This is a genomic window from Variovorax endophyticus, from assembly GCF_025376855.1.
GTDB lineage: Bacteria > Pseudomonadota > Gammaproteobacteria > Burkholderiales > Burkholderiaceae_C > Variovorax.
The window spans coordinates 1-54,850 of record NZ_JAHUTH010000021.1 but is presented as its reverse complement, the minus strand read 5'-3'; the positions used below and the strand labels follow the sequence as shown (position 1 = coordinate 54,850).

Sequence of the window (54,850 nt, the reverse complement as noted above, 5' to 3'; positions counted from 1 at the left end):
GAAGCCATCTGCTAGCGCGGCCCGCCCGATGACGTCCACCCTTCCCACGCCCCCGAGGCGGCGACTCGAAGCCAGCGCGGACACGGTCCTGTCGCTGATCCAGGCGCAGGCCTTCGAACACGCGCTGCGGGCGTTGAATGCGGCGGTTCCGCACCGCTTCACCGCCATCTTCAAGCTGCAGGGCGACGAGGTCAGGAACGTGCTGCTGATCGACAAGCTCGGGCAGCCCCGGCCCGAACGCTTCGCCGTCTTCCCGCTCGCGGACAGCTTCTGCCGGTTCGTGCTGCGCGACGCCTTCCTTCATGTCGAGGACTCCACCCGGGAGGCCCTGCTGGACGGCAGTCCCTACCAGGGCGTGATCCGCGCCTACCACGCCGTCGCGTTGACGCTGCTCGATGCGCGGGTGGTCGGGACGCTGAGCCACTTCGACACCGTGCCGCGCAAGCTCGACGACGGGCATTTCGGCCTGCTCGTGCTAGCCGCCCGCGCGCTTCCCGAATACCTGGTGGACGCGGACATCTGGGACTGATTCAGCCGAAGGTGAAGGCGAAGGCCTCCACGCCCGGATCGAGGAACTCGATCTCGAAGCGCCGGTCGGCCACCGCGCCGCGCTGGCGCACCAGCTGGTAGAGACGCTGGCCGTCGACCACGCCCTTGCCCTGCGCGTCGATGTCGATGCCGTGGTCCTCGCCCGGCGGCTTGCCGTCGATGGTCACCTTGATGCGCACGGGATGTCCCGGCGCCGTCGATCCGAGCACCAGGTGCAGGTCGCGCGCATGGAAGCGGTAGGCGATGCGCCCCCGCGCCTTGTCGAGCACCGCGCTTTGCCCGCCCACGGTCCAGTTGCCGCCGAGCGCCCACTGGTTGGCCTCGAGCCGGGACGGTGCCGTGTAGGCGTGCGCCTTGCCACGGACCGGACCACCGGGCGAGACGAAGTTCTCGGCGCGTTCGTAGCCGATGTAGGTCTCGGGCGATCTCACGTTCGCGCTGTCCGCCGCGGCCTGCGCACCCTGCGCCTCGACCTGGACGAGGCCGCCCGGCATCGTGCCCCGGCCCGCTTCGGCCAGCAGCTGCCGGATCACCTGCTCCGACTCGTCGTAGGCACCTTCGCCGAAGTGGTGATGGCGGATGCGTCCCCGCGCGTCGATGAAGTAGTGCGCGGGCCAGTACTCGTTCTTGAAGGCGCGCCAGATCGCATAGTCGTTGTCGACCGCCACCGGGTAGTCGAGCTTCAGGTCCTTCACGGCCTTGCGCACGTTGTCGAGCTTCTTCTCGAACGCGAACTCCGGTGCATGCACGCCGATCACCACCAGGCCCTCGTCCTTGTACTTCTCGGCCCAGGCGCGCACGTAGGGCAGGGCGCGCAGGCAGTTGATGCACGAGTAGGTCCAGAAGTCGACCAGCACCACCTTGCCGCGCAGGGCCTCCATGCTCAGCGGCGGCGAGTTGAGCCATTGCACGGCGCCGTCGAGCGAGGGGGCGGGACCTTCGGCCGGCAGCGCCGAGGCGGATGTGCCTTCGGCTCGCATCGCGGCGTTCGCGGCCATCATCGCGTTGGAGCCCGCCATCATCACGGTGGAATCGGGCCCGGTCGTCGCCAGCGGCGCTTCATCGCCGGACGGCGCGGCCTCCCTGGGCCGCACCCTGTCGATCAGCGCCTGCTCGACCGACGAGGTGCCCGCCAGCGAGAGCTGCGCCAGCACACCGGTGTCCAGCCCCAGCGCGATCGCCGCCACGCCGCACAGCAGGGCCGCGCCGATGCCGCGGCGGATCCATTCGCCCGCGCCCAGCGACTGCTTCATGGCCTTGAACAGGCGCCCGCCCACCAGCAGCGCGCCGGCCAGCGAGGTGGCGGCGCCCGCCGCATAGGCCAGCAGCAGCAGCGAGGTCCGGACGCTGGCACCGCCGAGCGCGGCGCCGGTCAGCACCAGCCCGAGGATCGGACCCGCGCAGGGCGCCCACAGCAGGCCCGTGGCGACGCCGAGCAGCAGGGAGGTGCCGAAGGCGGAGCGCGGCGCGCCGTCAGCGCCGGCCTCGGCCGAGGCGGACAGCCGCTCGCCCCAGCCCACGAGCGGCCGCGCGAGCCGCTCGGACAGCCCCGGCAGCAGCAGCGCCAGGCCGAACAGCGCCATCAGCACGATCGCGACCATGCGCCCGTACTGGTTCGCCTGCACGGCCCAGCCGCCGCCGACCGCGGCGAGCGAGGCCACGCCGGCGAAGGTCAGCGCCATGCCGATCAGCAGCGGCAGCCCGTTGCTCATGAACGGCCGGTCGCCGCGCGCGAACACGAAGGGCAGCACCGGCAGGATGCAGGGGCTCAGGATGGTCAGGACCCCGCCCAGGTAGGCGACGACGAACAGCAGCATGGTGGAGGGCCAGGGTGCGGGGAATCGGGATCAGGCGGCGCCGGGCGCGAACTTCATCGCCAGGCCGTTCATGCAATAGCGCAGGCCCGTGGGCTTGGGGCCATCGTCGAACACATGGCCCAGGTGGCCGCCGCAACGGCGGCAGTGCACCGAGGTGCGCGTCATGCCGAAGGAGCTGTCGCTCTTCTCGCCGACGGCATTCGGCAGCGGCTGCCAGAAGCTGGGCCACCCGGTCTTGCTGTCGAACTTCGTCTTCGAGGAGAAGAGCTCCAGCGCGCAGCCCGCGCAGGCGAAGCGGCCCTCCCGGTGTTCGTCCTTGAGCGGGCTGCTGTAGGGCCGCTCGGTCCCGTCCTGCCGCAGCACCGCGTACTGGTTCGGCGTGAGCAGCTTGCGCCATTCGGCGTCGGTTCGGGTGACCTCGAACTTGGCCGGTTCCGCGGCGTGCGTGGCGCCGGAGTGCCAGCCCCAGGCAGCGGCCACCGCGGCCGCCAGTGTCGAGGCCGAGGCCCCGAGGAAGAAACGACGATCCGGACGATGGGTCATGACAACTCCTGGACGATGAGCGGCGGACGCCGCCCTCGATATGTACTCGTGAATATAACGAAGCAGATGCGGGGCGCCAGGTTGGCGCAACGCCGCCGCTTCGAACGCTAGTTCGGTTGCCAGGGGCAAATGGTTACGCCCCCGGGTATCCACTTCGCCCGGCCGCCCGGGCCTACCCCTTGAGTTCTTCGCCGATCTGGCGCCGCATCTCGTCGGCCAGCGGATGCAGCACGTTCGCCTCGTTCGCCCCCACCACGCCATAGCCCAGCCCGCGGTCGGCCCAGGCATAGCCCGCGTGCGGGCCGTCGATCCGCTTCATGGTCGGCGTGTCCTGGTCGACGGCCATCGGCCGCACCATCAGCGCGAGCCGCGTGGCCCGCGCATCCTGGTAGATGAAGAGGCCGGCCGGGCCGTGCTCGGTCATGACCAGGCGGCCGCCCACGAAGCCGTAGCCCGCGGCCGCGAGATCGGGGATCGCGACCTGGCGTCCCAGGCGCGACGAGACCCAGCCGACGAGCTCCGCGCGCTGCGCGGGACCCATCTCCACGGGCCGGCTGGCGTCGGAGGCATAGGTCTCGTAGCCGCGCGCCGCTTCGCGCCCCAGCGCGAAGATGCCGCCGGCCTCGTTCGCCTGCACCCCGCGCAGCGACCATCCCGCGCCGCCGCCCACGCCGAGCGCGAGCACCAGCGCCGCGGCCATGCCCCACGGCCATCGGCGCGAAGGCGTGCGCCCGACATCGCGCGCCTGCCGGTCGTGCTCCGCCACCATGCGCGCGAGATTGAGCGACGGCGGCAGCGGCTCCTCGGCGATGGGCGCCAGCGCCTCGCGCAGTTCGCGCCGGTGCCGCGCATGGGCCTCGACCTCGCGTGCCGCCTCGGCATGCTGCCGCAGGTAGTCCCGCACCTGGGCATGGCGGCGCGGGTCGAGCACGCCGTCGACGTAGGCATGCAGGTCTTCTTCGAGGATGGGGCGGGCGTCGGGTGGATCGACGTTCATTTGAGTCTCCGCAGGTGGGGGCGTGCCGAATGCTCGGCATGCGACGGATCGGCCGGTGGCATGGCCTCGACGCCGTCGAGCATGCGATGCAGCCGCTGGCGCGCGCGGGCCAGGCGCGACATGACGGTGCCCACCGGAATGCCGAGCGCCGCGGCGGCTTCGGCATAGGACAGGTCCTCCACGGCGACCAGCAGCAGCACCGCGCGCTGGTCTTCCGAGAGTCCGTCGATCGCGCGCATCAGCTCGTGATGCCGCACGCGATGCTCCTGCTGCGCGGGCATGCCCAGCGCCTCTTCGTCGATCTTGTCGATCTCGTCGATGGCCAGGTGCAGGCCGCGGCGCGACTGCTGGCGCATGCGCTGCACCGCGAGGTTGTGCAGGATCGCGAAGACCCAGGACCGCGTGTCCTCGGCCTCGCGCCGCTGGGCCCAGCGCGCGATCACGCGCTCCAGGCAGTCCTGCACCAGTTCGTCGGCCGATTCGCGGTCCCGCAGCAGCGCGCGCGCATAGCGCCGCAGGGCGGGAATCATCGGCTCGACGAGCAGGATCAGGTCGCTCATGGATGCGCGTGGCGGTGGATCGCGAAAGGGCCCGGCACCATCAGAGGTCCTGGACCTGCACCGGGGCCGCGGGCTTGCCGCCGACCTGCGGCGCGATCACCAGGTAGCGCCGAGTATCGCCCGCGGCGCCGTCCTTCACCTGCTGGCGGATCGGTCCGATGGCATTCACGATGGCGGCGCCCGCCGGGTTGGTCATGAAGCTGGCGAGCGGCTGCAGCGTGCCGCTGCCGTCGGGCTTGTCGGCCAGCGCGAGCACATAGGGCTGCTTCGGCTCCAGGCCGGTGGCCGAAGCCTGCAGCACCTGCAGCAGGCCCTGGTCGAAGAGGGCCACGCTGGTGGGCGCGCCAGCCGCGGCCGCCTGCCTGCGCGGCCCGGCCGCCACCAGCGAGAGGTGGGCGACCTGGCCCGCCAGTCCCGGCGGCTGCAGGCCCTGCATGCCGTCGCCCGCATCGGCCGGCACCGCGTTCGGCACATAGGCGATCGCCTGCGGCGCCTGGCCGATGGGCACGTTCGCGACCACGGTGTGGGTGGCCGTGTCGATCGCGGCCAGCGCATCGGCGTTCTCGAGTCCCACGTAGATGCGTTTGCCGTCGCCCGAGGGCCACACGCCGTGCGGCAGCTTGCCGACGGGAATGGTCGCGACCTGCGAGAAGTCGTCGGTGCGGAACACCTTGACCTGGTTGAGGCCGCCCACGGTCACGTAGGCGAAGCTGCCCTTGGCGGTGGTGGCGAAGTTGACGTGGTTGGTGATCGGCCCCGTGTCGAAGGCCTTGATCGGCGCGAACGGCGGCTTCGCATCGAACACCATCGTGCGGCCGATGTCCTTGAGCGTGAGCCAGACCTGCTTGCCGTCGGGCGTGGCGGCGATATTGGGGCAGAACGGGCTGTCCTGCTTCATGCGGCCCACGACCTGCTTGCTGGCCGTGTCGATCACCACGGTCTCGGGATTGAACGAGGAGCAGATGTAGCCGTACTTGCCGTCGGGCGAGAAGATCTGCATGCCCGGGCCGTTGGGCGTGGCGATGCGCGTCTTCTCCTCGAAGGTGGCGGCGTCGAGCACCGCCACATGGCTCTCGCCGCGCACCGTGACCCACACCTCCTTGCCGTCGGGCGTGTAGAAGGCCTCGTGCGGCGAGCGGCCCACGTAGGTGGTGTGCTTCACCGCATTGGTCGCGGTGTCGATGAAGCTCACCGAGTTCGAGCCGATCGACACCACCGCGAGCGTGCGGTGGTCGGGCGAGAAGCCCATGCCGTGCACCAGCACCTGGCCGCGGTACAGCGGACTGAAGTTGCCGGGCGCCGGATCGCCGAGGCGGATCACGCCCAGCAGCCTGTTGTCGACGGGATCGGTGACCGACACCGTGTTGGAGAACTGCTCGGCCGCGTACACGCGGTCGCGGTGGCTCATGGGGATGTCGGCCTCGGCGGCGGCGCGCGGCGCCTGGCCGGCCTGCGCGCAGGCGGCCGAGGCCAGCAGCGCGAGGGCCGTCAGCCAGCGGGGGAAGCGGGGGGAGGGGCGGTTCTTCATGCGTGCTCCAGGAAAAAGATGGCGTGGGCCCGGCGTCCCTCAGGGACGAACGGGCTGCGTGGGTGCGGGCGTGGAAGGCGGCAGCGGCTGGTCGAGCGCCAGGCGCATGGCGGCGATCTCCTGCTGCTGCTCGACGATGATTTCCTGCGCGATGCGGCGCAACTGCTCGTTGCCGCCGTGGCGCAGCTCGGCCTGCGCCATGTCGATCGCGCCCTGGTGGTGCGCGATCATCATCTCGGCGAAGTCGCGGTCGACGTTGCCCGAGGGCTTGATGTCCATGCCGGCCATCATCCGGGCCATGGCCGCGTCGTTCTCGGCGGCGAATCCCGCCTGCGCCGGGTCGCGGGAGCTGCAGACGTCCATCAGCCGGGCCATCAGGCCGGCATCGCCCGCCATGCCGGGCGATGGCCCGCGCAGGGCGCCGAAGGCGGCCGCCGCGCCCGCGAGGGCCACGGCGCCGAAGGCCAGGACGCGGGTGCGCCGCGGTCGGAAGGAAGGGGTCGTCTGCATCGTTCGTCCTCGAAGAAGAGGGGCTGTTGCAGACGTAGACGCCGCCGCGGGCGGCTTATTCCATGCGATGCGATATTTCTTCGGGCCCGCCTTCGGCCATCTCCGACGCCACGCAGTGCGCCACGAAACGCTGCAGGTTGCCCGACAGCCGCTTGCGGGCGTGGTGCACGAGGTAGAAACGGCGCGCGAGTTTCGGCAGATCGGTCTTCAGCACGACCAGGCGGCCCAGCGTGACCAGGTCCTCGACCGCGCAGCGCGACAGGCAGGCCAGGCCCAGGCCCTCGACCGCGGCCTGCTTGATCGCCTCGGTGCTGCCGAACTGCATCTCCTCGCGCAGATGGTGCAGCTTCGGCAGCAGGGCCTGCTCGACGGTCTCGCGCGTGCCCGAGCCGACTTCGCGCAGCAGCCAGGACGCCTGGCGCAAGGCCTCGAGCGGCACGCCCGCGCCGCTCCCCGCGGGCGGCGGCGCGCTCGAGGGCGCGCAGACGATCACGAGCTCGTCCTCGAGCCAGGGCTGCACGCGCAGGTCCGGTTCGTGGCAGGGCCCTTCGATCAGGCCGATGTCCACGTCGAGCCGCGCCACGGCCGCCGCGACCTCGCGCGTGTTGCCGATCCGCACGTCCACGCTGACGGCCGGCCAGGTGCGCCGGTAGCTCGCCACCAGCGCGGGCAGCAGGTAGTTGCCGATCGTGGTGCTGGCGCCGACCCGCAGCCGGATCGCCGGTGCCTCCACGGTGCCGCCCACCGGCCCCATGCCGAACTGGGCCTCGATGTCCTGGACGTCGTCGAGCGCCGCTCGCGCGCGCGGCAGCAGTGCCCGCCCCACGTCGTTGAGCACCAGCCGCTTGCCGACCCGGTCGAACAGCCGGGAGGACAGCAGCCCCTCGAGTTCGTTGAGCGCGCCGCTGATGGCGGACTGGGACAGCGCGATGCGGGCCCCGGCCGCCGTCGTGGTGCCCGTTTCCGCGACGGCGATGAAGATCTGGAGTTGACGCAAGGTCAGGCGCATGGGCCTCTTTATATCTGTTCGACAGATTGTTTATAGCGAAACTATCTGTTTGCCGGTTATGCAAGCGGCGGCCAAAGTTCGCTTCATGCCTCCCGAAGCCGACCTCCTGGCGCGTTCCGCCAGCACCGCATCTCCCCCGTCGCATTCCGCCGCGAGCACCGGCAGTCCGCCCTGGCGCGCCTGGCTGCCCGGCCTGGCGTTGACCGCCGCCATCGCGGCGCTCGCGATGCAACTGGGTCGGCAGGACTGGTTCCAGGCCCGCGGCATCAGCGCCCTCACGCTCGCGATCGTGCTGGGCATGCTGGTCGGCAACACGGTCTACGGGCGTGTCGCGCCTGTCGCCGCCGCCGGCGTGGGGCTCTCCAAGACCCGCCTGCTGCGGCTGGGCATCGTCCTGTACGGCGTGCGGCTGACCTTCCAGGACATCGGCAACGTGGGCTGGGCCGGCTTCGCGATCGACGCGCTGGTGCTGTGCAGCACCTTCGGCATCGCCTGCGTCCTCGGCACGCGCGTCTTCGGCCTCGACCCGAAGACCGCCATGCTGATCGGCGCCGGCAGCTCGATCTGCGGCGCCGCCGCGGTGATGGCCACCGAGCCCGTGGTGCGCGGGAAGGCGGAGCAGGTCGCCGTGGCCGTGGCGACGGTCGTCGTGTTCGGCACCGTGGCCATCTTCCTCTACCCGATGCTCTACCGGCTCGAAGCCGTGCATGCCCTGGTGCCGATGACGCAGTCCGGCTACGGGCTGTTCGTCGGCTCGACGGTCCACGAGGTGGCGCAGGTCGTGGCCGCCGGACGGGCCGTCGGCGAGCAGGCCGCCGACACGGCCGTGATCGCGAAGATGGTCCGCGTCATGATGCTGGCGCCGTTCCTCATCGTCCTCTCGGCGTGGCTCTCGCGCCGCCCGGGCGGGTCCGACATGGCCGGCACCCAGGGCACGGGCGGCATCGTCATTCCGTGGTTCGCGCTCGGCTTCGTCGCGGTGGCCGGTTTCAACTCGCTCGCGCTGCTGCCGCCCGCGGCCATCGACCGGATCGTCGACATCGACACGGTCCTGCTCTCGATGGCCATGGCCGGCCTCGGCCTCACGACCCACGTGTCGGCGATCCGCAAGGCGGGCGCCAGGCCCCTGGCGCTGGCGGCGCTCCTGTTCGCCTGGCTCGTGGTCGGCGGCCTCGCGATCAACGCGGGCGTGGCACGGCTCTGGAGCTGAGCCGCGGCGCGGCGCGCTTCCGAAGGCGCATCACAGGGGATAGCGTGGCGCGGCGTCCTTGACCGTCATCCACTGCCACTGGGTGAACTCCTCCCAGTTGGCGGGCCCGCCGATGCTGGTGCCGTTGCCCGAGGCGCCGACGCCACCGAAGGGATTGACCACCTCGTCGTTGACCGTCTGGTCGTTGATGTGCAGCAGGCCCACGCGCAGTTGCTCGCCGATCGCCATGGCCCGGCCCACCGATCTCGAGATGATGGCGGCCGAGAGCCCGAAGTCGGTCTGGTTCGCGAGCCGCACCGCTTCCTCGTCGCTGTCGAAGGGCGTGATCGAGGCGACCGGGCCGAAGATCTCCTCCTCGAACGCCGCCATGCCCGGCTTCACGCCCGACAGCACCGTGGCGCCGAAGAACAGCCCCTTCGCCTCGCCGCCCGCGGCGAGCTTCGCGCCCTGCGCGACCGAGCGATGGACGATGTCGCTCGCATGGTCCACCTGGCCCTGGTTGATCAGCGGGCCCATCGCGACCTGTCCGCTCGCGGGATCGCCGACCGGCAGGTTGTTCGCCTTCTCCGCCATGCGCCGGGTGAACTCGTCCGCGATCTTCGAATGGACGAGCACGCGCCCGGCCGACATGCAGATCTGCCCCTGGTGCAGGTAGACGCCCCAGGTCGTGTTCGCGATGGCCAGGTCCATGTCCGCGTCGTCGAGCACGATCAGCGAGTTCTTGCCGCCGAGCTCGAGCGACAGCTTCTTCAGGTGCTCGCCGGCCACCTTGCCGACGCGACGGCCGGCGGCGGTCGAACCGGTGAACTGGATCATCCCGACGTTCGGGTCCTTGCACAGCGCCTCGCCGGCATCGCCGCCACCGGGCAGCACGTGGAGCACGCCGGCGGGCAGACCCGCGTCCTCGAACAGCCGGGCGATGCTGAAGCCGCCGCACACCGAGGTCCGCGGATCGGGCTTGAGCACCACCGCGTTGCCGACCGCGAGCGCCGGCGCCACGGCTCGCATGGCCAGATACAGCGGAAAATTGAATGGCGAGATCACGCCCACCACGCCGATGGGACGGCGGCGCGCGATGCTGAGCCGCCCGGGCTCCGAAGGCAGCACCTGGCCCTGGGCCTGCGACGGCATCGCGCTGGCCTCGTGCAAGGCCTTGATGGTGACCGCGAGCTCGAACTCCGCCTTGGGCCGGATCGAGCCGCTCTCGCGCACCAGCCAGTCGACGATCTCCTCGCGGTTCGCGCCGGCGAGTTCGGCGGCCTTGCGCAGCACGGCCGCGCGCTGGTCGTAGGGCGTGGCGGCCCAGGCGGCCTGGGCCGCGCGTGCATCGGCGGATGCCGAGGCGATGTCGTCGGGCGATGCGATCGCCACGGCGCCGAGGGTGCGGCCGGTGGCCGGCTCGATCACGTCGCTCGATTTTCCGAGGGCCCGCCAGCCGCGGCTGAAGGCCTTGCTGTTCCAGGTCGTCGACGCCAGCCATGGGCCGGCGGCATCGGGGGTGGTGGTCATGGGGAAGGTCCTTCCTGGATGAGGATCGGGGATCGGGCAGGCGCCGGCAAGGCGACGCCTGGAAGAGGGTGCGTCAAATCATTGAGCAGCACCCCGAGCTTCGCTCTAGGAGATTCCCCCATACCGTCGGCCACCATATCTCTATATTCAACAGAATATAGCGACGGCCGATTTCTTCAGCCGGTCGCGACGGCGGGCCGCATCAGCCCGATGGCCTCGCGCGCCAGCGCATCGATCGAATCGGTCAGCACCACATCGAACTCGCCGCGCTGCGCCGCCGGCACGGCCAGCGGCAGCTCGGTGCAACCGAGCACCACCGCGCGCGCGCCTTGCCGCGCGAGCGCACGAATGCCTTCGGCCGCGGGCGCGAAAGCCTCGTCGATGCGGTTGGCCTTCACGGCCACGATCGCGGGCACGCACAGGCGCCGCACCTCCTCGGTGGAGGGTTCGATGGGCTGGTAGCCCGCGTCACGCAGGTGGCGCTGGTACAGCCCCATCGCGATGGTCGCGGGCGTGCCGAGGATGCCGACCTTGCCTTCGGTCACGCCCTGGCGGCGCAGGTCCGCCACCACGGCCTCGACGATATGCAGCAGCCGGGTCGGGCTCGCGGCCTGCAGCTGGTCGAACCACAGGTGGGCGGTGTTGCACGGGATGGCGATGCAGTCGGCGCCTCCGGCCACCAGCGTGTCGATGCCGCGCAGCATGCCGGGCAGCGGGCTCGGCCCCTGGCCGAGGAAGGCCGAGGAGCGATCGGGAATGGCGGGGTCGTTGCACAACAGCACCGGGATGTGCTGCTGGTCGTTGTCGGCCGGCGTGAGCTGCACCATGCGCAGCGCGAAGGCGGCGCCGGCCAGCGGGCCCATGCCGCCGAGCACGCCCAGCCGCCGCGGTGCGCTCATCACGTGGCGGCTCCGTCGCGCCAGGCCCGCGCGAGCCGGGCCGAGAGTTCGGCCGCCGCCTCGCAGGGATCGATCACGGGCACGCCCACCGCGGCTTCGAGCGGGGCGCGCAGCTCGGCCATGCCGGCGCAGCCGAGCAGCACCACGTCGGCGCCATCCTCGTCGACCAGCAGGCGCGCCGCCGCGATCATCGGCGCCAGCGCATGGGCGGCGTCGCCCGACAGGTGCACCGGCAGGTCGAGCGGCCGTTCGGCCACGACGCGCTCGCGCACGCCCAGCGCCTCCCAGTAGCGCAGGTGGCGCGGGATGGCGGCACTCGCGATGGCGACCACGCCCACGCGCGCGCCGCGCGCCATGGCGGCACGCATGCCGGCCTCGCCCAGGCCGACGACCGGCCGCTCGCTGCGCGTGCGCGCCACGGCGATGCCGGGGTCGCTGAAGCAGGCCAGCACGAAGGCATCGGCCTCGGCGGCATGGGCGGCCACGTCCTCGGCCGCGAGGCGCGCGCCCAGCTCGAAGTCGTCCTGCGTGACGATGCCCGGCGGGCCCTCGTGCGCCGTGACGCAATCGAAGTCGCATTGCGCGGGCGGCACGGTGGCGCGGAAGGCGCGTGCCACGGCCTCGGTCACCGAGACGCTGCTGTTCGGGTTCAGCACGCGCACGCGCGGCGGGTTGACGGTGGTGTTCATGCCTTCTCCTCGCCGAGGCCGATCAGCGCCTTCAGCACATGGCCATGCGGACGCTGCGCGGGCGCCACCGGAGCGCGGCGCGCAAGGTCCGGCGCGCCGCGGCGTAGGTACTGGCCGCTGCCGCGCTCGGCATGCAGCGTGTCGTTCTCGATCACCACGCGGCCGCGGCTCACGACCACCTCGGGCCAGCCCTGGATGGTTCGGCCCTCGTAGGGCGTGTAGCCGGCGTTGTCGTGCAGCATCGCGGCGCTGATGGTGGTCTCGCGCTCGGCGTTCCACACCGCGATGTCGGCGTCCGCGCCCAGCGCGATCGCGCCCTTGCGCGGCGCCAGGCCGTAGAGCCGGGCGTGGTTGGTGGCGGTGAGCGCCACGAACTGGTGGATGTCGATGCGCCCCTTGAGGAAGCCTTCGCTGAACAGCAGCGGCAGGCGCAGTTCGATGCCGGGCACGCCGTTGGCCATTTCCTTGAAGGTGGTGGCGTCGCCCTTGGGCAGCTTGCCGGTCTCGTCGAAGCGGTAGGGCGCGTGGTCCGACGAGTAGGTGGCCAGGGTGCCGTCGATCAGGCCGCGCCAGATGGCTTCCTGCGCATCGGCATCGCGCGCGGGCGGCGAGCAGCAGAACATCGCGCCCTCGAGGCCCGGGCGGTCCATGTCGTCCGCCGTCAGGAACAGGTACTGCGGGCAGCTCTCGGCCAGCACGTTGGCGCCCAGGATCTGGGCCTGGCGGATCACTTCCACGGTGTCGCCGCCGGCCACGTGCACCAGCAGCAGCGGCACGTCGACCAGCCGCGCCAGCGCGATGGCGCGGTAAGTGGCCTCGGTCTCGGCCAGCGGGTCGTGCGCCACGCCGTGGAACTTGGGCGCGGTGTGGCCGCGGTCGATCAGGCGCTGCGCGATCCAGCGAATCATGTCGTTGTTCTCGGCATGCACCATCACGAGTGCGCCCTCGGCCCGCGCCAGCGCGAGCACCTCGAGCAACTGGTAGTCCTCGAGTTTCATGCGGTCGTAGGTCATGTAGACCTTGAGCGAGGTGATGCCGTCGCGGATGGCCGCGGGCAGGTCGGTCGAGAGCGTGGCGTCGTCGGGGTTGGCCAGGATCAGGTGGAAGCCGTAGTCGATCACCGCCTTCTCGGCCGCGCGCTGGCTGTAGTCGGCCAGCACCTCGGGCACCGACATCTCGCGGTGCTGCGCCGCGAAGGGAAGGATGGTGGTGGTGCCGCCGAAGGCGGCCGACACGGTGGCCGAGTAGAAGTCGTCGGCGCACATCATGCCCATGCCCGAGCGCTGCTCGACGTGGCAATGGCTGTCGATGCCGCCCGGCAGCACCCAGCGGCCGGTGGCGTCCACGTCGCGGCGGCCCGGCGGCAGCGAGCCGCCGATGGCGGCGATGCGGCCGTCGCGCACGCCGAGGTCGCCCTCGACCACGCGGCCGTCGGTGACGATGCGCCCGCCGCGGATCGTGAGGTCGAAGGGTTCTTCGCCGATCAGCGAAGCGATGGTGGTGTCCATGAGGGGTTCCGTGCGCGCGTTCAGACCAGCGGCTCGCCCGCGCCCGTGCGCTCGACGATCAGGCGGTAGTGCTCGGGGCGGCGGTGCTTGGCGAAGTTGAAGACATGCTGGCGGAAGTATTCGCCCAGCGACATGTCGGCCTTCACGCAGATCACCTCGTCCTCTTCCGTGAGCGAGCGCGCCACGATCTCGCCCGTGGGCGCGACGATGGCCGAGCTGCCGATCATGTGGTGGCCGTCCTCCGAGCCGCACTTGGCGGCCGCCGCCACCCAGATGCCGTTCTGGTAGGCATTGGCCTGCAGCGACACCAGGTGCGTGGTGGTGCGCAGGTGCACCGGCTCGTTCCAGTGGATGTTGAGCGAGGGCGTGTTGTAGCCCAGCACCACCACCTCGGCGCTCTGCAGCGCCATCACGCGGTAGGTTTCGGGCCAGCGCCGGTCGTTGCACAGGCACATGCCGAAGCGCGTGCCCATGGTGTCGAAGACGCGGAAGCCCAGGTCGCCGACCTCGAAGAACTTCTTCTCCAGGTGCTGGAACGGCGCCTCGGGCTTGTGCTCGGAATGGCCGGGCAGGTGGATCTTGCGGTACTTGCCGACGATGGCGCCCGCGCGGTCCACGATGATCGCGGTGTTGTAGCGCGTGCCCTCGGGCGTCAGTTCGGCATAGCCGAGGTAGAAGCCCAGGCCGAGCTTCTTCGCCTCGTCGAACAGCGGCTGCACCTGCGCATTGGGCATGGCCGGCTCGAAGAAGCGGGCCTCGGCCTCGGCCTCGTCCATCCAGTAGCGCGGAAAGAAGGTGGTGAGCGCGAGCTCGGGGAACACGACCATCTCGGCACCGCGGCCCTTGGCGTCGCGCATCAGCTCGACCATGCGGCGCACGACCGCCTCGCGGGTGTCCGCCAGATGTACCGGGCCCATCTGGGCGACGGCCAGGCCCAGGGTACGTTTGCTTGTCATCATTGCTTCCTCAATCAGCGTTGGTGGTTGTAGTGGATAGGCGCCTCAGGCGGCCTTGGGGTTGGGTCGACGCTGGCGTTTCTCCAGCCGCCCCAGCAGCACGACCAGCGGCCACAGCAGCGCGAGATAGATCAGCGCGGCCAGCACGATGGGCGTGGGGTTGTAGAGCATCGATTGCGCGGAGCGCGCGGCATACAGCATCTCGGGCACCGACACCACGCTGGCGATGGTGGTGAGCTTCACCACCTCGATCATGTTGCTCACGAGGTCGGGGAACACGTTGCGCACCGCCTGCGGGATCTCCACGAACAGCAGGCTGGCCGGGCGGCCCATGCCGGTGGACAGCGCGGCCTCGCGCTGGCCGCGCGGCACCGACTCCAGGCCCGCGCGCAGGATCTCGCCGAAGTAGCTCGAGTTGTTGAGCATGAAGCCCAGCGCCACGCAGGCCATCGGCGAGAGCTCCATGCCGAGGTAGGGCAGGCCGGTGTAGAGGAAGATCAGCAGCACCAGCGGCGGGAAGGCGCGGAAGAAGTCGATGTAGACCACGAGCAGCGCGCGCACCAGCCGGTTGCGGATCACGAAGCCGGCCAGCGCCAGCACCATGCCGGCCGCCAGCCCGAGCGGGATCACCCAGGCCGACAGCAGCAGCGTGTTGAGCAGGCCCTGCAGGATGTAGGGCCCGACCTCGCGCACCACGCCGAGGTTGAAGAAGTACTGGAGGATGAGTTCCATGGAGGGCTCCGTTCGGCGGCGTCAGTGGCGGCCCGCGCCGTGGCGCCGCTCGATGTAGCGCCCGGCGACCACCACGGGCAGGAAGATCACGAGGTAGCCCAGCGCGCCCATCATCAGCGGCGTGGGATTGCCCGCGAAGCTGGTGGCCGAGGTGGCCTGGTTCAGGATCTCGTTGAGCGCGGCCACCGAGCCGTAGGCCGTGCCCTTGGTGATGGCGATCACGCGGTTGGTCAGCGGCGCCACCATCAGCCGGCACGACTGCGGCAGCAGCACGTGCACCATGGCCTGCGTGTGGCTCAGGCCGGTGGAACGCGCGGCCTCCATCACGCCGCGCGGCTGCGACTCGATGCCGGCCCAGAACACCTCCTCGGAGAAGGCCGCGAGCACCAGCGTCAGGGCCAGCCAGGTCGAGGCGAAGGCGCCGAGCGACACGCCCAGGAAGGGCAGTGCGTAATAGAGCAGGATGATCAGCACCAGCGGCGGCAGCGCGCGCAGGATGTCGACCAGCGTCGACACCAGCAGCGGCAGCCCGCGCACCGGCAGGCTGCGCAGGTAGGCCAGCACGATGCCCAGCGCCAGGCCGGCGGCGATCACGGCCAGGCCCAGCTCGATCGTCACGCGCGCGCCGTCCAGCACCTGGGGCAGGTAGCGCGCGGCGATGTCGCCGTTGAAGAAGGTGAAGACGAGCTTGTCGAACTGCATGCGGCGCTTCCGGTCGGTCGCTCAGAGCGCGCGGCTGCCGATGCTGGCGATGAAGGCCGCGGTGCGCGCATGCACCGGCGCCTCGAACACCTGCGCGGGCGAGCCCTGCTCGACGATGACGCCGCCGTCCATGAACACCACGCGGTCGGACGCCGCCTTGGCGAAGCCCATCTCGTGCGTCACCACCACCATGGTCATGCCGTCGGCGCGCAATTCGCGCATCACCTGCAGCACGCCGCCGACCATCTCGGGGTCGAGCGCGCTGGTCGGCTCGTCGAACAGCACCAGCGCGGGCTTCAGCGCGATCGAGCGCGCGATGCCCACGCGCTGCTGCTGGCCGCCCGACAGCTGGGTCGGGCGCACGCGCGCCTTGTGCTCCATGCCGACGCGCGCGAGCGCCTCCATGGCGCTGTGCTCGGCCGCGTCGCGCGCCATCTTCTTGACCTTGCGCAGCGCCAGCGTCACGTTGCCCAGCACGTCGAGGTGCGGGTAGAGGTTGAAGGCCTGGAACACCATGCCCACGCGCTCGCGCAACCGGTTCAGGTTGGCGCCGCGCGCATAGATGTCATGGCCCTCCACGCGCACCTCGCCGCGACTCGCGTCCTCCATGCGGTTGCAGCAGCGCAGCAGCGTGCTCTTGCCCGAGCCCGAGGGCCCGATCACCGAGACCAGCTCGCCCGCCTGCACGTCGAGGTCGATGCCGTTGAGCACGGGAACGCTGCCAAAGGATTTGTGCAGGTTGCGGACTTGCAGGAGCGGGGAAGACGTCACGGCGATGCTCGGCTTGTGGGGGACTGGGTGAACGGGGAGGGCAGGGACGCGCTTACTTGCAGACCGGCTTGGCGCTCGTGGCCTCGTAGCCGAACAGGCCCGGAATGCCGTGGCCGGCGGGCGAGACCACCGTGGCCGAGTCGGCCGCGGGCTCGGCGCCGAACCACTTCGTGTGCAGCTTCTGCAGCGAGCCGTCGAGCTTCATGCACTTGAGCACGTTGCTCACCTGGTCGCGCCCGGCCTTGTCGTCGATGCGGAACGGAATGGCCCAGACCGAGCCGGTCTTGATGACGAAGGTGGTCTTGATCGCCGGCGTGCTCTTCACGGCCCAGGCCGAGGGCGTGACGCCCGCCAGGTTGGCGTCGCCGCGGCCCGAGATCACGGCCTGCACCGCGTCGGCGTTGGTGCCGTAGACGGCGATCTCGTAGCCGTACTGCGCCTGGTTGTTGCGCGCCCATTCCTCGGGGCCCGAGCCCTTGTTCACGGCGATGGTCTTGCCCTTGAGGTCTTCCAGGCGCTGGATGTCGTTGCGATCCTTCTTCACGACCAGCGTGAAGTTGTTCTCGAGGTAGCCCTCGGTGAAGAGCACGGACTTCGCGCGCTCGGGCGACACCGTGGTCGGCGCCATCAGGAAGTCGAACTTGCCCGCGTTGAGCGCGGGGATCAGCGCCGAGTACTGCGCGCCCTCGATCTCGATGCGGCGGCCGAGACGCTTGGCGATCTCCTCGCCGAGCTCGACGTTGAAGCCCTGGTAGCCGCCGCTGAGCTTGGGGAAGGCATGCGGCGGGAAGTTGGGATCGACGCCGGTGCGCAGCGGCGCGGGCTGGGCGGCGGCGCCACCCGCGATGAGGGCGAAGGCCAGCGGCGCCAGCAGGGACTTGAGGTGACGGAACATGGGCTTTTCTCCAGAAATAGTCGCGGTCGGAACGGCGGGGTTCGCGGGGTGCGAACTGCATCGCCGTGGTGTGCGGCGGCCATGCGACGAATTATTTCGAGCGGGAAAAGCGGCGTCGATTGATGCTTTGTGCGGCGTCCTTGCGCGTGGGTTAACACCTGGCCTCGGGCTGGTGCACCATGCTGGCGCACGCCTACATGCGGTGCGAATCGCATGCTATTGGGGCATTCCCTGGCCCGCGGCGGCGGGCCCGCCGGTCAGTCCTCCTGCACCTGCGGCGCGGCGAGCCCGCGCTGCATCAGCACGCTGCGCAGGGTGCGCGCGAAGGCTTCGGCGGCCGGCGAGAGCGGGTCGGTGCGCAGGTGCACGAGGTGCGCGACCAGCGGCTCGATGCCTTCCACCGGCAGGATGCGAAAGCGCGCGTCGGGCCAGGCCTGCAGCGAGAACTCGTCGACCAGCGCGATGCCCGCGCCCAGGTGCGTGAGCGCGCAAGCGTTCTGCGGCGAACCCACCTCGAGCATGGTGCGCGGCACGTTCTCCTGCGAGGCGAAGAAGTGGCGCACCAGTTCGCCGAAGGGCGTGCCGCGCGGGTACGACATCAGGTCGTAGGGCAGCAGGTCCTGCGCGCCGACCGCGTTGCGCGCGGCCAGCGGATGCGTGCGCGGACAGATGCACACGATGCGGCAGCGCGCGACCGGCATCGTGATGAGGTTCGGATGGTCCACCGCCTCCAGCGAGATGCCGAGGTCGAAATGCCGGCTCAGCAGGCGCTCGCGCAGCAGGTCCTGGTTGAGGCACTTGAAATGCACGCGCGTCTCGGGGTTGGCCTGGTGGTAGTGCGCGATCGCCATCGGCACCAGCATGTGGCCGATGCCCGGGCTCGACACCACGCTGATCAGGCCCGAGCGGCGCGCCGAGAGCTCGTGCGTGAGGTCGCTGATGCGCTGCACGCCCTGGTAGACGTCCTCGACCTCGTGGTACAGGCGCCGCGCCTCGGCCGTGGGCGACAGCCGGCCCTTGATGCGCATGAAGAGCGGAAAGTTGAGCTGGGTCTCGGTGTGCGAGAGCACCCGGCTCACGGCGGGAACGGACACATGCAGCAGGCGGGCGGCATCGCTCACGGAGCCGGTGGCCATGATGGCCCGGAACACTTCGATTTGGCGCAGATTCATGGCGCGGAACTTTAGCGCTACATCGCGCCGCCCCTGGAACCGCGCCGCGGGCGCCTATTCCTGCAGCGCCGCCTGCGTGTGCTCGATGTGCTTCTCGAGCAGTTCCACCGCCAGCGGGATGTTCTTGGCGATGCAGGCCTTGAGGATCTGCGAATGCTCGGACTGCGAGGACTTGCGCCCCACCTTATGCGACTGCAGGGCGCGCAGGTGGCGCGCGATGCCGCGCACGCTTTCCTCGATCATCCTGAGCAGCTTGTCGCGCCCGCAGGGGCGGTAGAGCGTCAGGTGGAACTCGAGGTTGAGGTCGGCCCACTCCTGCGGCGATTCGCTGCCGTCGTAGCGCGCGATGATCTCGCGCGCGGCGCGGTGGTCGGCGGGGCGCAGGTGCGGGATCGCGAGCTTGAGCGCGCGGGTCTCGAGCGCGATGCGGATGTCGAGCGCCTCGACCAGGTCCTTGATCGACTGCGACGCGACGGTCGAGCCCGCGTGGGCGCGGTGCTCGATCAAGCCCTCGGCCTCGAGCCGCTTCAAGGCCTCGCGCACGGGGATGCGGCTGACGCCGAAGCGCTCGGCCAGCGCCTGCTGCTTGAGCTGCACGCCGATCCCCAGTTCGCCGCTCAGGATCAGTTGCCGCAAGGATTCCGTGACGGAATCGGCCGAGAGGATCTGCTCGCCGGTCGGTGCCTGGGCCACCATTCGAACTCCCTTGTTGTCTTCGCCATGAACTGCGGGGATTCTACGGAAGATCCCATTTCGGATCCCTTGGACGAGGGGGCCGGGACATCCTGTATAGCCGGCAGCCGCGGCAGCGGTTAAAAACGAGATCCTGGATTGGATCCAATCTGGAACGCTTCTTGCTCGCCGTTTTTCCTGAAGTTCGGAAGGGGCCTGCCAGGCGACGAATGTGTGCGTTGCGCCCCACATTGGATCCAATTCTGAATTCAATCATGGAGCCATTCGTAGGTATTTGCCCTTGATTTGCCCTCTTGCCCGTTGCGGTGGAAGCGAATGGCTGCCTAACATCTGTACCTGTCTATACATCAGTAGACAAGCCCAATCATCTTTCTGGAGAGTTCATGTCCGAGTCGAGTTATCTGAGCGGCGCCTGCGTTTGGTCGGGTGCCGAGATGGGCCAAAACCATCGGTGGGTCAAACAGTTTCCCGCCGTCGTTCTGGATCAAATCGATACTGCGTTGCAAAAGACCGAGGGCCTCGACTGGCGCCGGATCGACCGCCAGAACTTCCCGCTGCCCGATGCCAAGGCCTTCTTCGACGAGGTGCGAGAAGAACTCGAGAACGGCTCGGGCATGGTCAAGATCCGCGGCCTCGAGGTGGGGCGCTACCAGCAGGAAGAGCTGCGCCGCATCTGGTACGCGCTGGGCGCGCACCTGGGCACGCCGATGTTCCAGAACTACCGCGGCGAGGTGATGCGCGAGATCAAGGACGAGGGGATGGGCGTCGGCGCCAAGCTCTACGGCGCGACCGTCGACGAGCATGGCAAGCAGTTCCTCTCGTCGGGAGCGCGCACGCTGTCGCCGGGACAGCTGCGCTTCCACACCGACCGCTGCGACGTGGTCGGGCTGCTGTGCGTGCGCCAGGCTTCCGAAGGCGGCGTCAGCAAGCTCGCGAGCAGCGCGACGGTCTACAACCGCATCCTCGAGCGCCGGCCCGACCTGCATGCGCTGCTGTGCCAGCCGATTCCGCGCAGCCGCTTCGGCGAGGAAGCCGGTGGCGAGCACGTGGCCTACGACCTGCCGATCTTCGGCGTGCGCGACGGCAAGCTCACGAGCCACTTCTCGCTGACCTACATCGAGAATGCGCAGATGCTGCCCGGCGTGCGCAAGCTCGGCGAGGCCGAGCACGAAGCCATCCAGTTGCTGATGCAGGTGGCCGAGGAGGAATGCTTCGAGATGCGCTTCGCGCCCGGCGACATCCAGCTGCTCAACAACCACGTGATCTACCACGGCCGCACCGCCTTCAAGGACAACGTGCAGACCGGCGAGGACCGCATGCTCATGCGCCTGTGGCTCTCGGTGCCCAATTCGCGCGCGCTGCCGCCCGACCATGCCGTGCTGTGGGGCGATGTCGGTTCGGGCAAGCCGCACGGCGGCATCGCGCAGCCCGCGGCGGCGCTGCCCGCCTGAACCCGCGCCCTGGCCGGCGCCCGGCCAGGCCCTGGATCCCTGTCTTCGCCGCAGGACCTCCTTTGCAAGGGGGTCCTGCCTTCTGCAACTTGCGTGCGTTCTCGCTGGAGGTTCCCATGAATGGATGGATGCGATGGCTGGCCGTGGCTTTCATGGTCTGCACGGCCGGTGCCGCATCGGCGCAGGACTGGCCGAGCCGGCCGATCCGCTTCGTCGTGCCCTGGCCGCCCGGTGGACTCAACGACACCATCGCCCGCGCGTTCAACGACCGCGTCGGGCAGGCGCTGGGGCAGCCGGTGGTGCTGGACTTCAAGCCCGGTGCCGCGGGCCGCATCGGCGTGTCGGACGTGGCGCGCTCCGCGCCCGACGGCTACACCGTCGGCATGGGCAACCTCGGGCCGCTGACGATCCATCCGGTGCTCTACAAGCAGATGCCCTACGACGTGAAGAAGGACCTGCTGCCGATCGCGATGTTCGCCGCCTCGCCGCTGGTGCTGGTGGTGCCCGTCACTTCGCAGTTCAAGTCGGCGCGCGACCTGGTCGAGGCGGCGCGCGCGAAGCCCGGTGCCTACAACTTCGCCTCGGTGGGACTCGGCAGCCCCGCGCACCTGACCTTCGAGCTGGTGAACGCCAAGGCCGGCATCCAGATCGTCCACGTGCCCTACAAGGGCACCAACGAAGCCCTGCCCGCGGTCATCGCGGGCGACGTGCACGCCACCTTCGACACGCTGTCGAGCCTGCAGCCCTTCATCAAGGCCGGCAAGCTGCGGCCGCTGGCCGTCACCACGGCCGAGCGCGTCGCGCAGTTCCCCGAGGTGCCGACGCTCAAGGAGCTCGGCCTGCTCGACGACCCCGTGCTGTCCTGGTATGCGCTGATCGCGCCGGCGCGCACGCCCGCCGCGATCGTCGCGAAGCTGTACAAGGCCTATGGCGATGCCGCGCAAACCCCGGAGATCCAGAAGCTGCTGGCCGCGCAGGGCCTGATCTACCTGCCGATGTCCTCGGCCGAATTCCAGGCCGGCATCGACAAGGAGACCGCCCGCTGGGGCCGGATCATTCAAGACCACCGCATCGAAGTCACGCCCTGAACGCCGCGCATCTCTCGCCACCCGGACCGCTTTTTTCCCCTCGATTCCAACCAACCCAACGGAGCCCCGACATGAAATCCCTCAAGCGCCAACGAACCACGTCCCACGCCAGGCCCATCGCCTCGGTACTCGCGGCCCTCCTCGTGAGCGCCGCCTCGTTCGCGGCTTCCGCGGCGCCGGACTACGGCAAGTGCGAAGTCACGGGCCAGCGCGGCTCGGTGAAGCTCGAGACCGTGGTGCCGGGCGCGCTGTCCGTGCGGCCCGTGCTGCCGTCGCCGGGCTGGTGGAACGGCGACTCGATCGACACCATCAAGGACGGCTTCGAATACTGCATGGCCGCCAACATGGCCTACCGCGCCGGTCTCGACAAGGTGGTGGTGGTGAACCGCTCGTTCGCGCAGATCCTCACGGGCCAGGCGCAGGGCTTCGACATCGCGCTGAGCCAGATCACCATCACCGACGAGCGCAAGAAGGTGGTGAACTTCACCGAACCCTACTTCAGCTCGGACCAGGGCATCCTCGTGAAGGCCGGCGTCAAGGTCGACAAGGAGAGCATCAGGAAGCTGCGCCTCGGCGTGAAGCAGGGCACCACCATCCTTGGCTACCTCGCCGACAACGTCAAGCCGGTGGAACAGCCCAAGGTCTTCGCCGAGGCGGCCGCGATGTACGCGGCGCTGGCGGCCGGCCAGGTCGACGCCGTGCTCTACGACACGCCCAACCTGCTGGCGCGCGCCAAGCAGTCGAACGGTCTGTTCGAGGTGGTCGGCCGCTACGACACGGGCGAGCGCTGGGGCGGCCTCGTCAACAAGGACTCGCAGAACATGGCGACCTTCAACAAGCTGATCGACGAGATGAAGCGCGACGGCACCTTCGCCCGCCTGGCGAACCAGTACCTGACGCCCAGCCTCGGCGCCGATCCCACCAAAGTGCCCGTCTTCAATCCCTGAGACCGAGATCCGACCATGAACAGTGCAACGCAGCAGTCCGCCGGCCTGCCTTCGCCCGTCGCGGGGCAGGAGCGCCGCCTGAACATCGGAGGCATGCCGAAGGTGCCGCTGATGCTCTTCCTCTTCGCGCTGGCGGGCGTGATCCTGGTCGTCGCGGCCAGCTGGTACACCCTGCAGTCCCTGCGCGAGGCCCTGCGGGGCAGCGCCTGGGACGGCTGGTGGATCACGGCCGGGGCCGGGGTCCTCGCGCTCGCGTCGCTGGCCGTGGTCCGGCCGCTCGCGCGCGCCTTCCAGCGCTGCCGCGGCGTGCGCGCGGCGGCGGGCCGCATGGACATCGTGGCGGCGCGCATCGAGCGCTCCGACGCCTGCGTGCAATGCTGGATCGCGCTCGGCCACACGCTGGCGCAGTTCCTCATGGTGCTGGGCTTCCAGTTCCTGCTGGCCAACAACCAGGCGGTCGCCAAGACCTTCTTCCTGGTGCCGCTGATCGTGAAGACCTTCCCGCTGGTCCTCGATGCGTTCTGGGTCAACGTGAAGATCTTCCTGATCGCCGAGGTGCTGGTGCTGGTCTGGGGCCTGATCGTGGCGCTCGCCATGTTCGCGCCGGGGGCCGCCGGCAAGCCGCTGCGCTTCATCGCCACCGCCTACGTCGACGTGTTCCGCTCGATCCCCGCGGTGCTGGTGATCTACCTGGTCGGCTTCGGCCTGCCGTTGACGGGCGTGCCCATCCTCAAGGACCTGTCGCTCACGACCTATGTGGTGATCGCGCTGACGCTGACGGTCGGTGCCTACGTGGCCGAGATCTACCGTGCGGGCATCCAGAGCGTGCACTGGAGCCAGACGGCCGCTTCGCGGTCGCTGGGGCTGTCGCACATGCAGACGCTGCGCTTCGTGGTCGTGCCGCAGGGCGTGCGCCAGATCATTCCACCGCTGCTCAATGCCTTCATCGCGCTGCAGAAGGACACCGCGCTGGTCAACGTGGTCGGGGTGGTCGACTCCTTCAACCAATCGATGATCGTGGCCTCCAACTACTACAACCTGTCGGCCGCGACCACCGTCGCGCTGCTCTTCATCGTCATCTCCATCCCGCAGACGCGCTTCGTGGAGCGCATGGCCCGCCGCGATCGCGCCCGCATGCGCGCTGGCAACGCATAAACCGAGTCCCCACACATGTCCTTCATCGAGATCAGGGAAATTTCGAAGTCCTACGGCGAGCTGCCGGTGCTCAACCGGCTCGCGATGGCGGTCGAGGAGCACCAGGTGGTGAGCCTGATCGGTCCCTCGGGCTCCGGCAAGTCGACGCTGCTGCGCTGCATCAACGGCCTGGAGCCCATCGACGCGGGCGAGATCCGCGTGCACGGCGACCGCATCACCGGGCCGGGCGTCGACGTCAACTCGCTGCGGCGCGACATCGGCATCGTGTTCCAGGGCTACAACCTGTTCCCGCACATGACCGTGCTGCAGAACGTGACGCTGGCGCCGATCCAGGTGCTCAAGCAGTCGAGGGAGGAGGCCGAGGACCGCGCGATGGCGCTGCTCAAGCGCTTCAGCCTCGCGCACAAGGCGAAGGAATACCCCGACCGCATGTCGGGCGGCCAGCAGCAGCGCGTGGCGATCGTGCGCGCGCTGGCCATGGACCCGATGGTTCTGCTGCTCGACGAGATCACCTCGGCGCTCGATCCCGAGCTGGTGTCGGAGGTGCTCAACATCGTGCGCGACCTCGCCAACGAAGGCATGACCATGCTGCTGGCCACGCACGAGATGGGCTTCGCGCGCGAGGTCTCGTCCAAGGTCTGCTTCCTGTGCGACGGCGTCGTCTGCGAGGAAGGGCCGCCCGAGCAGATCTTCGGCGACCCGCGGCAGGACCGGACCCGTTCGTTCCTGCGCAGCATCAAAGAGGCGAAGCGCATCTAGATGAGCGACCGAAGCGCCCGCCGGCCGCGCCGCGACGCTCCGGACGAGGAGGGCGGCCGTGGCATGCTCGAGGGAATGACGACGACCCTGCACGAGCGAATCAAGGCCCATGTGACGCAGGGCATCCTCGACGGCACCTGGCAGCCGGGCCAGCGGCTGCCATCCGAGTTGGAGCTGGTCACGCAGTTCGGCGTCTCGCGCATGACCGTCAACAAGGCGCTGCGCGAGCTCGCCAACGCGGGCCGGATCGTGCGCGTGGCGGGGGTCGGCACCTTCGTGGCGGAGAAGAAGCCGCAGTCCACCCTGCTGCAGATCGCCAACATCGCGAGCGAGATCCGGGCCCGCGGCCACGAGCACCGGTGGCGCGGCCTGTCGCGCGAGCGCGTGGCGGCCGCGCCCGACATCGCGGCCTGGCTCAACATGCTGCCGGGGCAGTCGATCTTCCGGCTGCAGAGCGTGCACCTCGAGAACGGGGTGCCCGTGCAGCTCGAGGACCGCTACGTCAACCCCAAGATGGCGCCGGCCTTCCTCGACCAGGACTTCTCGGACATCACGCCGGGCGAATACCTGCTCTCGCTGGTGCAGGCCGATCTGGTGGAGCACGTGGTCGATGCCGTCATGCCGACGGCGGAACAGGCGCGCATCCTCGAGATGAAGCCCACCGAGCCCTGCCTGCAGCTGACGCGGCGCACCTGGCTGCGCGAGGTGCCCGTGACCTGGGTGCGCTGCCTGAACCCGGCCTCGCGCTACAGCCTGGGCAGCCGGTTCCGGCCCTCGCCCTGAAGCCCGCCGGACCGGGACACGCGATGCGACTCGACGAACAGGTGCAGGCGTGGCTCACGCGCACGCCCGGGCTGATCGAGACCCTGTTCGACCGGTTGCCCGACGTGCTGTTCTACGTCAAGGACCAGCAGGGCCGCTACCTCTGGGCCAACCAGACGCTGATCGACCGCGCCGGCCTGCAGGACGGCGAGAGCGTGGTGGGCAAGACCGCGGACCAGCTGTTCCCGGCCAGCGGCCTCAGCACGGTGGCGCAGGACCTCGAGGTCATCGACAGCGGCCGGCCGATGCGCGAGCTGCTGCGCATGTACCAGACCTGGCGCGGCGACCGCTACTGGTGCCTGAGCTCCAAGTTCCCGCTGCTCGATGCCGACGGCCGCATCGTCGGCCTGGCCGGGCTGTCGCGCGACCTGCCGCGCCCCAACGAGCGCCATCACAGCTACCGGCGGCTGCGGCGCTTCCTGGATTTCATCGACGCGGGCCTCGACGGACCGGTGCTGATCGCCGAGGCGGCCGCTCATGCCTCGGTGTCGATGGACACGCTGGCGCGCCTGGTGCTCGAGGTCTTCCACGTGACGCCCAAGCAGCTCTTGATGAAGAAGCGCATCGACAAGGCCTGCCAGCTGCTCGAGGAGACGCCGGCCTCGATCACGGAGGTGTCGGCCGCCTGCGGCTATGCCGACCACAGCGCCTTCTCGCGCCAGTTCAAGGTGGCGACGAACATGACGCCGGCGCAGTACCGCGCCTCGCGCCGCGACTATGCAGAAAACCGCAACCCGGTGCGCCGTGCGTTCTAGCTGCGCCTGAGCCCGGCGCTCAGAATTCGCGGCATGAACTGCCTGATCGTTTATGCCCACCCCGAACCCGCATCGTTCAACGGCGCACTGAAGGACGTCGCTGTCCGAGAGCTCGAGCGCATGGGCCATTCGGTGGTCGTCAGCGATCTCTACCGCATGGACTGGAACCCGGCGCTGGGCCCGGCCGATTTCGAGGGCGGGCGCGCGAACGCCGACTATCTCGATCTCTCGCGAGAGCAGGAACATGCCTTCGCGGTCGGCACGCAGCACCCCGCGGTGGCGGCCGAGCAGGCGAAGCTGGCGGCGGCCGACTTCGTGCTGCTGCAGTTCCCGCTGTGGTGGTTCTCGATGCCCGCCATCCTCAAGGGCTGGGTCGACCGCGTGCTGAGCCGCGGCTTCGCCTACTCGGCGGGGCGAAAGTACGAGACCGGGCATTTCAGGGGCAAGCGCGCGATGCTCAGCATCACGACCGGCACGGCCTCCACGCTCTACGAGCCGAACGGCATCGACGGCGATCTCCATCACGTGCTCTGGCCGATCCACAACGGCATCCTGGCCTATACGGGCTTCACGGTGCTGCCGCCCTTCGCCGCCTGGATGCCCGCGCGGCTGTCGCCGCGGGAGCGCCAGGCCTGCCTCGATGCCCATGCCGAGCGCCTGCGCGGCATCGAGCGCATCGAGCCGCTGTTCTTCCATCCCTGGAGCGACTACGACGAATCGCAGCGGCTCAAGCCGGGCGTGGTGGCGCGCTCGGGCGTGCAGTGGAATCCGCGCGCCGGCCAGAGTTTCGAGGACTCGGCGTCGGCCAATGCCTGAGCGTACTGTGCAGGAAACCCGCATGTCCTCCGCCCAATCACCGCGCGTCGTCATCGTCGGCGGCGCCATCATCGGCAGCTTCTGCGCCTGGTCGCTGCGCCAGGCCGGCTTCGCGGGACCGATCACCGTGGTCGAGAAGGACGCCTCGTACCGGTTCTCGTCGACGGCGCTGTCCGCGGCCTCGATACGCACCCAGTTCGGCACGGCCGCGAACATCCGGATGAGCCTCTACGGCGCCCGGATGTTCCGCGACATCAAGGCCTTGTTCGGCGACGAGGCAGACATCGGCTACCGCGAGCGCGGCTACCTGATCCTCGGCGGCCACGACCAGGTCACGCAGCGGCTGGAAGCCGTGCGCATGCAGCGCAGCCATGGCGCCGACATCCGGGTGCTCGATCCCGGCGAGCTGGCCGCGCGCTATCCGGGCGTGGACTTCGGCGACGTGGGCATCGGAACGCTGGGCGTGCAGCACGAAGGCTGGTTCGATGCCTGGAGCCTGCTGTCCGAGGTGCGCCGCGCGGCGCGTCGGCTGGGCGTGGACTACGTGGAGGCGACGGCCAGCGGCTTCCGTACCGACGGAGCGCGCGTGAGCGGCGTCGAGCTGTCGAACGGCGAAGTGCTGGCCTGCGACTTCTGCGTGCTGGCCGCGGGCGCGCTCTCGGGCCGCCTGGCCGCCTTGCTGGACATCGCGCTGCCGGTGGTGCCGAAGAAGCGCACCGTGTTCTCGTTCAAGACGCCGTTCAAGGCGAGCGAGCTTCCGATGCTGTTCGATTCGAGCGGCATCTGGGTCCGGCCCGAAGGGGAGGGCTTCATCGGCGGCATCCAGCCCCCGGCCGAGATCGACGGGGACGCCGACGGCGACTTCGAACCGCACCACGACCTGATGGAGTCGCTGTTCTGGCCCCTGCTCGCCAAGCGCATCCCGGCCATGGAAGAACTGCGCCTGCAACGCGCCTGGGCCGGCCACTACGAGGTCAACACGCTCGACCACAACGGCGTCGTCGGTCCGCATGACGAGCTCGGCAACCTGATCTTCGCGACCGGCTTCTCGGGCCATGGCGTGATGCACGCGCCGGCGGTCGGCCGCGGCGTGGCCGAGCTGATCACGACGGGCGCGTTCCGCAGCATCGACATGAGTCCCCTGGGCTGGGCGCGCATCCGCAGCGCCACGCCCTTGTTCGAATCCATCGTTTACTGAAAAGGAGATCGCCATGAGACTGGCAGGCAAGGTGGCAGTGGTGACGGGCGCCGCGCGCGGCATCGGGCGCGCGACGGCGGAACGGCTTCTGGCCGAGGGCGCGAAGGTGGTCGTGTCGGACATCGACGCCCAGACCCTCGAGAAGACGGCCGCCGAGATCGGCCCGGCAGCCGACGTCTTCGCGGTGCGCGCCGACGTCTCGAAGAAGAGCGAGGTGGTCGGCCTTGTCGAGGCGGCGGTCCGGCATTTCGGCACCCTCGACATCATGGTGAACAACGCCGGCATCGCGCCGGTGGTGGAGTTCCTCGATGTCACCGAGGAGATGCTCGACCGCGTGCTCGACGTCAATCTCAAGGGCGCTTTCTACGGCACCCAGGCGGCGGGCCGCGAGATGGTCGCGCGCGGCAAGGGCGGGGTGATCATCAACATGTCCTCGATCAACTCGGGGCTGGCCAATCCCAACGTCGCGCCCTACGCGATCTCCAAGGGCGGCATGAACCAGGTGACCTCGACCGCGGCCGTGGCCTTCGCGCCGCACGGCATCCGCGTGGTCGGCGTCGGGCCCGGGACCATCATGACCGACATGGTGGCCGGGGCCTTCGTGCAGAGCGCGGGCAACCATGCCATCCTCTCGCGCACGCCGCTGGGCCGCTATGGCCAGCCCTCCGAGATCGCCTCGGTGGTCGCCTTCCTGGCGAGCGACGATGCCTCCTACATCACGGGCGAGACCATGTACGTGGACGGTGGCCGGCGCGTGCTGAACTACGTGGTCCCGGTCAAGGGCTGAGCGATGACGCATCCCTTCGCCAAGCTGCATCACCTCTGCATCGTGGTGCACGACATCGACCGGACGCAGGCCTATTACGAGGCTATCGGCATCGGCCCCTGGACCGAATACCCGCCGCTGGCCGAATACGAGGAACTCGAGGCGCCCAGCAAGCCCGGCTTCCTCGCGCTCAAGTACCGCGTGTGCAACCTGCCGACCGTGCAGCTCCAGCTGTGCCAGCCCTGCGCCGAGCCGACGCCGCAGCGGCTGCATCTGGACAGCAAGGGCGAGGGCGTGTTCCACGTCGGCTTCGAGGTGCCGGACGCCGATGCCGCGCAGGCGCAGGCCACGGCGCTGGGCCTGCCGGTGCTGATGCGCGGGCGCCGCGCGAACCGCACGGGCTTCACCTACTACGACAGCGCCGACGGCGCGGGCGTCACGCTGCTCACGCGGGCGACCCACCATCCGGGCAAATAGCAGCGAGGAGCGGGCCATGCGGATCGATCTGAATTCCGACCTGGGCGAGGGCTATGGCCCGTGGACGATGGGAGACGACGCGCGGATCCTCGACTGCGTGACCAGCGCCAACATCGCCTGCGGCGGCCATGCGGGCGATGCGGAAACCATGTACCGCACCCTGCGTCTCGCGGCGGAGCGCGGCGTGAACGTCGGCGCCCATCCGGGCTACAACGACCGCGAGGGCTTCGGGCGGCGCGTGATACCGATGCCGCCCGCCGAGATCGGCCGCATGGTCGCGGCGCAGGTCGGCGCGCTCGCGGCGATGGCCCGGCTCGCGGGCACCGAGGTGCGCTACGTCAAGCCGCATGGCGCGCTCGGCAATCTCGCGGCCGCGGACATGGGCGTGGCCCAGGCCATCGTCGCCGCGCTCGAGAAGATCGACCCCGCGCTCGCGATCCTCGCCATCTCGGGCACCTGCCTCGAGCGGGCCGCGCGCGCGCAGGGGCTGCGCGCCTTCTCGGAGATCTTCGCCGACCGTGCCTACCAGCCCAATGGCCAGCTGGTGCCGCGCGGCCAGCCGGGCGCGGTCCTGCACGATGCCGAGGCGGCCGCGGACCGGCTGATCGGCTTCGTGCGAACCGGGAAGATGCCGGTGCAGGGCGCCGACCCCATCGCCTTGAAGGCCGACTCGGTCTGCGTCCATGGCGACAACGCCGAATCGGTCGAGATGGCACGGCACATCCGCCAGCGGCTGACGGCCGAAGGGATCGTGCTGGCCCCGTTCCTCGGATAGCCGCGGGTATGTCGACGCCGGAATGGCCGCGCTATGTGCCGGTCGCGGACCACTCGCTGCTGGTGTCCTTCGCCGATGCGATCGCCGACCCGGCCAGCGCCGCGGTGCTCGCGCTCGACCGGGCCCTGGCCCATGCGCCGCCCGAGGGCCTGCTCGAATGCATCCCGGCCTTCGTCAGCCTGTTGATCGTCTTCGATCCCCTGGTCACCGATCACGCGCGGATCCGGGAGGCGGCCGAGACGCTGCAGCGCGATCCGCCGGCCGGCCCGCCGGCGGGAGAAGCGCGCGAGGTCGAGGTCTGCTACGACGACGACCTCGCGCCCGACCTCGAAGCGGTGGCACGGGCTTCCGGCCTGGGCATCGACGCGGTGATCGACCTCCACCTGCAGGGCGACTACCGGGTGCGCATGTACGGCTTCGCGCCGGGCTATGCCTACATGTCGGGCGTGCCGCCGGAGATCCAGGTGCCGCGCAAGCCCTCGGCCCTGCGCGACATCGCCGCGGGCAGCGTGCTGATCGCGGGACCGCAGTGCCTCGTCACCACGCTGCGGATGCCCACGGGCTGGTCGATCGTCGGCCGCTCGCCCACGCGCATCCTGACGCGCGACGACAGCGCGCCCTTTCTCTTCGGCGTGGGCGACCGCGTGAAGTTCAAGCGCATCGGCCGCGCGCAATACGAAGCCAGGCTGGAGAACGAAAGCCATGGCTGAAGCCAGGCTGCGCGTGCGCGCCTGCGGCCCGCTGGTCACGTACCAGGACGGCGGCCGACCGGGCATGCTGCGCTTCGGCGTGCCCGCCTCGGGCCCGATGGACCGGCTCGCGCATGCCGCGGCCCATGTCGCGCTCGGCAACCCGCAGGATGCCACCGCCATCGAGGTCTCGCTGGGCGGGCTGGAGCTGCTGTGCGAAGCGGGCGAGGTGAGCTGCGGCATCGCCGGCGGCGAGTTCCAGGTCCGCCATTCGGGCGCGGCGACCGGTTCGTGGTGCGTGCGAACACTGCGCGCGGGCGACACGCTGTCGATCCGTCCGGGCCGCTGGGGCAGCTGGGCCTACCTGGCCTTCAGCGGCGAGCCGGTGTGCGGGCATTGGGCCGGGCACAGCGCCACGCATTCGGCATCGGGTCTCGGCGGCGGCAGCCTGGTGCCGGGCGCCGAGATCGTGTTGCGCAATACGCAGGTCGTGCAGGAACGCGAGGGAGACCGCACCGCGCCCGCGCTGGCCGGTCCGCGCCCGCTCGTGCGCGTCGTGCTCGGGCCGCAGACCGACAGCTTCGAGACCGCCTCCGTCGCCGCGTTCCTCGACGCGGGCTTCTCGGTCACGCCCGCCCGCGACCGCATGGGCATGCGCCTCGCGGGACCGGCACTGGCCTTGAACAATGCCTTGTCCATTCCTTCCGAACCGATCGTGCGCGGCTCGATCCAGGTCGGTGGCGATGGCGTGGCCTCGGTGCTGCTGGCCGACCACCAGACCACCGGCGGCTATCCGAAGATCGCCACCGTCCTGTCCTGCGACCTCGATGGCCTGTCGCAACTCCGACCGGGCGACGGGCTGCGCTTCCAGGCCGTGGACCCGGCGGAGGCGATCCGGCTCGTGCGCCTGGAAGCACCGCCGAGAAGCCGGTTCCTGCAGGCGATGGCCCAACCGCCGGGCAGCCTGCCGGACCGCCTGATGGCCGAGAACCTGATCAGCGGCGTCGTGCTGGCATAGCGCGCCTCATGCGCCGAGCCAGCGGCCCTCGGGCCAGGCACCGGCATCGATCGCGCGCCGCGCCTCCCGCGTGAGCACGTCGACCGCGCAGCGCACATGCCGCGCGATCGGCCGGTTGACGGGCAGGGCCAGCACGATGGTCCGGCGGATGCCCGGATCGGCCAGCGGCGCGCCCCTGAGCTTCTGCGTGCGCAGGTCCTCCGCGACCGCGATCGGCGGCAGGAGGGTCAGGCCATGGCCGCCGAGCACCAGGCTTCTCTGCACGCTCAGCGCGTTGGTCTCGGCCGACAGGTCGAGCGTCACCTGGGCCACGGCGCAGGCATGCTCGACCAGCGTGCGGATGCCATGCGGCGCGCTCGGCAGCACCAGCTTGTGGCCCGCGAGTTCGGCCAGCGCCACCGGCCGGTCGGGCCGCAGCTTGCTGCTCTTCGGGCCGATGACCCACAGCGCCTCCTCGATCAGCGGCGTGGTCTGGATGTTGGGCGAGCGCTCCGCGCCATAGAGCAGCGCGGCATCGACCTCGCCCGATTCGAGCCAGCGCAGCAGCGTGCCCGCGTAGCCCATCGCGATGCGCACGCGGATGCCCGGGTAGTCGGCCGCCAGCGTCGCCACCAGCGGGCTAGAGAGGATGTCGATGGTGCTCGGCAGCAGCCCCAAGGTGACCAGCCCGCCGATGCCGTTGTCGACGGTGCCGATCTCGGCCCGGGCCCGGTCCAGCTCGAGCAGCGCGCGGCGCGCATAGCCGACGAGCGCCAGCCCCGCATCGGTCAGCACCATGCCGTGGCGCTCGCGTTCGAACAGGGGCGCGCCGATGTCCTCCTCGAGCAGGCGGATCTGCCGCGACACCGCGGGCTGCACGAGGTGCAGCACCTCGGCCGCGCGCGTGACGTTGCCGGTCTCGGCCACCGTGAGAAAGGCGCGCAGTTGCTTCAGGTCCATGTGGTTGCCTCCATGCGCAAACGTGATCGTGGAATCTCGAATTTCTATTTCACATTCTCAGGCATCAAATTCTATGATTTCTGGCACTTTGACCAACCAACCCCGATTCATGAACCAGACCACCCAGGCCGCCCCCGACTGGCAGCAGGCCGCCTTCCGCGTGCTCAAGGCGGGCGGCGTGAGGCAGATCGCCTACGTGCCCGACGCCGGCCATTCGCATGTGATCCGCAGCGCCATCGCCGACCCCGACATCGAGGACGTGGTGCTGACCACCGAGGAGGAGGGCGTGGCGCTGGTGAGCGGCGCCTGGCTCGGCGGACAGCGCGCCGTGCTGCTGATGCAGAGCAGCGGCGTGGGTAACTGCGTGAACATGTTCTCGCTGCTGCAGGCCGCGGACTTCCCGTTCTTCACGCTCGTGACCATGCGCGGCGAATACGCCGAGTTCAATCCCTGGCAGGGCCCGATGGGCAAGGCCACGCAGGCCGCGCTCGAGCTCATGGGCATCCACGTGCTGCGCGCCTCGAAGCCCGAGGAGGTCGAGGAGATCGTCAGCGCGGGCTTCGATGCCGCCTTCGAGGCCGGCGAGAAGGTCGCCGTGCTGCTGGGACAGGAACTGATCGGCCGCAAGAAGTGGGAGCGCAAGTGATGAACCCGAAGACCCCGGCGCAGCGCGCCGACCGCCGCGAATTCGTGGCCCGCCTGATCGCCGCCATTCCCGATGCCCTGATCGTCACGGGCCTGGGCTCGGCCTCCTACGACGTGTTCGCCAGCGGCGACCGCGAGCGCAACTACTACCTGTGGGGCGCCATGGGCGGCGCCGCCTCGCTGGGGCTGGGCCTGGCGCTCGCGCAGCGCGACAAGTCGGTGGTCGTCATCACCGGCGACGGCGAGCAGCTGATGGGCATCGGCAGCCTCGGCACCATCGGCGTCAAGCAGCCGAAGAACCTCAGCATCGTGATGCTCGACAACGGCCATTTCGGCGAGACCGGCATGCAGCGCAGCCACTCGAGCCTGGGCGCCGACCTGGTGGCGGTGGCCAGGGGTTTCGGCATCGCCGATGCGTTCTCGGTGAGCAGCATCGATGCCTGCGAGGACCTGGCCGAGCGCATCAACGCCCGGCGGCAGACCACCTTCGCGCAGGTGTTCATCGATGCCAACGAGCCGCCGCGCGCACTGCCGCCGCGCGACGGTTCTTACATCAAGAACCGCTTCCGCGCCGCGCTGGGCTTCACCCCTTTCTGACGGGCGAGCCCATGCAACGCTATTCATTGCACATCGGCGGCGACGCCTGCGAGCCGCATGGCGGCACCTGGTTCGAGACCCAGAACCCCTTCACCGGCGAGAGCTGGGCGCAGATCCCGCGCGGCGACGCGCAGGACGTCGACCGGGCCGTGCGCGCCGCGCACCAGGCGCTGACCAGCGGGCCCTGGTCGGAACTGACCGCGACGCAGCGCGGCGCGCTGATGCGCAGGCTCGGCGACCTGATCGCGCGCGACGCGGCCCGGCTGGCCGCCACCGAGGTCCGCGACAACGGCAAGCTGCTCGCGGAGATGCGCGGCCAGCTCGACTACCTCCCGCAGTGGTTCTATTACTACGGCGGGCTGGCCGACAAGGTGCAGGGCAGCACGCTGCCGCTCGACAAGAAGGGCTACTTCGCCTTCACGCGCCACGAGCCCGTGGGCGTGGTGGCGGCCATCACGCCGTGGAACTCGCCGTTGCTGCTGCTGGCCTGGAAGCTGGCGCCGGCGCTGGCGGCGGGTTGCACCGTGGTGGCCAAGCCCTCCGAGTTCACCTCGGCCTCGACGCTCGAGTTCGCGCAGCTGTTCGAGGAGGCCGGCTTTCCTCCGGGCGTGTTCAACGTGGTGACGGGCTTCGGTGCCGAGGTCGGCACGCCGCTGGTCGAGCATCCGCTGGTGGCCAAGATCAGCTTCACGGGCTCGGATTCGACCGGCCGCCTGATCAACGAGCGGGCCGGGCGCCTCTTGAAGCACACGGCCATGGAGCTGGGCGGCAAGTCGCCCAACGTGGTGTTCGAGGACGCCGACCTCGAGCAGGCCGCGTTCGGCGCGATCTCGGGCATCTTCGCCGCCACCGGCCAGACCTGCATCGCCGGCTCGCGCCTGCTGGTGCAGGCCAGCATCCACGACGCCTTCGTCGAGCGCCTGCTGGCGGTGGCGCGCATCGCGCGCATGGGCGACCCGATGAGCGCCGACACCCAGGTCGGCCCGATCACCACGCCGCCGCAGTACCGCAAGGTGCTCGAGTACATCGACATCGCGCGCGCCGAGGGCGCGACCGCCGTGCTGGGCGGCGCCAAGGGCACGGGCCCGGAGTGCGGCACGGGCTGGTTCGTGCAGCCCACCATCTTCACGGGTGTGCGCAACGACATGCGCATCGCCCAGGAGGAGGTGTTCGGTCCCGTGCTGTCGGTGATCCGCTTCGAGGACGAGGCCGACGCGCTGCGCATCGCCAACGACGTGCGCTTCGGCCTCGCGGCGGCGGTGTGGACGCAGGACATCGGCCGCGCGATGCGCATGTCCGAGAAGCTGCAGGCCGGCACGGTGTGGATCAACACCTACCGCGCCGTGAGCTTCATGGCCCCGTTCGGCGGCTACAAGGACTCGGGCCTGGGCCGCGAGAACGGCATCGACGCGGTCCGCGAGTACCTGCAGACCAAGTCGGTGTGGATCAACACCGGCGCGGCGACGGGCAATCCCTTCGTGATGCGCTGAGCCGCGCGCGGCCTCACCAGCGCAACAGCCGGTGGCCGAGCAACGCCCCCACGCCCACCGTGCAGCCGATCGCCGGGATGTACCACATCGCCCAGTAGGGCGAGACCAGCTGCGGGCAGTGCAGGGCATAGGCCACCGCGCCCAGGCCGCCGGACATCGCGCCGACGGCCGCGCCCGCCAGCATGGGCCGCGTGGGCCCGAGGGTGCGCAGGGCCGCGAAGCCCGCGATCATCGGCGGAACGGCGGCGATCAGGATGGCCGCGGAACAGCTCTTCCAGTCGCCCCGCATGATCAGCACCAGGCGCTCTCCCGGCTCCGCCTGCGCCACCGCCGCGAGGGCCAACAGGCAGATGGCCGCGACCGGGAGGACCAGCCCCAGCCAGGCGCGACCCGCGCGGCCGCCGGGATGCGCGAGCCGCCAGGTCATGACGAAGCCCGCCCAGCCGATCGCGGCGAAGAAGAACATCTTGATCTGGAACATCGGCAGGAACACCGCGCTCGCGAGGTCCGACCGGAAATGAAAGCGGCTGGCGACGATCAGCACGGAGGCCAGCAGGCCCAGGGCAACGGCCGCGGCGAGCCGCCGCGTGGTGGCGTGCGGCCGGACCGGCGTGATGCCGGTGGCGAGGAAGCTCACGAGGTCATCGGTTTTCATGCGCTGAGTTCCTGAAACTTGGCGGCGAGCATCTTGAGCCCCCGGTGGACATTGACCTTCACGGCCGACTCGGACATGAGCAGCCGCCGGGCGGTCTCGGCCACGGACAGGCCCTCCAGCTTGACATGGAGGATCGGCAGCCGGTGGCGGTCGGGCAGCGTCTCCAGCAGCTGGAACACGTCGCGCCTGGCCTCGCTGGCCTCGGCCTGGGACTCGTCGAAGATGTCGAGCTCATCGATGGCCACATGCAGCATCTCGCGGCCCGATTTCGCCCGCAGCAGGTCGATCAGCTTGTAGCGCGCGATCGCCCCGGCCCATGCGGTGACCGGATGGCCCTTCTCGTAGGTGTGCCGCTGGTTGTGGATCGCGAGCAGGCATTCCTGGACCAGGTCTTCCACGTCGTCGGGCCAGCCGGTCAGCCTGCGGCCGATGAAGCCGCGCAGATAGCCGGACATCTTCCGCAGGAACTCCTGGTAGGCCTGCGAGTCGGCGTCGAGTCCGCGCAGCAGCAGGGCCTGCAGGACCGGCTCGATATCGCTGGCTTTCATCGCAACGGTGGCTCTGCATCGATGGGGCCGAAATTGTGGTGCCCCGATTCATCCCTGTCCGGGGGCAGAAGCTACTCCGATTTCGCGCGCGGCGTTCGAGTTCCTTCAGCCCGGCGCGCGGCCTGTCGTGACCGCGCCACAGGCCGGAAGCCGGGCCGGGCCGCTACACTCCGCACCCAGACATGGCCCGCCGCCTCTCCCTTCATCGCTGCCTGACCGCGTGCTTCGTGGTCCTGGCGCTGCTGTTCTCGCAGCTGGCGCTGGCAAGCTATGTCTGCCCCGGCGCACCGGATACCGAGTCCATGGCCGAGACGATGGCCAGCGGCGCGCCCTGCGAGGGCATGGACATGGCCCAGCCGGTGCTGTGCTTCCAGCACGCGGCCGACCTGTCGCTGTCCTTCGAGCCCGTGAAGCTGGCGACGCCCTCGCTGCCCGCGATCGTGCAGATCGTGGTCATGCCGCTGGTGCTGGCGTCGGAAGGCCGCGCCCTGCCACCGCAGGCCGTGCCCGAGCGGCAGCATCCACCGCCCGATCCCGTCTTTCTCGCCACGCGCAGACTGCGCGTCTGACAGCTCCGTCGACTGACCGGTGCTGGCGCGGCTCGTCCGCTGCCAGCGATCACCTCGTTCGTCCGCGGAGTTTTCATGTCCATTCCCTTCCCGCGCGCGGCCATGCTGGCCGTCGCGCTGCTGCCGTGCCTCGCGACGGCAGCCCCCCTGTCCCTCGAGGAGACGCTCGGGCTCGCAGCCCGGCGCTCCGAAACCATGCGCGCCGCGAATGCCGGCGCAGCGAGCGCCATGGAGGCGGCACGTTCCGCTGCCCAGCTGCCCGACCCCACGTTGCGCGTCGGCATCGACAACCTGCCCGCGACCGGTCCCGACCGCTTTCGCACGACCGGCGAACCGATGACGATGAAGCGCATCGGCCTCAGCCAGGAATGGCTGTCCGCCGGGAAGCGCGCTGCGCGGCAGGCGGCCGCCGATGCCGCGGTCGAGCGCGAGACGGTGCGGGTGGAGGCCGCGGCCGCCGACACCCGCCGGCAGGCGGCGCTCGCCTACGTCGACGCCTTCTACGCGGGCGAGAGCCTGAAGCTCGCGCGGCTCATGGAGCACCATGCGCGCGAGGAACTGGAAGCATCGCGCGCCCGCCTGTCATCCGCCACGGGCAGCAGCCAGGAGGCGCTGGCGCTGACCGGTGCCCGAGGTGCCTCGGAGGACGACACGGCCGATGTCCTGCAGCAGCAAGGCATCGCCGCCATCGCCTTCGAGCGCTGGACCGGCGTGGCGCCCGAGGCGCTGGAGCCGCCGGGCCCTCTCGCGCTGCCGTCCGAGCCGGACTATGTGGCCGCGCATCCCGCGGTCGCGGCGATGCGGCGCGATCTCGACGTGGCGAGGCGCAGCGCCGATGTCTCCGCCTCCGAGCGCGAGCCGAACTGGACCTGGGAGATCGGCTACGGCCAGCGCACCGGCCGCGCGGACATGGTGTCGGTGGGCCTGAGCATCCCGCTGCCCGTCACCCCCGCCGAGCGCCAGGACCGCAACACCGCCGCCATGCGGGCACTGGCCACGAAGGCCGAGGCCGACCTCGCCGAGGCGATCCGGGCGGCGACCGCCGAATACCGCTCGCTGCGCAGCGAGGCCCAACGCCTCGAGCAGCGCATCGACCGCTACCGCGCCGGCGTCCTCGTTCCCGCCGGCCAGCGCACCACGGCCGCGACGGCCTCGTACCGGTCCGGCCAGGGCAGCCTCGTCGGGCTGTTCGAGGCACGGCACGCGGAAGTCGAGGCACGGCGCAAGCTGCTGGCCCTGCAACGCGACCTTGCCAGGACCCAGGTCCAACTGGCCTTCCGGCCGCTCGCTGCCGAGGTGGCCCGATGAACAGGATTCGAACGATCGGCGCGTCGCTGCTGGCCGCCCTGGCGCTCGCGACCGGCGCCTTCCACCTGGGCCGCCGGACGGCGCAACCCATGGAGACGCCGTCCGCCACGCCGGCGGCCGATGGCCGCAAGGTTCTCTACTGGCACGACCCCATGGTGCCCGGGCCGCGCTTCGACAAACCCGGCAAGTCGCCGTTCATGGACATGCAGCTGGTGCCCATGTACGCGGACAACGCGGCGGGCCCGTCCAACGAGAGCGGCGTGCGGATCGACCCGGGCGTGCAGCAGAACCTCGGCATGCGCCTTGCCAGCGTGCGGAAGGCGCCTGTCGCGAGTTCGTTCGACGCGGTCGGCAGCGTGCAGTTCGACGAACGGCTCGGTGTGGCGGTGCAGACGCGCGTCGCCGGCTACGTCGAGCGCCTGTCGGTGCGCGCGCCGATGGAACGCGTGCGCAAGGGCCAGCCACTGGCGACGGTGTTCGCGCCGGAGTGGCTCGGACCGCAGAACGAGTTCCTCGCACTCCAGCGTTCGGGCGTGGCCCCGGAACTGGTGGCGGCGGCGCGCGAGCGCATGCGGGCGATGTCCATCCCCGACGCGCTCGTGCGCCGCAGCGAGCAAAGCGGCACGGCGCAGGCGCGCTACGAGCTCCTCGCGCCGTCCGATGGCGTCGTGACCGAGCTGGGCGTGCGCGAGGGCGTGGCCGTCGCGCCGGGCATGACGCTGTTGCGCATCGCGGGCCTGGAGAAGGTCTGGGCGGTGGCCGAGATACCGGAAGCGCAGGCGGTGCATCTCGCGCGCGGCCGCAAGGTCAAGGCGGTGCTGCAGGCCGACCCGACCCGGTCCTTCGACGGAACGCTCGACGAACTGCTGCCCGAGATCGGCGGCTCCACACGCACGCTGAAGGCGCGCTTCGAGGTCGACAACAGGGACGGCGGGCTCACGCCCGGCATGCTGCTGCGCCTGCAGGTGGCCGGTCCCGTCGGCACGCGGCTGGTGGTGCCCGCCGAGGCGGTCATCCGTACCGGCCGGCGCGCCGTCGTCATCGTGCGCAAGGCGGACGGTGCCTTCGAGCCGCGCGAGGTGTCGCCGGGCGCGGACCAGGGCGACGACACCGAGGTTCTCGCCGGCCTGAGCGAAGGCGAGCAGGTGGTGGCCAGCGGCCAGTTCCTGATCGACTCGGAGGCCCGGCTGCGCTCGGTGCTCGGAAGCATGGCGGCCCCCGCGACCCCCGCGGCAACTTCGGCGCCCGCTGCCTCGCCGGCCGCGGCGCTCCACGAGGCGCAAGGCAAGGTCGAGGGCGTGGCGCCCGACGCCATCACGATCTCGCACGGCCCCGTGGCCACGCTGACGTGGCCGTCCATGACCATGGGCTTCGCGAAGGCGTCGCCGAGCGCCTTCCCGGAGATCCGGCCCGGCGACACGGTGCGCTTCGCGTTCAGGGAGGGCGGCCCCACGGGCTACGAGCTGGTCTCCATCGAGCGCGTGCGGGGCGGCAAGCCATGATCGCCGCCCTGATCCGCTGGTCGGTCGGCAACCGCTTCCTGGTGCTGATCGCGACCCTGTTCCTGGTGGCCGCGGGCGGGTGGTCGGTCGCGCGCACGCCGCTCGACGCGCTGCCCGACCTCTCGGACACGCAGGTCATCATCCGCACGCCCTTTCCCGGCAAGGCGCCGCAGGTGGTCGAGGACCTCGTCACCTATCCGCTGACCACCACCATGCTCAGCGTGCCGGGTGCGAAGACCGTGCGCGGCTATTCGTTCTTCGGCGACTCCTTCGTCTACGTGCTGTTCGACGACAGGACCGATCCCTACTGGGCGCGCTCGCGCGTGGTCGAGTACCTCAACCAGGTGCAGAGCCGGCTGCCGGCGGGCGCCAATGCATCGCTGGGTCCCGATGCCACGGGGGTGGGCTGGGTCTACGAGTACGCGCTGGTCGACCGCACGGGCGCGCGCGACATCGGCCAGCTGCGCGCGCTCAACGACTGGTTCCTCAGGTTCGAGCTCAAGACCGTGCCCGACGTGGCCGAGGTCGCGAGCATCGGCGGCATGGTGCGCCAGTACCAGGTGGTGCTCGATCCCGACCGCATGCGCGCGCTGGGCATCACGCAGCAGGTGGTGGTGCAGGCGCTGCAGAAGGCCAACCAGGCCTCGGGCGGCTCGGTGGTCGAGTTCGCCGAGGCCGAGTACATGGTGCGCTCGCGCGGCTACCTTCGTTCGCTGGACGACTTCCGCAGCATTCCGCTCTCGGTGACGGGTGCCACGCCCGTGCTGCTGCGCGACGTGGCCACGGTGCAGCTCGGCCCCGAGATGCGCCGCGGCATCGCCGAACTCGACGGCGAAGGCGAGGTGGCCGGCGGCGTGATCGTCATGCGCTCGGGCAAGAACGCGCGCTCGACCATCGAGGCCGTCAAGGCGAAGCTCGAGACGCTCAAGCCCGGCCTGCCGCCGGGCGTGGAGATCGTGCCCACCTACGACCGCTCGCTGCTGATCGACCGCGCGGTGGAGAACCTGCGCGCCAAGCTGGTCGAGGAGTTCGTCGTGGTGGCGCTGGTCTGCGCGGTCTTCCTGTTCCACCTGCGCTCGGCGCTCGTCGCGGTGGTGGCCTTGCCGGTGGGCGTGCTCGCGGCCTTCGTCGTCATGCACTGGCAGGGCGTCAACGCCAACATCATGTCGCTGGGCGGCATCGCGATCGCCATCGGCGCGATGGTGGACGGCGCCATCGTGATGGTCGAGAACGTGCACAAGCACCTCGAGGCCTTCGAGACGACGCAGGGGCGCCAGCCCGCCGCGGGGGAGCGCTGGCGGCTGGTCGCCGATGCCTCGGTGGAGGTGGGGCCGGCGCTCTTCTTCTCGCTGCTGGTGATCACGCTGTCCTTCGTGCCGGTGTTCTCGCTCGAGGCGCAGGAGGGCCGGCTGTTCGCGCCGCTGGCCTTCACCAAGACCTACGCGATGGCGGCGGCGGCCGGCCTGTCGGTCACGCTGATCCCGGTGCTTATGGGCTACCTGATCCGCGGGCGCATTCCGCACGAAGCCGCCAATCCCGTGAACCGCTTCCTGATGGCGGTGTACCGGCCGGCGCTGGAGCTGGCGTTGCGCTTTCCGAGGGCCACGCTCGCGGTCGCCGCGCTGCTGCTGGCGCTGACCGCCGCGCCGCTGACGCAACTGGGTGGCGAGTTCATGCCGCCGCTGGACGAGGGCGACCTGCTCTACATGCCGTCGGCACTGCCGGGGCTGTCGGTCTCGAAGGCCGCCGAGCTGCTGCAGCAGACCGACCGCCTGATCAAGACGGTGCCCGAAGTCGCGCGCGTGTTCGGCAAGGCCGGCCGCGCCGACACCGCGACCGACCCCGCGCCGCTCGAGATGTTCGAGACCACCGTCCAGTTCAAGCCCAGGGCGCAATGGCGCGCGGGCATGACGCCCGACAGGCTGGTCGAGGAACTGGACCGCGCCGTCAAGGTGCCGGGCCTGACCAACGTGTGGGTGCCGCCGATCCGCAATCGCATCGACATGCTGGCCACGGGCATCAAGAGCCCGGTCGGCATCAAGGTGGCGGGCGCGGACCTGGCGACCATCGATGCGCTGACCACGCAGATCGAGGCGGCGGTCCGAAGCGTGCCCGGCGTGTCGTCGGCCCTGGCGGAGCGGCTCACGGGCGGGCGCTACATCGACGTCGAGGTCGACCGGCTCGCCGCCGCCCGCCACGGGCTCTCGGTGGCGGACGTGCAGGCCGTGCTGTCCACGGCCATCGGCGGCGACAACGTGGGCGAGGTCATCCTGGGCCGCGAACGCTATCCGATCAACCTGCGCTACCCGCGCGAAATCCGCGATTCGCTGGAGCGGCTGCGGCAGTTGCCCTTCGTGACCGACAAGGGGGCGCAGCTGCTGCTGGGCGATGTCGCGCGCATCGCCATCGAGGACGGTCCGCCGATGCTGCGCAGCGAGAACGCGCGGCTGTCGGGCTGGGTCTATGTCGACGTGCGCGGACGCGACCTGCGCTCCGCCGTCGACGACATGCAGGCGGCGGTCGGCAAGGCCGTGAAGATGCCCGCGGGCTATGCGGTGTCGTGGTCCGGCCAGTTCGAGTACCTGGAGCGCGCGACCGAGCGCCTGAAGCTGGTCATCCCGGTCACGCTGGCGGTCATCTTCGTGCTGCTGTACCTGCTGTTCAGGTCGTTCGCCGATGCGGCCCTCGTGATGGCGGCCGTGCCGTTCTCGCTCGTCGGCGGCTTCTGGCTGGTCTGGGCGCTGGGCCATTCGATCTCGGTGGCCACCGCCGTGGGCTTCATCGCGCTGGCGGGCGTGGCGGCCGAGTTCGGCGTCGTGATGCTGGTCTACCTGAAGAACGCGCTGGCGCGCCGCCTCGATGCCGGCGAGCCGATGAACGACCAGACCTTGCTGGCCGCGATCCGCGAAGGCGCCGTGCTGCGCGTGCGGCCCAAGGCGATGACCGTGGCCGTCGTGATGGCCGGCCTGCTGCCGATCCTCTGGGGCAGCGGCACCGGCTCGGAGGTCATGACGCGCATCGCCGCGCCGATGGTGGGCGGCATGGTCAGCGCGCCCTTGCTCAGCATGCTCGTCGTTCCCGCCGCCTGGTACCTGTTGCGCCGGCGCGGCCATCCGTCTCCCGTTTCCCAACCCACCACCGAAGGAGTCCTCCCGTGAAAGTTCTGCATCCCCTCGCATTCGCCCTGTTGATCGCAGCGGGCGCCGCACAGGCCCAGCCGCCGAAGGACGATGCGTCGTCCATGAAGAAGCCGGCACCCGGCATGCTGACCGATGCCGTCGTGCAAAGAATCGATCCCGCCAGCGGCCTGATCGTGCTGAAGCACGGCGACATTCCCAACCTCGCGATGCCGGCCATGACCATGGGCTTCGACGTGGCCGACGGGAAGATGCTGGCGCCGCTCAAGCCCGGCGACAAGGTTCGCTTCCATGTGGAGGTCCTCCAGGGCAAGCCGACCGTGACGCACATCGAGCCGGCCCGCTGAGCCGGCATCGCGGCGGTTCAGCCCAGGAACATGAAGGCGGCCGCCGCGACGGCGGTCGGCCCCAGCGCGCCCAGCAGCAGACCGCCCGCGCCGATCGTCTCGTCGGCGAAGCCCCGCTTGAGCAGCGCCACGCCCGCGGGGTTGGGCGCATTGGCGATCACGGTCAGGCCGCCCCCGGCCACGGCGCCCGCGACCAGCATGTACTTCGATTCGTCGGAGATGCCGACGATCAGCGAGCCGAGGTAGGTGAGGGCGGCGTTGTCGGTGATGGCGGTGAGGCCCAGGGCGCCAAGGAACAGCGCGACGGGCGCGAGCTCCGAGACGATGGGCTGCAGCCACCACTGCTGCATGCCGCCCAGCACGACCAGGCCCGCGAGGAAGAAGCCCACGAGCAGCGCCTCCTTGATGATCAGCGGGCTCTGGTGGCGCTCGTAGGCCTGGGTGAAGCCGAGGAACATCAGGAACAGGCCGAGGAACACCACGGGATGGTGGGCGGACAGCACCACGCCCGCGAGCAGGCCCAGGTGCACCGCGACCACCGGCAGCGGGACGCGCTCCCGCGCCGCCGCGCCCGCGTCGCCCGCCGCGGCGGGCTGCAGGTGCTTGCGCAGCACCCAGGTGGCGACGGTGGCGTTCAGCAGCACCGCGAGCGCGGCCTTCCAGCCGAAGGTGGCGAGCATGAAGGCGCTGTCCCATTGCCAGGTGGTCGCCACCATCAGCACCGGCGGTGCGGCATAGGAGGTCAGCGTGCCGCCGATCGAGATGTTGACGAACAGCACGCCCAGCGCCAGGTACTTCACCGCCTCCGGCACGCGGGGCCGGAAGATCTGCGGCGCGAGCATCAGGGCCGCGATGGTCATGGCCGCCGGCTCGGTGATCAGCGAGCCGAGCAGCGGCACCGCCGCGAGGCCCAGCCATGCGCTGGCCAGCGGCGTGGGCACGGGGGCGATGCGCGCGACGGTGTCGACCAGCGACATCGCCGTGCGCAGCACCGGGCGCGAGGCCGCGATCACCATCACCACGAAGACGAACAGCGGCTCGGTGTAGTTGCGCGACTCGGCGTAGTCGAGCGCGGTGCCGCCGCCGGCGAGCAGCGCCATCGAGACCACCAGCACGATGGCCCAGAAGCCGAACACGACCTCGACTTCACCGAGCAGGTGGAACAGGCCGGCGTGGCGTGGATAGCGGTGGGAGAGGCGCTCGAACTGCTTGGCGCTGAAGGTGTGGAGCAGGGCGACGGCAAAGATGGCCGCCGCGATCCACTGGATCGGGGTGTGGGACATGGGATTCCTCGACGAGGCGAAACCGCGAGGCGGCCCGACCTGCGCAAATCCTGGAATGCCCGAAACGGCAGCCCACCCGAGGCGGATTTTACCCGATGGTCAAGAACTGTGCCCCGGGAAGGTTGTTCCTCACCACCGCAGCAGGCGAGGCCCGAGCGCCGCGCCGAGCAGGGCCGTCGCTGCGATGCCCGCGATGTACCAGACGGCCACGAAGGCCGGTGCCAGCTCCGGGCAGCGCAGCGCATAGATGCTGGCGCCCACGCCACCCGCGAGCATGCCCGCGGCGGCCCCCGCCAACGCGGGCCGGGTGGGGGCGAGCGAGCGCAAGGCCATGAACCCCGCCGCGAGCACCGGCGCCGAGAAGGTCAGGATGTTGAGGATGCACACGCGCCAGGTCCGCCCCAGCAGCAGCGGCAGGCGCTCCTCGGGTGCGGCCTGCATCAAGGTGACGAGCGCGAGCAGCCAGATCGCGAGCAGCGGCAGCGCGATGCCCCATCCCGCGGCCCCGATGCGCGCGCCCGGACGTGCGAGGCGATGCGTGAGCACGAAACCGGCCACGGCGAGGGCCACCAGCGGCAGCAGCTTGATCCAGAGCGCCGGCAGCTGCATCGAGGACAGCAGGTTGGCCGGCAGGCCCATGCGACCGGCCAGGGTCAGCAACGACAATGCGCCTCCGGCACAGATGGCGAGCAGGAGGGCCTGGGTGGTTGCGTGCTGCCGCACGGGCGTGTTGCCGGTGGCCAGCAGCGAAATGAGGTCATCGGTCTTCAAGTCGACCTCCGGGATCCTCTGGATACGGCCATGGGGGGCGCAAGTTTATGCCCGATCCCCATGGCATGCGGGCCGTCGGGGCATTCGGGTCTTTCGCGCAAGCCACCGGCAAGACCTGCTTTTTTTGCGGGTCGCGCGAACCCTCCGGCACCCGGCGCGCCTCCTTGCGGGGGAGGGTCTTCCTCGGCAATGCAAGGAGTCATCATGGTCTATGCGAAGAATGTTCCGAACTGGGAGCGGGTGCTGCGGCTGGTCATGGGCGCGGTCGCGCTCGCGTTCGCCATCGCGAACTGGGGGGTCTCGGGCCTCGCGGTGGGCGTCGGCATCATGGGAGCCGTGCTCGCCATGACGGGCCTCGTGGGCTTCTGCCCGATGTGCGCGCTGGCGGGCCGCAAGGCGGGCAAGGCGCGATGAGCATGGCCCTCGGAACGCCCGAGCGCGATCGCCTCATCCGGGTCGCGCAGACCGGCGATCCGGTGGCCATCGACCGCCTGCTGGCGGCCTGCCAGCCCGATGCCCGGCGCTATGCCCACCGGCACTGCCACGCCAGCGACGTGGACGACGCGGTCCAGGAATCGCTGCTGATCGTGGCGCGCAAGGTCGGCGGCCTCAAGGCCGCCGCGGCCTTCGCGTCCTGGCTGTTCGTCGTCATCCGGCGCGAATGCCGCAGGCTCTCGCGCCTGATGCTCAGGCACGACCCGCTGACCGACGAGCTGGCCGAGGCGCTCATGCTGGCGCGGCCCGACGAGAGCCTGCGGATCGATCTCGCCAGCGCCCTCGAGTCGCTGCCGCCGCACTACCTCGAGGTGGTGCTGCTGCGCGACTTCGAGGAACTGACCATCGCCGAGATCGCGGCCCGGCTCGGCGAACAGCCCGGCGCGGTCAAGAGCCGCCTGCACCGCGCGCGCGAACTGGTGCGCGAGTACATGCTGGGGCCGAGGGAAGAGGGGAACGGGGCCTCCCGGCCTTGAGCGGTCGCCGCCATCGCGGCACCTGTCTAGAGACTGTCTCTCTGGCTCGCCGCGTGCAGCCGATCCGGGTCCCGGATCTCGATGTCGCCGCGCGCGACGGCGATCACCCCGCCGCGTTCGAGCTTCTTCAGCTCGATGTTGATGCTCTGCCTCGATGCACCGAGCATCTCGGCGAGCGCGGCCTGCGTCACGCGGACATGCCGGCCCGCGGACAGGTCGAGCACGAGCCGCGCGACCCGCACGTGCAAGGGCAGCAGCGACAAGCCCGCGACGACCTCGTAGTTGTGCCGCGCGCGCTGGCACAGCAGCAGCAGCATCTGCATCGCCAGCGCCGGGTGGGCCTCCAGCGCGCGCAGGATGGCATCGCGCGGCACGACGACGATGCTGCTCGCGCCGCGCGCGCAGACGTCGTGGATCAGGGTCGAGCCGTCGAGCAGCGGGATCAGCCCGAACACCTGCCCCTTGCCGAGCGGGCTCGTGGTGTGCCGCTTGCCCTGCGCATTGGTCATGCTGAGCTCGAGCGTGCCGCTGGCGATGACGACCAGATGCGCGGCTTGCGTGCCGCGCGAGGCGACGGCCTGCCCGTCGACCAGGTGCTGCAGGTGGGAAGCCTCGGCCAGGCGCTCGACGACGGCCGCGCCGCTGGCCTGCAGCCACGACACGCCAGCCAGTGCCCGGGCGATCGGCTCGGCGCGTGCCTTCATTCAGCGTTAACCCGAGAAACGAGCGTCGGGTACCCGACAGACGAAAAAAAGGCGCCTGCCCACACTAGGCCGCATCCGAACACCAGAGATTCAACATGCAAGTTTCCGTCTCCCATCCGATACCCGCGAGTGCCGCTGTCGCGGCCCTGCGGCGCTGTGCCGTGCGGCATGTGGTCACGGTCCCCGACTGGGTCCAGCTCTCGCTTCATTCGCATCTGGAGTCGGACGCGGCCGACATCGATCTCGCCAACTGCTGCAACGAGAACCAGTGCCTGACGCTGGCGGCGGGATTGTATCTAGCGGGGTCTCGCGCCCTCGTCGTGATGCAGAACCAGGGCTTCTACAACTGCATCAACACGCTGCGCGCGCTCGCTCTCGACGCTCGGATCCCGCTCGTGATCATGGTCGGCCAGTTCGGCCGCGAGTTTGCCAACCTCGACCAGCCGAGCACGCAGTCGCGCCGCACCATGGTCCGCCTGCTCGAGCCGATGCTGCACACGCTCGGGGTTCCCTTCCAGCGGCTCGACGGCGAGGACGACCTGGGCCGCATCGACGCGGCATTCGAGCAGGCGGAGGCCGAGGGCGGTCCGGCCGTGCTGATCGTCGGCGCGCCGATGGCCTGGCACTGAGGAGACGCGCATGAAGATGATCGAAGCCTGCAGCGTCATCGCGCAAGGTCGCGGGGATGCCGTCATCGTCGCCACCATGGGCGCGATGTTCCTGTTCGATGCGCTCGAAGTCCGCGAGGGGCGCATCAATTCCGTGCCGCTGATGGGCGGTGCCGCCTGCCTGGGGCTCGGCCTCGCGATGGGCCGGCCCGAGCGCCGGGTGATCGTGGTCGACGGCGATGCGAGCCTGCTGATGGAGCTCGGCGGCCTGGTCAGCGTCGCGGGGCAACGGCCGCGCAACCTGCTGCACGTGGTACTGCGCAACGGCACGCAGTTCACCGGACTGGCCAATCTGAAGACCCCGATCGAGGGCTGCGACCTCGCCGCGCATGCCCGCGCGGCGGGCTATGCGCAGGCCGAGCGCTTCGACGACGCCGCGGGCTGGGCCGCCGGCTTCGCGCGCCTGAAAGACCAGCCGGGCCCGTGCTTCGCCGAACTGCGGGTCGAACCGCTGCCGTCACGCCTGGCCGCGGGAGCGGGAGCGGTGCAGACGGAAATGCCCGATCTCCAGTTCACGCGCATGGGCGACGAGGCACGCGCGCTGCGGACCTGGCTGCGGGCACCTGCGTCCTGAGGCGGCCCACCATGCAAGACGAAGACTTCGACTACATCGTGGTGGGCGCGGGCTCGGCCGGCGCGGCGCTGGCGCATCGGCTGGCGCAGCGGCCCGGCACGCGCGTGCTGCTGCTGGAGGCAGGCCAGCCGCGACAGGACGACTTCTGGGTGCGCACGCCGCTGGGCATCGCGAAGCTGCTGACCAATCCCGACTACGTGTGGCCCTTCCAGACCGCGCCGCAACCGGAACTCGGCAACCAGCGCATCTACTGGCCGCGCGGCAAGCTGCCCGGCGGTTCCAGCTCCGTCAACGGCATGATCTACGTGCGCGGCGAACCGCGCGAGTTCGATCACTGGCGCGATCTCGGCAACCCGGGCTGGGGCTACGAGGACCTGCTGCCGTATTTCAAGCGCATGGAGTCCTATGCGGGCGGCGACGACCGCCACCGCGGCCGCGCCGGCCCCATCGCGGTGACCGACCTGGCCCGCGATCCGCAGCCGCTGGGCAGCGCGTTCGTGCAGGCCTGCGCACAGGCGGGCATCCCGGGCACGCCGGACTACAACGGCGGCCAGTACGAGGGCGCGTCCTACCTGCAGCTGAACACGCAAAACGGGCGCCGCTGCGGTACCGCGCGCGGCTACCTCGGAGCGGGCCGGCCGGCTTCGCTCGTGCTGCGCACCCAGGCGGTCGCGCTCGGCATCGTGCTGGAGAACCGCCGGGCCGTGGGCATCGACTACCTGCACGAAGGCGTGAAGCGCCGGGCCCGCGCGCGGGCCGAGGTGATCCTGAGCGCCGGGCCGATCAAGTCGCCGCAGCTGCTCGAACTCTCGGGCATCGGGCACGGCGACCGGCTGCAGGCCCTGGGCATCGGCGTGGCGCAGCACCTGCCGGGCGTGGGCGAGAACCTCATCGATCACCTGCAGGCCCGCATCACCTTCGAATGCAGCCGCCGGGTCACGCTCAACGAGGTGGTGAGCAGTCCGCTGCGCCAGGGCCTGATGGGCGCGGCCTACCTGCTGACCGGGCGCGGCATGATGGCCACGCCATCGGCCACGGCGCATGCGCTGGCCCGGGCCGATGCGCGCGACGAGCGCCCGACGGTGAAGATCCAGATGCACCACGTCACCGGCAAGGACCGCTACTCGCGCAGCAAGGGGGCCGGCACCGATCCGTTCCCGGGCTTCGGCATCGGCCTGTTTCAGCTGCGCCCGCAATCGCGCGGCGCGGTGCACGCGGTGACGCCGCTGGCCACCGACGACCCGTCGATGGGCCCACGCTACCTCAGCGATCCCGTCGACGTCGATGCCATGCTCAAGGCACTGCGGCTGGCGCGCCGCGTGGCCAGCCAGCCGGCGCTCGCGGCCTTCGTGAAGCGCGAGACGCGGCCCGGCGCGGACATCGACTCGGACGACGAACTGCTGAGTTACATCCGCGGCTGCGGGCAGACCTCGTGGCACCCGGTCGGCACCTGCAAGATGGGCCACGACCCCATGGCCGTGGTCGACGCCAGCCTGCGCGTGCGCGGCGTGCAGGGCCTGCGCGTCGTCGACTCCTCGATCATGCCGACGATGCCCTCGTCGAACACCAATGCCGCCTCGATCGCCATCGGCGAGAAGGCGGCCGACCTCGTCATGGAGAAGCAATCTTGAAATCCACCCGCGACCCGCACGACCCGCTGCGCAGCGCCGACCCCGGCCGCGACCACGGCGCGACCATCGGCAAGACCCTCGGTACCTCCAAGCCCTGGTGGCGCCCGCCGCGCAAGGCGCCCGCCGGCGCGCCCAACGTGGTGGTGATCCTGCTCGACGACCTCGGCTTCTCGGATTTCGGCTGCTTCGGCAGCGAGATCCGCACGCCGCGCATCGACGCGCTGGCCGCGCGGGGCCTGCGCTTCACGGGCTACACCACCGTGCCGATGTGCACGCCGGCGCGCGCCGCCCTGATGACGGGCAAGAACCCGCACGCGGTCGGATGCGGCTGGCTCACCCACAACAACCCCGGCTACCCGGGCTACCAGGCCGGCGAGATCAGCCTCGACGCGCCCACGCTGCCCGAGCTGCTGCGCGACACCGGCTATGCCACCTACGCGGTCGGCAAGTGGCACAACACGGCGGACTACCACGTGAGCGCCGCAGCCTCGCGCGCCTCGTGGCCGCTGCAGCGCGGCTTCGACCACTTCTACGGATTCCTCGGCGCGGAGACCCATTTCTTCTCGCCGGGCCAGCTCGTCGAGGGCAACGACGTGGCCGACATCGACGAGCTGCCGAAGGACTACTACTGCACCGACGACTGGACCGATCGCGCCATCAAGTACCTGCGCTCGCACCGCAGCGCGGCGCCCGACAAGCCCTTCCTGCTCTACCTGGCGCACAACGCGCCGCACGTGCCCCTGCACGCGAAGCCCGAGGACATCGCCGCCTACGACGGCGTGTATGCCGAAGGCTGGGATGCCACGCGCCGGCAGCGCTTCGAGCGCCAGGTCGCGTCGGGGGTGGTGCCGCCGGACTGGCGCCTGCCTACCGACAGCCCCGGCGTGAAGCCCTGGTCGGAGGTGCCCGACGAGCAGAAGCCCGTGATGTCGCGGTACATGCAGATCTACGCGGCCATGGTGCAGAACGTCGACCGCAACGTCGGCCGGCTGGTGGACGAGCTCGAGCGGCTGGGCGTGCTCGACGACACGCTGATCGTGCTCACCTCGGACAACGGCGCGTCCTCGATCGGCGGCCCGGACGGCGCGGCCAACATCTACGAGAAGCGCGTCACGCGCACCGAGGACCCGCAGCTCGCGCGCTCGCTGTACCTCGACGGCCGGCTCGGCGGCACCGACTCGTTCCCGGCCTATCCGACGGGCTGGGCCAACGCGTCGAACACGCCGTTCCGCTTCTACAAGCGCACGCCCATGAACGGCGGCATCCGCGTGCCCTTCATCGCGAGCTGGCCGAACCGGGTGCCCGACCCGGGTGCGATCCGGCGCCAGTGGATCCACGTGAGCGACCTGCTGCCGACGCTGCTCGACCTGCTGGACGTCGACTATCCGCAGGCCTTCAACGGCTACCGCACGCGCGGCCTCGACGGCGTGAGCTTCAAGGGCATGCTGAGCGACCCGGCCCATCCCGCGGCCCGCGAACGGCAGCACTTCGAGCTCGAGGGCAACCGCGGCTACGTCAGCGGGCGCTGGAAGATCGTGTCGCTGCAGCCGCCGGGCACGCCGATCGCGCTGGACCAGTGGCTGTTGTTCGACCTCGAGGCCGACCCCACCGAATGCGACGACCTCGCCGCGAAGGAGCCGCGCCGGCTGCGCGAGCTGGTCGAGGCCTTCGAGCGCGACGCGCAGGCGAACTACGTCTATCCGCTGGACAACCGCGACAACCGGCGCGCGCTGGGCCTGCCGCCGTTCCTGCAGGAGGAGAGCGCGCGCCCGCGCACCTTCTACCCGGGCACCGGCACCGCCTCGCCGATCGTGATCACGGCGCTGATCGCCGACCGCGACTACCTCATCGACTGCGAGTTCGAATGCACGGGCGAGGACGGCGGCGTGCTCTACGCCATCGGCGACAACATGAACGGCCTCGCGGCCTTCGTGCTCGACGGGCAGCTGCACCTGGCCTTCACGGCCGGCTCGTCCGTCCGGCGCTCGGTGGCCATGGCGCTGGACGCGGGCCGCCATCGCTTCACGCTCGAGCACCGGGCGCTGGGCGCGCGCCGGGGCGAGGGCACGCTGGTGCTGGACGGACGACGCCACGCCGCGCCGCTCGACATGACGCCGACCTTCCTGCGCCTGGGCGGCGAGGGCGTCGACGTCGGCCTCGACCGCAAGCGCAAGGTGAGCCGCCTCTACGAAGGGCGGGGAACCTTCGCGTTCACGGGCCGCATCGCGCAGGTTCGGGTGACGCCCGGCGCGCAGGCCCCCGACAGCATCGCCAACCGGCCGGAAGCGCAAGCCCAGCTGGACTGACACCCACCCCCACGCGAAGGATCGCCATGAGTCCCCTCATCTCGCGCCGACAAGGCCTGGCCTGGGCCGCCGCCCTCGTTCCCGCGCTGGCGCTGCCGCGCCGCGCGTTCGCCGCGGCCACCGCGCCTGCCGCGTGGCCGACCAGGCCCCTGCACATCGTCGTGCCCTACCCGGCGGGAGGAACGCCCGACACGCTGGCACGCCAGCTCGGCCCCTCGCTCCAGTCGCAGCTCGGGCAGCCCGTGGTGGTGGAGGCCAAGCCCGGCGCCTCGGGCCTGATCGCCGCGCGCTCGGTGTCCAAGGGCACGCCCGATGCGCACAACTTCCTGTCGCTGTCCTCGGGCATCGTCACGCTGTCCGCGATGAATCCGAAGTTCGACCTCCTGAAGGAGCTCAAGCCGGTGACGCGGCTGACGACCTCGCCCTTCGTGTGCGTCGTCGCGGCGGATTCGCGCATCGCGAGCATGCGCGAGCTGATCGCGATGGTGCGCGACAAGCCCGGCTCGCTGAGCTACGGCTCGGCCGGGCCGGGCTCGCCCGCGCACCTCGCGGTCGAGTACCTCGCCGATGCCACCGGCAACTTCAAGGCGCTGCACGTGCCCTACAAGGGCGCGGTCGAATCGATCAATGCGCTCATCGGCGGCCAGATCGATTTCTCGATCCTGGTGCTCGGCGCCGCCATGCCCTTGATCGCCAGCGGCAAGCTGCGCGCGCTGGCCACGACGGGCACGGCCCGCGTGCCGCAGCTCGCGCAGGTGCCGACGATCGCCGAGAGCGGGGGAGGGCGCTATGCCTTCGAATCATGGGGCGGCATGGCGATGCACGCGGACACGCCCGACGACATCGCGGAACGCGCGATCGCCGCCTTCAGGCAGGCGATGGGCAGCGAGGAGGTCAAGCGCCTGCTCGCGTCCACCGGCTCCTATCCGGCCGTGAGCCGCTCGCGCGCCGAATTCGTGGCGGCGCTGGAGACGGAACTGGACGGCCAGCGCCAGATCGTGAAGCGGCTCGGGCTGGTCTCGGGCTAGCCCACGCGCGACGACAGCCGGACCCGCGCCGGGCGGGCAAGAACAACAACGGAGACACATCGTGAAGAAAGGAATTCTGGCCGCTTCGGCGCTGCTGGGGAGCGGGTTCGCCTGCGCGCAGAGCACCGTGCAGCTGTACGGCATGGTCGACCTGTTCGTCCAGCACCTGGGTTCCGGCGGACGCTCGCTCACCCAGCTGGCGGATGGCGGCAACGGCGCCTCGCGCTTCGGCTTTCGCGGCGCGGAAGACCTGGGCGGCGGACTGGCCGCGAACTTCGTGCTGGAGGCCGGCGTGAATGCCGACACCGGCGCGGGGACGCTGCCCGGCCCCTCGATCTCGTTCACGCGCCAGGCCTTCGTGGGGCTGTCCGGCGGATGGGGGCGGGTCGATGCGGGCCGCATGTACACGCCGATGTTCAACGCCTTCCTGCGCGCCGACCCCTTCGGCATGAACGCCATCTATTCGCCGCTGGTGCTGGCGGCGCAGACCGACGCGCAGCCCGGGCTCGGCCCGGCCCCCGCGTTCCGCGCGAGCAACATGGTGCGCTACCGCACGCCGCAGGGCCAGGCCTTCATGCTCGACCTGGCCTATTCCTTCGGCGAGGCCTCCACCGCGAGCAAGCGCAGCGGCGAGTTCCAGGGCGGGGCCATCGGCTACGACAAGGCGCCGTACTACCTGGCCTATTCGTTCTCGCGCACGCGAACGGGAACGGACACGGCACCGGTGGCGGCGCCCGTCGCGACCCGCGTCGACGCGCTCAGCGCACGCATCGACCTGGGCCAGGCCTGGGCCCTGTCCGCGCATGCCATTCGCGTCGGCGGCGGCCTGCCGTCGACGCCCGCCGCGCGCCTGATCGATGTCGGCGTGTCGTTCCAGGATGGCCTGTCGCGCTGGACCGGCGCCGTGGTGCAGCGCAAGGTCGGCGGCAGCCCGCGCGGCCAGTTCGGCGTCACGCTCGGCTACGACTACGCGCTCAGCAAGCGCACGGTGCTGTACGGACGCCTGCTGCATCTGTCGAACCGCGGCGGCGCCACCGCGTCCGCGGGCGGGATCGTGTTCACGCCCCGGGCCGGCGATGCCGTGCGTTCCAGCGGCATCGGTATCCGGCACAGCTTCTGAGGGGCGGGCGGCTCAATCGATCTTGACCTGGAACAGCACGCTGCCCGTGCCACCCGGCGCGACCGAGCCCGCGAAGGTCCATCCGATGGGCC

General features: G+C 70.4%; 57 protein-coding genes (1 of these 57 cut by a window edge). 33 read left to right on the top strand and 24 right to left on the bottom strand.

Features of this window, described 5'->3' with window-relative positions; all coding sequences use genetic code 11:
- Both KV106_RS25210 and KV106_RS25205 read left to right on the top strand, forming a co-directional pair.
- Window positions 1–15 carry the 3' portion of an aminopeptidase P family protein gene (locus tag KV106_RS25210; protein ID WP_261213169.1) on the top strand. The gene continues 666 nt to the left of window position 1, outside the view, so the window shows 15 of its 681 coding nt (coding positions 667–681); the start codon falls outside the window, past its left edge; it ends in the stop codon at window positions 13–15.
- A gap of 13 nt (window positions 16–28) precedes the next feature.
- Window positions 29–529 (top strand): guanylate cyclase, encoded by a 501-nt coding sequence (locus KV106_RS25205; RefSeq protein ID WP_261213167.1) that lies wholly within the window; start codon window positions 29–31, stop codon window positions 527–529.
- A gap of 1 nt (window position 530) precedes the next feature.
- Here KV106_RS25205 and KV106_RS25200 read toward each other — a convergent pair whose 3' ends face one another.
- The 7 genes from KV106_RS25200 to KV106_RS25170 form a co-directional block, all read right to left on the bottom strand.
- A complete protein-coding gene (locus KV106_RS25200; RefSeq protein ID WP_261213166.1) occupies window positions 531–2,366 on the bottom strand; it encodes a cytochrome c biogenesis protein DipZ in 1,836 nt (611 codons plus the stop codon).
- Window positions 2,367–2,396: 30 nt separating this feature from the next.
- On the bottom strand, window positions 2,397–2,909 hold the full coding sequence (msrB, locus tag KV106_RS25195) for a peptide-methionine (R)-S-oxide reductase MsrB (protein ID WP_261213165.1): 513 nt from the start codon (window positions 2,907–2,909) through the stop codon (window positions 2,397–2,399).
- A 172-nt stretch (window positions 2,910–3,081) separates the two neighbouring features.
- Window positions 3,082–3,906, bottom strand: a complete 825-nt coding sequence (locus tag KV106_RS25190; protein WP_261213163.1) for an anti-sigma factor family protein — start codon at window positions 3,904–3,906, stop codon at window positions 3,082–3,084.
- Window positions 3,903–4,466, bottom strand: a complete 564-nt coding sequence (locus KV106_RS25185) for an RNA polymerase sigma factor (RefSeq protein ID WP_057593069.1) — start codon at window positions 4,464–4,466, stop codon at window positions 3,903–3,905. Before KV106_RS25185 ends, KV106_RS25190 begins: the two co-directional genes overlap by 4 nt.
- A gap of 40 nt (window positions 4,467–4,506) precedes the next feature.
- Window positions 4,507–5,994 (bottom strand): YncE family protein, encoded by a 1,488-nt coding sequence (locus KV106_RS25180; RefSeq protein ID WP_261213160.1) that lies wholly within the window; start codon window positions 5,992–5,994, stop codon window positions 4,507–4,509.
- Window positions 5,995–6,033: 39 nt separating this feature from the next.
- Entirely contained in the window at window positions 6,034–6,369 is a 336-nt protein-coding gene (locus KV106_RS25175) for a DUF305 domain-containing protein (protein ID WP_261213313.1), read from the bottom strand.
- Window positions 6,370–6,559: 190 nt separating this feature from the next.
- Window positions 6,560–7,513, bottom strand: a complete 954-nt coding sequence (locus tag KV106_RS25170) for a LysR family transcriptional regulator (RefSeq protein WP_261213158.1) — start codon at window positions 7,511–7,513, stop codon at window positions 6,560–6,562.
- An 85-nt stretch (window positions 7,514–7,598) separates the two neighbouring features.
- On the opposite strand from KV106_RS25170, the gene KV106_RS25165 reads away from it, so the two are divergent.
- Window positions 7,599–8,723 (top strand): YeiH family protein, encoded by a 1,125-nt coding sequence (locus KV106_RS25165; RefSeq protein ID WP_261213156.1) that lies wholly within the window; start codon window positions 7,599–7,601, stop codon window positions 8,721–8,723.
- Between the two features lie 30 nt (window positions 8,724–8,753).
- On the opposite strand, the gene KV106_RS25160 is transcribed toward KV106_RS25165, so the two are convergent.
- The 11 genes from KV106_RS25160 to KV106_RS25110 form a co-directional block, all read right to left on the bottom strand.
- Window positions 8,754–10,232, bottom strand: coding sequence for a benzaldehyde dehydrogenase (locus KV106_RS25160; protein WP_057593066.1), 1,479 nt, complete (start codon window positions 10,230–10,232; stop codon window positions 8,754–8,756).
- 176 nt (window positions 10,233–10,408) lie between these two features.
- Entirely contained in the window at window positions 10,409–11,131 is a 723-nt protein-coding gene (cuyB, locus tag KV106_RS25155; protein ID WP_261213155.1) for a cysteate racemase, read from the bottom strand.
- The gene (locus KV106_RS25150; RefSeq protein WP_261213154.1) at window positions 11,131–11,820 is read right to left on the bottom strand and encodes an aspartate/glutamate racemase family protein; all 690 of its coding nucleotides are present in this window, start codon (window positions 11,818–11,820) and stop codon (window positions 11,131–11,133) included. The genes cuyB and KV106_RS25150 overlap by 1 nt, the downstream gene beginning before the upstream one ends.
- Entirely contained in the window at window positions 11,817–13,328 is a 1,512-nt protein-coding gene (gene hydA, locus KV106_RS25145; protein WP_261213152.1) for a dihydropyrimidinase, read from the bottom strand. Before hydA ends, KV106_RS25150 begins: the two co-directional genes overlap by 4 nt.
- A 20-nt stretch (window positions 13,329–13,348) precedes the next feature.
- Entirely contained in the window at window positions 13,349–14,284 is a 936-nt protein-coding gene (locus KV106_RS25140) for an N-carbamoyl-D-amino-acid hydrolase (protein WP_261213150.1), read from the bottom strand.
- A 45-nt stretch (window positions 14,285–14,329) separates the two neighbouring features.
- Window positions 14,330–15,016, bottom strand: a complete 687-nt coding sequence (locus KV106_RS25135; RefSeq protein ID WP_057593062.1) for an amino acid ABC transporter permease — start codon at window positions 15,014–15,016, stop codon at window positions 14,330–14,332.
- Window positions 15,017–15,037: 21 nt separating this feature from the next.
- Window positions 15,038–15,718 carry an amino acid ABC transporter permease gene (locus KV106_RS25130; RefSeq protein WP_261213147.1) on the bottom strand — a complete coding sequence of 227 codons (681 nt, stop codon included), beginning with the start codon at window positions 15,716–15,718 and terminating at the stop codon, window positions 15,038–15,040.
- Between the two features lie 21 nt (window positions 15,719–15,739).
- Entirely contained in the window at window positions 15,740–16,489 is a 750-nt protein-coding gene (locus KV106_RS25125) for an amino acid ABC transporter ATP-binding protein (RefSeq protein ID WP_057593060.1), read from the bottom strand.
- A 52-nt stretch (window positions 16,490–16,541) separates the two neighbouring features.
- Window positions 16,542–17,384, bottom strand: coding sequence for a transporter substrate-binding domain-containing protein (locus KV106_RS25120; RefSeq protein WP_261213144.1), 843 nt, complete (start codon window positions 17,382–17,384; stop codon window positions 16,542–16,544).
- Between the two features lie 257 nt (window positions 17,385–17,641).
- Window positions 17,642–18,556, bottom strand: a complete 915-nt coding sequence (locus tag KV106_RS25115) for a LysR family transcriptional regulator (protein WP_057593058.1) — start codon at window positions 18,554–18,556, stop codon at window positions 17,642–17,644.
- A 54-nt stretch (window positions 18,557–18,610) separates the two neighbouring features.
- On the bottom strand, window positions 18,611–19,252 hold the full coding sequence (locus KV106_RS25110; protein WP_057593057.1) for a GntR family transcriptional regulator: 642 nt from the start codon (window positions 19,250–19,252) through the stop codon (window positions 18,611–18,613).
- 497 nt (window positions 19,253–19,749) lie between these two features.
- Here KV106_RS25110 and KV106_RS25105 point away from each other — a divergent pair, with 497 nt between their 5' ends.
- The 14 genes from KV106_RS25105 (at window position 19,750) to KV106_RS25040 (ending at window position 31,965) form a co-directional block, all read left to right on the top strand.
- The gene (locus KV106_RS25105) at window positions 19,750–20,700 is read left to right on the top strand and encodes a TauD/TfdA family dioxygenase (RefSeq protein ID WP_261213141.1); all 951 of its coding nucleotides are present in this window, start codon (window positions 19,750–19,752) and stop codon (window positions 20,698–20,700) included.
- 116 nt (window positions 20,701–20,816) lie between these two features.
- A complete protein-coding gene (locus KV106_RS25100) occupies window positions 20,817–21,788 on the top strand; it encodes a Bug family tripartite tricarboxylate transporter substrate binding protein (protein WP_261213139.1) in 972 nt (323 codons plus the stop codon).
- A gap of 71 nt (window positions 21,789–21,859) precedes the next feature.
- Complete coding sequence (locus KV106_RS25095) at window positions 21,860–22,735, top strand: ABC transporter substrate-binding protein (RefSeq protein WP_057593055.1); 876 nt, start codon at window positions 21,860–21,862, stop codon at window positions 22,733–22,735.
- 15 nt (window positions 22,736–22,750) lie between these two features.
- On the top strand, window positions 22,751–23,890 hold the full coding sequence (locus KV106_RS25090; RefSeq protein WP_261213136.1) for an amino acid ABC transporter permease: 1,140 nt from the start codon (window positions 22,751–22,753) through the stop codon (window positions 23,888–23,890).
- 15 nt (window positions 23,891–23,905) lie between these two features.
- Window positions 23,906–24,649, top strand: a complete 744-nt coding sequence (locus KV106_RS25085; RefSeq protein ID WP_261213133.1) for an amino acid ABC transporter ATP-binding protein — start codon at window positions 23,906–23,908, stop codon at window positions 24,647–24,649.
- A 63-nt stretch (window positions 24,650–24,712) separates the two neighbouring features.
- On the top strand, window positions 24,713–25,432 hold the full coding sequence (gene hutC, locus KV106_RS25080) for a histidine utilization repressor (protein ID WP_057593077.1): 720 nt from the start codon (window positions 24,713–24,715) through the stop codon (window positions 25,430–25,432).
- A 23-nt stretch (window positions 25,433–25,455) separates the two neighbouring features.
- Window positions 25,456–26,226: an AraC family transcriptional regulator gene (locus KV106_RS25075; RefSeq protein WP_261213131.1), complete on the top strand. Its 771-nt coding sequence runs from the start codon at window positions 25,456–25,458 to the stop codon at window positions 26,224–26,226.
- A 33-nt stretch (window positions 26,227–26,259) separates the two neighbouring features.
- On the top strand, window positions 26,260–27,042 hold the full coding sequence (locus KV106_RS25070; RefSeq protein WP_261213129.1) for an NAD(P)H-dependent oxidoreductase: 783 nt from the start codon (window positions 26,260–26,262) through the stop codon (window positions 27,040–27,042).
- Window positions 27,043–27,064: 22 nt separating this feature from the next.
- Window positions 27,065–28,240 carry an NAD(P)/FAD-dependent oxidoreductase gene (locus tag KV106_RS25065; RefSeq protein ID WP_261213128.1) on the top strand — a complete coding sequence of 392 codons (1,176 nt, stop codon included), beginning with the start codon at window positions 27,065–27,067 and terminating at the stop codon, window positions 28,238–28,240.
- A gap of 13 nt (window positions 28,241–28,253) precedes the next feature.
- Window positions 28,254–29,027: an SDR family NAD(P)-dependent oxidoreductase gene (locus KV106_RS25060; protein ID WP_057593050.1), complete on the top strand. Its 774-nt coding sequence runs from the start codon at window positions 28,254–28,256 to the stop codon at window positions 29,025–29,027.
- 3 nt (window positions 29,028–29,030) lie between these two features.
- Window positions 29,031–29,483, top strand: a complete 453-nt coding sequence (locus tag KV106_RS25055; RefSeq protein WP_261213125.1) for a VOC family protein — start codon at window positions 29,031–29,033, stop codon at window positions 29,481–29,483.
- Between the two features lie 16 nt (window positions 29,484–29,499).
- On the top strand, window positions 29,500–30,258 hold the full coding sequence (locus KV106_RS25050; RefSeq protein WP_261213123.1) for a LamB/YcsF family protein: 759 nt from the start codon (window positions 29,500–29,502) through the stop codon (window positions 30,256–30,258).
- An 8-nt stretch (window positions 30,259–30,266) separates the two neighbouring features.
- Window positions 30,267–30,968 carry a 5-oxoprolinase subunit B family protein gene (locus KV106_RS25045; RefSeq protein WP_261213121.1) on the top strand — a complete coding sequence of 234 codons (702 nt, stop codon included), beginning with the start codon at window positions 30,267–30,269 and terminating at the stop codon, window positions 30,966–30,968.
- The gene (locus KV106_RS25040) at window positions 30,961–31,965 is read left to right on the top strand and encodes a 5-oxoprolinase subunit C family protein (RefSeq protein ID WP_261213120.1); all 1,005 of its coding nucleotides are present in this window, start codon (window positions 30,961–30,963) and stop codon (window positions 31,963–31,965) included. The genes KV106_RS25045 and KV106_RS25040 overlap by 8 nt, the downstream gene beginning before the upstream one ends.
- A gap of 6 nt (window positions 31,966–31,971) precedes the next feature.
- Here KV106_RS25040 and KV106_RS25035 read toward each other — a convergent pair whose 3' ends face one another.
- Entirely contained in the window at window positions 31,972–32,904 is a 933-nt protein-coding gene (locus KV106_RS25035; protein WP_261213118.1) for a LysR family transcriptional regulator, read from the bottom strand.
- Window positions 32,905–33,013: 109 nt separating this feature from the next.
- Here KV106_RS25035 and KV106_RS25030 point away from each other — a divergent pair, with 109 nt between their 5' ends.
- The 3 genes from KV106_RS25030 to KV106_RS25020 are packed head-to-tail and all read left to right on the top strand — an operon-like array spanning window position 33,014 to window position 35,636.
- Window positions 33,014–33,550: a thiamine pyrophosphate-binding protein gene (locus tag KV106_RS25030; RefSeq protein ID WP_057593044.1), complete on the top strand. Its 537-nt coding sequence runs from the start codon at window positions 33,014–33,016 to the stop codon at window positions 33,548–33,550.
- Window positions 33,550–34,146: a thiamine pyrophosphate-dependent enzyme gene (locus tag KV106_RS25025; protein ID WP_261213115.1), complete on the top strand. Its 597-nt coding sequence runs from the start codon at window positions 33,550–33,552 to the stop codon at window positions 34,144–34,146. Before KV106_RS25030 ends, KV106_RS25025 begins: the two co-directional genes overlap by 1 nt.
- Window positions 34,147–34,157: 11 nt before the next feature.
- Window positions 34,158–35,636, top strand: coding sequence for an aldehyde dehydrogenase (locus KV106_RS25020; RefSeq protein WP_261213113.1), 1,479 nt, complete (start codon window positions 34,158–34,160; stop codon window positions 35,634–35,636).
- A 13-nt stretch (window positions 35,637–35,649) separates the two neighbouring features.
- On the opposite strand, the gene KV106_RS25015 is transcribed toward KV106_RS25020, so the two are convergent.
- Entirely contained in the window at window positions 35,650–36,291 is a 642-nt protein-coding gene (locus KV106_RS25015; protein ID WP_261213111.1) for a DUF1109 domain-containing protein, read from the bottom strand.
- Window positions 36,288–36,839 (bottom strand): sigma-70 family RNA polymerase sigma factor, encoded by a 552-nt coding sequence (locus KV106_RS25010; RefSeq protein ID WP_057593039.1) that lies wholly within the window; start codon window positions 36,837–36,839, stop codon window positions 36,288–36,290. Before KV106_RS25010 ends, KV106_RS25015 begins: the two co-directional genes overlap by 4 nt.
- A gap of 182 nt (window positions 36,840–37,021) precedes the next feature.
- On the opposite strand from KV106_RS25010, the gene KV106_RS25005 reads away from it, so the two are divergent.
- The 5 genes from KV106_RS25005 to KV106_RS24985 all read left to right on the top strand — a co-directional run bounded on the left by KV106_RS25005 (window position 37,022) and on the right by KV106_RS24985 (window position 43,702).
- Window positions 37,022–37,408, top strand: coding sequence for a hypothetical protein (locus tag KV106_RS25005; RefSeq protein ID WP_261213110.1), 387 nt, complete (start codon window positions 37,022–37,024; stop codon window positions 37,406–37,408).
- Window positions 37,409–37,483: 75 nt separating this feature from the next.
- On the top strand, window positions 37,484–38,716 hold the full coding sequence (locus KV106_RS25000) for a TolC family protein (RefSeq protein ID WP_261213109.1): 1,233 nt from the start codon (window positions 37,484–37,486) through the stop codon (window positions 38,714–38,716).
- Entirely contained in the window at window positions 38,713–40,218 is a 1,506-nt protein-coding gene (locus KV106_RS24995; RefSeq protein ID WP_261213108.1) for an efflux RND transporter periplasmic adaptor subunit, read from the top strand. The genes KV106_RS25000 and KV106_RS24995 overlap by 4 nt, the downstream gene beginning before the upstream one ends.
- Window positions 40,215–43,376, top strand: coding sequence for an efflux RND transporter permease subunit (locus KV106_RS24990; RefSeq protein ID WP_261213107.1), 3,162 nt, complete (start codon window positions 40,215–40,217; stop codon window positions 43,374–43,376). The genes KV106_RS24995 and KV106_RS24990 overlap by 4 nt, the downstream gene beginning before the upstream one ends.
- Window positions 43,373–43,702, top strand: coding sequence for a copper-binding protein (locus KV106_RS24985; protein WP_261213105.1), 330 nt, complete (start codon window positions 43,373–43,375; stop codon window positions 43,700–43,702). Before KV106_RS24990 ends, KV106_RS24985 begins: the two co-directional genes overlap by 4 nt.
- A 17-nt stretch (window positions 43,703–43,719) precedes the next feature.
- Here the strand turns inward: KV106_RS24985 and KV106_RS24980 are convergent, their stop codons facing one another.
- Complete coding sequence (locus KV106_RS24980) at window positions 43,720–44,985, bottom strand: putative Na+/H+ antiporter (RefSeq protein WP_057593030.1); 1,266 nt, start codon at window positions 44,983–44,985, stop codon at window positions 43,720–43,722.
- Between the two features lie 129 nt (window positions 44,986–45,114).
- The gene (locus KV106_RS24975; RefSeq protein WP_057593029.1) at window positions 45,115–45,756 is read right to left on the bottom strand and encodes an NrsF family protein; all 642 of its coding nucleotides are present in this window, start codon (window positions 45,754–45,756) and stop codon (window positions 45,115–45,117) included.
- Between the two features lie 204 nt (window positions 45,757–45,960).
- Here KV106_RS24975 and KV106_RS24970 point away from each other — a divergent pair, with 204 nt between their 5' ends.
- Both KV106_RS24970 and KV106_RS24965 read left to right on the top strand, forming a co-directional pair.
- Window positions 45,961–46,170: a YgaP family membrane protein gene (locus KV106_RS24970; protein ID WP_057593027.1), complete on the top strand. Its 210-nt coding sequence runs from the start codon at window positions 45,961–45,963 to the stop codon at window positions 46,168–46,170.
- 2 nt (window positions 46,171–46,172) lie between these two features.
- Window positions 46,173–46,727, top strand: a complete 555-nt coding sequence (locus tag KV106_RS24965) for an RNA polymerase sigma factor (RefSeq protein ID WP_261213101.1) — start codon at window positions 46,173–46,175, stop codon at window positions 46,725–46,727.
- A 26-nt stretch (window positions 46,728–46,753) separates the two neighbouring features.
- On the opposite strand, the gene KV106_RS24960 is transcribed toward KV106_RS24965, so the two are convergent.
- Window positions 46,754–47,431 carry a Crp/Fnr family transcriptional regulator gene (locus KV106_RS24960; RefSeq protein ID WP_261213099.1) on the bottom strand — a complete coding sequence of 226 codons (678 nt, stop codon included), beginning with the start codon at window positions 47,429–47,431 and terminating at the stop codon, window positions 46,754–46,756.
- Between the two features lie 95 nt (window positions 47,432–47,526).
- On the opposite strand from KV106_RS24960, the gene KV106_RS24955 reads away from it, so the two are divergent.
- From KV106_RS24955 to KV106_RS24930, 6 genes are all read left to right on the top strand, one after another.
- On the top strand, window positions 47,527–48,060 hold the full coding sequence (locus KV106_RS24955; protein WP_057593024.1) for a thiamine pyrophosphate-binding protein: 534 nt from the start codon (window positions 47,527–47,529) through the stop codon (window positions 48,058–48,060).
- A 10-nt stretch (window positions 48,061–48,070) separates the two neighbouring features.
- A complete protein-coding gene (locus tag KV106_RS24950) occupies window positions 48,071–48,673 on the top strand; it encodes a thiamine pyrophosphate-dependent enzyme (protein WP_261213097.1) in 603 nt (200 codons plus the stop codon).
- 11 nt (window positions 48,674–48,684) lie between these two features.
- Window positions 48,685–50,304, top strand: a complete 1,620-nt coding sequence (locus KV106_RS24945; RefSeq protein WP_261213096.1) for a GMC family oxidoreductase — start codon at window positions 48,685–48,687, stop codon at window positions 50,302–50,304.
- Window positions 50,301–52,610: an arylsulfatase gene (locus tag KV106_RS24940; protein ID WP_261213095.1), complete on the top strand. Its 2,310-nt coding sequence runs from the start codon at window positions 50,301–50,303 to the stop codon at window positions 52,608–52,610. Before KV106_RS24945 ends, KV106_RS24940 begins: the two co-directional genes overlap by 4 nt.
- Window positions 52,611–52,636: 26 nt before the next feature.
- A complete protein-coding gene (locus tag KV106_RS24935) occupies window positions 52,637–53,638 on the top strand; it encodes a tripartite tricarboxylate transporter substrate binding protein (RefSeq protein WP_057593019.1) in 1,002 nt (333 codons plus the stop codon).
- 61 nt (window positions 53,639–53,699) lie between these two features.
- Window positions 53,700–54,758 carry a porin gene (locus tag KV106_RS24930; RefSeq protein ID WP_261213093.1) on the top strand — a complete coding sequence of 353 codons (1,059 nt, stop codon included), beginning with the start codon at window positions 53,700–53,702 and terminating at the stop codon, window positions 54,756–54,758.
- Window positions 54,759–54,850 lie beyond the last annotated feature (92 nt).

What these genes read in the sequence shown, in the direction of transcription:
- KV106_RS25205 (WP_261213167.1), top strand. Translation starts at nt 29, where the DNA reads ATGACGTCCACCCTTCCCACGCCCCCGAGGCGGCGACTCGAAGCCAGC.
- KV106_RS25200 (WP_261213166.1), bottom strand. Translation starts at nt 2,366, where the DNA reads ATGCTGCTGTTCGTCGTCGCCTACCTGGGCGGGGTCCTGACCATCCTG.
- msrB (WP_261213165.1), bottom strand. Translation starts at nt 2,909, where the DNA reads ATGACCCATCGTCCGGATCGTCGTTTCTTCCTCGGGGCCTCGGCCTCG.
- KV106_RS25190 (WP_261213163.1), bottom strand. Translation starts at nt 3,906, where the DNA reads ATGAACGTCGATCCACCCGACGCCCGCCCCATCCTCGAAGAAGACCTG.
- KV106_RS25185 (WP_057593069.1), bottom strand. Translation starts at nt 4,466, where the DNA reads ATGAGCGACCTGATCCTGCTCGTCGAGCCGATGATTCCCGCCCTGCGG.
- KV106_RS25180 (WP_261213160.1), bottom strand. Translation starts at nt 5,994, where the DNA reads ATGAAGAACCGCCCCTCCCCCCGCTTCCCCCGCTGGCTGACGGCCCTC.
- KV106_RS25175 (WP_261213313.1), bottom strand. Translation starts at nt 6,369, where the DNA reads ATGGCCCGGCTGATGGACGTCTGCAGCTCCCGCGACCCGGCGCAGGCG.
- KV106_RS25170 (WP_261213158.1), bottom strand. Translation starts at nt 7,513, where the DNA reads ATGCGCCTGACCTTGCGTCAACTCCAGATCTTCATCGCCGTCGCGGAA.
- KV106_RS25165 (WP_261213156.1), top strand. Translation starts at nt 7,599, where the DNA reads ATGCCTCCCGAAGCCGACCTCCTGGCGCGTTCCGCCAGCACCGCATCT.
- KV106_RS25160 (WP_057593066.1), bottom strand. Translation starts at nt 10,232, where the DNA reads ATGACCACCACCCCCGATGCCGCCGGCCCATGGCTGGCGTCGACGACC.
- cuyB (WP_261213155.1), bottom strand. Translation starts at nt 11,131, where the DNA reads ATGAGCGCACCGCGGCGGCTGGGCGTGCTCGGCGGCATGGGCCCGCTG.
- KV106_RS25150 (WP_261213154.1), bottom strand. Translation starts at nt 11,820, where the DNA reads ATGAACACCACCGTCAACCCGCCGCGCGTGCGCGTGCTGAACCCGAAC.
- hydA (WP_261213152.1), bottom strand. Translation starts at nt 13,328, where the DNA reads ATGGACACCACCATCGCTTCGCTGATCGGCGAAGAACCCTTCGACCTC.
- KV106_RS25140 (WP_261213150.1), bottom strand. Translation starts at nt 14,284, where the DNA reads ATGACAAGCAAACGTACCCTGGGCCTGGCCGTCGCCCAGATGGGCCCG.
- KV106_RS25135 (WP_057593062.1), bottom strand. Translation starts at nt 15,016, where the DNA reads ATGGAACTCATCCTCCAGTACTTCTTCAACCTCGGCGTGGTGCGCGAG.
- KV106_RS25130 (WP_261213147.1), bottom strand. Translation starts at nt 15,718, where the DNA reads ATGCAGTTCGACAAGCTCGTCTTCACCTTCTTCAACGGCGACATCGCC.
- KV106_RS25120 (WP_261213144.1), bottom strand. Translation starts at nt 17,384, where the DNA reads ATGTTCCGTCACCTCAAGTCCCTGCTGGCGCCGCTGGCCTTCGCCCTC.
- KV106_RS25115 (WP_057593058.1), bottom strand. Translation starts at nt 18,556, where the DNA reads ATGAATCTGCGCCAAATCGAAGTGTTCCGGGCCATCATGGCCACCGGC.
- KV106_RS25110 (WP_057593057.1), bottom strand. Translation starts at nt 19,252, where the DNA reads ATGGTGGCCCAGGCACCGACCGGCGAGCAGATCCTCTCGGCCGATTCC.
- KV106_RS25100 (WP_261213139.1), top strand. Translation starts at nt 20,817, where the DNA reads ATGAATGGATGGATGCGATGGCTGGCCGTGGCTTTCATGGTCTGCACG.
- KV106_RS25095 (WP_057593055.1), top strand. Translation starts at nt 21,860, where the DNA reads ATGAAATCCCTCAAGCGCCAACGAACCACGTCCCACGCCAGGCCCATC.
- KV106_RS25090 (WP_261213136.1), top strand. Translation starts at nt 22,751, where the DNA reads ATGAACAGTGCAACGCAGCAGTCCGCCGGCCTGCCTTCGCCCGTCGCG.
- KV106_RS25085 (WP_261213133.1), top strand. Translation starts at nt 23,906, where the DNA reads ATGTCCTTCATCGAGATCAGGGAAATTTCGAAGTCCTACGGCGAGCTG.
- hutC (WP_057593077.1), top strand. Translation starts at nt 24,713, where the DNA reads ATGCTCGAGGGAATGACGACGACCCTGCACGAGCGAATCAAGGCCCAT.
- KV106_RS25075 (WP_261213131.1), top strand. Translation starts at nt 25,456, where the DNA reads ATGCGACTCGACGAACAGGTGCAGGCGTGGCTCACGCGCACGCCCGGG.
- KV106_RS25070 (WP_261213129.1), top strand. Translation starts at nt 26,260, where the DNA reads ATGAACTGCCTGATCGTTTATGCCCACCCCGAACCCGCATCGTTCAAC.
- KV106_RS25065 (WP_261213128.1), top strand. Translation starts at nt 27,065, where the DNA reads ATGTCCTCCGCCCAATCACCGCGCGTCGTCATCGTCGGCGGCGCCATC.
- KV106_RS25060 (WP_057593050.1), top strand. Translation starts at nt 28,254, where the DNA reads ATGAGACTGGCAGGCAAGGTGGCAGTGGTGACGGGCGCCGCGCGCGGC.
- KV106_RS25055 (WP_261213125.1), top strand. Translation starts at nt 29,031, where the DNA reads ATGACGCATCCCTTCGCCAAGCTGCATCACCTCTGCATCGTGGTGCAC.
- KV106_RS25050 (WP_261213123.1), top strand. Translation starts at nt 29,500, where the DNA reads ATGCGGATCGATCTGAATTCCGACCTGGGCGAGGGCTATGGCCCGTGG.
- KV106_RS25045 (WP_261213121.1), top strand. Translation starts at nt 30,267, where the DNA reads ATGTCGACGCCGGAATGGCCGCGCTATGTGCCGGTCGCGGACCACTCG.
- KV106_RS25040 (WP_261213120.1), top strand. Translation starts at nt 30,961, where the DNA reads ATGGCTGAAGCCAGGCTGCGCGTGCGCGCCTGCGGCCCGCTGGTCACG.
- KV106_RS25035 (WP_261213118.1), bottom strand. Translation starts at nt 32,904, where the DNA reads ATGGACCTGAAGCAACTGCGCGCCTTTCTCACGGTGGCCGAGACCGGC.
- KV106_RS25030 (WP_057593044.1), top strand. Translation starts at nt 33,014, where the DNA reads ATGAACCAGACCACCCAGGCCGCCCCCGACTGGCAGCAGGCCGCCTTC.
- KV106_RS25025 (WP_261213115.1), top strand. Translation starts at nt 33,550, where the DNA reads ATGAACCCGAAGACCCCGGCGCAGCGCGCCGACCGCCGCGAATTCGTG.
- KV106_RS25020 (WP_261213113.1), top strand. Translation starts at nt 34,158, where the DNA reads ATGCAACGCTATTCATTGCACATCGGCGGCGACGCCTGCGAGCCGCAT.
- KV106_RS25015 (WP_261213111.1), bottom strand. Translation starts at nt 36,291, where the DNA reads ATGAAAACCGATGACCTCGTGAGCTTCCTCGCCACCGGCATCACGCCG.
- KV106_RS25010 (WP_057593039.1), bottom strand. Translation starts at nt 36,839, where the DNA reads ATGAAAGCCAGCGATATCGAGCCGGTCCTGCAGGCCCTGCTGCTGCGC.
- KV106_RS25005 (WP_261213110.1), top strand. Translation starts at nt 37,022, where the DNA reads ATGGCCCGCCGCCTCTCCCTTCATCGCTGCCTGACCGCGTGCTTCGTG.
- KV106_RS25000 (WP_261213109.1), top strand. Translation starts at nt 37,484, where the DNA reads ATGTCCATTCCCTTCCCGCGCGCGGCCATGCTGGCCGTCGCGCTGCTG.
- KV106_RS24995 (WP_261213108.1), top strand. Translation starts at nt 38,713, where the DNA reads ATGAACAGGATTCGAACGATCGGCGCGTCGCTGCTGGCCGCCCTGGCG.
- KV106_RS24990 (WP_261213107.1), top strand. Translation starts at nt 40,215, where the DNA reads ATGATCGCCGCCCTGATCCGCTGGTCGGTCGGCAACCGCTTCCTGGTG.
- KV106_RS24980 (WP_057593030.1), bottom strand. Translation starts at nt 44,985, where the DNA reads ATGTCCCACACCCCGATCCAGTGGATCGCGGCGGCCATCTTTGCCGTC.
- KV106_RS24970 (WP_057593027.1), top strand. Translation starts at nt 45,961, where the DNA reads ATGGTCTATGCGAAGAATGTTCCGAACTGGGAGCGGGTGCTGCGGCTG.
- KV106_RS24965 (WP_261213101.1), top strand. Translation starts at nt 46,173, where the DNA reads ATGGCCCTCGGAACGCCCGAGCGCGATCGCCTCATCCGGGTCGCGCAG.
- KV106_RS24960 (WP_261213099.1), bottom strand. Translation starts at nt 47,431, where the DNA reads ATGAAGGCACGCGCCGAGCCGATCGCCCGGGCACTGGCTGGCGTGTCG.
- KV106_RS24955 (WP_057593024.1), top strand. Translation starts at nt 47,527, where the DNA reads ATGCAAGTTTCCGTCTCCCATCCGATACCCGCGAGTGCCGCTGTCGCG.
- KV106_RS24950 (WP_261213097.1), top strand. Translation starts at nt 48,071, where the DNA reads ATGAAGATGATCGAAGCCTGCAGCGTCATCGCGCAAGGTCGCGGGGAT.
- KV106_RS24945 (WP_261213096.1), top strand. Translation starts at nt 48,685, where the DNA reads ATGCAAGACGAAGACTTCGACTACATCGTGGTGGGCGCGGGCTCGGCC.
- KV106_RS24935 (WP_057593019.1), top strand. Translation starts at nt 52,637, where the DNA reads ATGAGTCCCCTCATCTCGCGCCGACAAGGCCTGGCCTGGGCCGCCGCC.